Genomic DNA, 55,497 nt, shown 5'->3' on the forward strand with positions numbered 1-55,497 from the left:
CGCCGATTATCTGCTGTCGCTGAAATAAGGCCCGTCCGCTCCCGGATCGCGGATCCGGGGTGCGACAAATTGCGACAAATTTCCGCCGGTCCGCGATAATTTGAGGACATGTCTGCCCGATAAGCCGTCTCATCGGCGGCTATTCAGGCAGGCCGTGTCATCGAAGGACCACAGGATGAAGAAAGTGATCGCTGTCTCCGCCCTTGGCGCGCTCGCGCTGGCAGGCGGAATCGCCATGGCGCAGACCGGCGAGACGCGTGCCCCCGGCGCGCCGACGACTCGCGCCGACGCCACCGCGCGCGCCGATGCGCGTTTCGACCGGCTGGATGCCGACAAGGACGGCAAGCTGACCCCGGAAGACCGCGCGCTGCGCGGCAAGGAACGCGCGGACCGCATGTTCGCCGCGCTCGATGCCGACAAGAACGGCCAGGTGAGCCGCGCCGAGTTCGACGCCGCCCGCGAGAAGCGGATGGAGCGCCGCAAGGACCGTGCCGAGGCCCGGGGTGAGCGCGGCAGGCACGGCATGGGTCGCATGGCGCATCGTGGTTTCGGCCGTGACGGCATGCGCGGCAAGCTGGACGCCAATGGCGACGGCACCGTCACCCGCGCCGAATTCCAGGCGCCCGCGCTGGCGATGTTCGATCGTGTCGACGCCAACAAGGACGGCACGATCACGCTGGAGGAACGCCAGGCGGTGCGCGCGGCATGGCGTGCGAAACGATCGGGAAGCTGATCCTTTCCGCGTGATCCGGGCGGGCGTGCGCCGTTGCGCATCGCCCGCCCCTCCGGCATGAACGAAGGCAGGCCATGAGCGACCGTCCCCACCTCCTCCTCGTCGACGACGAGCGTTCGATCCGCGAACCGCTCGCCGCCTATCTCCAGAAGAACGGCTTCCGCGTGACGGCGGTGGGCGACGCCGCCACCGCGCGCTTGCGGCTGGCGGGCTATGCGATCGACCTGGTCGTGCTCGACATCATGATGCCGGGCGAGGACGGGCTGAGCCTGTGCCGCCATATCCGCGAAAGCGGGGAGATCCCTGTGATCCTGCTGACCGCGCGCAGCGAGGAGACCGACCGCATCGTCGGGCTGGAAATGGGCGCCGACGATTATGTGCTCAAGCCCTTTTCCCCGCGCGAGCTGATCGCGCGGATCAAGGTGATCCTGCGCCGCGCGGGCAATGGCGGCGCCCGCCTCCGCGCCCCCGAAAGCGAAAGCTACGCCTTTGCCGGCTGGGTGCTGAAGGCGGGCGAACGGACGCTGGTGGACAGCGACGGCGTCTCCGTGCCGCTGTCCACGGGCGAGTATAATCTGCTGCTGGCGCTGGTCAGCCGGCCCAACCAGGTGCTGAGCCGCGACCAGTTGCTCGACATCACCCAGGGGCGTGAGGCAAATCCGTTCGATCGCGCGATCGACAACCAGATCAGCCGCCTGCGCCGCAAGGTGGAGCCCGATCATCGCAATCCAAACCTGATCAAGACCGTCTGGGGCGGCGGATATACCCTCGCTGCCGATGTGACGCGGATGTGATGGTGAAGCTGCTTGAAAGATTGTGGCCGAAGAACATGTCCGGCCAGATCGCGCTGTTGGTCGGCATCGCGCTGCTCGTCGCGCAGGGGATCAATTTCGGCCTGCTGGTGCGCGCGCGCGACCGGCAGGAACTCATCCAGGTGGCGGCCCCCGCGATCGCCCGGCTGGCCGATGCGATCGAGCGCGATGCCGCGGGAACGCCGATGATCCGCGAGCGCGGCCCCTGGCTGCTGCGCCGCGGCGTCGTCGTCGAGGGCAAGAGCCGCGTGACCGGAGACATGCCTCGGCGCGAGGATATCGCGGAACGCGCGCGCGTGGCGCTGCACGACCTGCGCGTGCCGGTGCTGCGGGTGGAGGCGGCGCAGGCCGCCGGATCGGCGGTGCGGCTGCCCGGCCATGACCGCATCGCGCAGCTTCGCGACACGATCGATCCGGAGCGGCGCAACAACCGCCCCTATCTGATCGTCGCGGCGGAGGTGAGCCCCGGCCGCTGGGTGAACCTGATCACGCGGCTGCCGTCGCGCGATCCGCGCTTCCTGGGCTGGCTGTTCCTCCAGACCATGATCCTCTATTTCGTCGTGCTCGCCGCCGTGCTGTGGAGCGTGCGCCGCGTCGCCCGCCCGCTGCGCGAGCTGACCGGCGCGGTCGAGGGATTCCGCAGCGCCGAAAGCAGCACCCTGGTGCCCGAAAGCGGCCCATCCGACGTGCGCCGGCTCGTGGCCGCCTATAACGGCATGCGCACCCGCATCGCCGGGCTGCTCGACGAGAAGGACCGGATGCTGGGCGCGATCGGCCACGATCTGCGCACGCCGCTCGCCTCGCTGCGCGTGCGCGCGGAGGGCATGGAGGATGAGGCCGAGCGCGACCGCATGGCCGCGACCATCGAGGAGATGAACCGCACGCTCGACGACATATTGTCGCTGGCGCGGCTTGGGCGGCCGAGCGAGCCGGAAACGCGCGTCGATCTGTCCGCGCTGCTCGATCAGGTGGTCGACGACTTCCAGGCGCTGGGCAACACCGTGTCGCTGGCGGACATGCCGCGCACCACCGTGACGATCCGGCCGACGCTGATCACCCGCGCCGTGCGCAACCTGGTCGACAATGCCGTCAAATATGGCGGCAGCGCCGAAGTGAGCGTGGCCAAGGCGGAGAAGGGCGTGGCGGTCCTGATCGACGACAATGGGCCGGGCATTCCCGAGGACAAGATCGAGGCGATGTTCGAACCCTTCGCCCGGCTGGAGCAGTCGCGCAGCCGCGAAACCGGCGGCACCGGGCTGGGGCTGGCGCTGGCCAAGGCGATCGCGCTCCAGCATGGCGGGCGGCTGACGCTGGCCAACCGCCCCGAAGGCGGGCTGCGCGCGACGCTGTGGCTGCCGGGCTGAACACCGGCCTGAACACTGGCTTGAGCATGGGACCGGACACTGGCCGCGAAGCCCCGGCGGAGGCTGCTGGCGATGCGACGAACTGGGGCCGCCTTATGAAAGATTTTACCACTTTTCCTTAGGGATCGACGGCATGAACGCGCATGCCATGATCGTCGCGGATGCCGCGCCGGATGTCCGCCCACGCTCGGCGGTGAGCACCGGGGTGGGGCTGGCGGGCCTTGCCGGCCTGTTCGGCTGGATCCTGATCGCTCGGCATTACGGCATGGACGGGCCGCTGTCCGCGCTGACCGGCGTGATCTGCTGCGGCGTGCCGATGGTGCTGTGGTCGCTGCTGGTGGACAAGGTCCATCGCAATCCGTCCACGGGGATCGACTGGTCCGCGCCGCCGCGCCCGATCCGCGAGACGATCGACATCAGTCTGGTCAAGATCGCGGGCCTGTGGGCGACCTGGGGCGCGATCGCCGTCTTCTACTGTGTCGGCCGCTGGTATTGGAGCGGCAGCTACCTGTTCGCGATGGAGGTGCTCGTCACCCTCGCGCCGATCCTCGCCGTCACCTCCGTCCCCTATGTGATCTGGATCGACCGGCGGCTGGCAGAGCCGCGCGACGGCGCCCATGCCTTCGGCCAGTTCCTGATCGGGCATGGCGTGACCGACCGCACCGTCCTGTACGATCATTTCCGCGCCTGGGCGGTGAAGGGCTTCTTCTCCGCCTTCATGATCTCGATCGTGCCCGGCGCGTTCGGCGATCTGGTGCGCGAGCCGCTGGCGGCGATGGTCGCGAGCCCGGTGATGCTGGCCGGCTGGCTGATCACCGCGATGTTCGTGGTCGATATCGCCTTCGCCACCGTCGGCTACGTGCTGACGATGAAGCCGCTCGATTCGCACATCCGTTCGGCCAACCCCTATGCGGCGGGCTGGATGGCGGCGCTGATCTGTTATCCGCCCTTCATCATGATGGGCGACGGCGGCCCGCTGGACTATCATGTCGGCACCGCGGAATGGTCCGACTGGCTGGCCGCCTATCCGGGCGTCATCGCGGTCTATGGCGCGGTGCTGGTGGGGCTGACCGCCATCTATGCCTGGGCGACGGTGGCGTTCGGGCTGCGCTTCTCCAACCTCACCCATCGCGGCGTGCTCACCCATGGCCCCTATGCCTGGACCAAGCACCCCGCCTATCTGGCGAAGAACAGCTTCTGGTGGCTTTCCACCCTGCCGTTCCTGGCGACCACCGGCAGCCCGATCGACGCGGTGCGCAACACGCTGCTGATGGCGGCGGTGAGCGGCGTCTATTACTGGCGCGCGCGCACCGAGGAGAAGCATCTCGGCGCCGATGCCGCCTATCGCGCCTATGCCGAATGGATGGACCGCAACGCGCCGATTCCGCGCCTGATCAGGGGCATCACGGGGCGCGGGCGGTGAGTGCGCTCGCCTGTGAACGCTGCAAGCTGACCTTCGAGAGTGAGGAAGGCAAGATCCTGCTTGCGCGCTGCCGGGACGCCGAATGTCCGATGAAGAAGCGCGGACGCGGCTATGTCGTGCCGTTGCTGATCGCCGTGGGCATGACGGTATTGACGATCGCGGGTGCGGCGGCCGGCATTTCATGGCTCGCGCGCGAACCGACCGGGAATGAGGAAGCCGCGGTACGCCGCGCCGAAGCGGAGGCCGCCCGCAAGCAAGCGGATCAGATGGCCGCTCGTCGCGCCGCGACGCTGGCGCAGCCCGCGCCTGATGGCGGCACCGGCATACCGGCGTCCAGGGTGGAACCTGTGCGGCCCGCAGGAGCGTCCGCATCCGTCGCGACGTCGGCGGCCGGCTCCGCATCGATGCCGGCATCGGCCTCCGCATCGGGCCCGGTCGCTGCCGGCGGACCGCCGCCGCCACCCAATCCCGCGGCGGTGGCGCGCGTCACGAGCTTCTCATGCGACGGCAAGTTGAGCGCGGGCCGGGCGCTGGTCTGTTCCGATGTCGGTCTCGCGATCTCCGACTATAATCTGTCGCTGCTCTACAATGCGGTGCTTGCCGCACGCGGTGGCGCCGCGCTGCGGCGGTCGCAGGCCGAATGGAAGGCCGAGCTCGACCGGATCGGCAACGACCGGCAACGCGTGGCCGATCACTATCGCCGTCGTTTCGACGCATTGTCGCGGATACAGGCCGGGCTCGACTGACGGTTCCGGTTCGATCGACGCGCTTCATGAGCGTCGTTGCGCGGCGTGTGGCGACGGAGCGATCCGATGCTGGGCGCACGCCGGATTACCGGGCTTCATCCGCAATGACGGGAAAATGGAGGCGGGCAATCGCTGCCGGCTTGGAGTTGCCAGCCGGCGAAGCCCGATATCCGGCTGGAGCGGGCGGTGCAAATTACGAAGCGCGCAGCCCGCTCCGGATGTTTGTGATCGCATCGTTTTTGCGGAAAACCGGTTCCCAGTTTTCCGCACGATGCTCTAGCGCGCCGCCGCCCGTTTCGCCGGCGGCCTTTGCGCGGTCAGCGCGTCGATATCGATCAGCCGGTCGAACGCCACGCCGATCCGCTGGCCCTGCGCCCAGCGCACCGTCGCCGCCAGTTTCGCGCCTTCGCCAAGGTCGATCGCGACGACGCTGTCCACCGGCATCGGCCGGTCCACGTCGATCTGCGCGCCCGATGTGGAGATGTTGCGGATGCGGCCGGGCACGGCGCGCGCTTCGTGATGGAGGATGGCGGAACGCAGCATGCGCACACGCGGCGCGCGGCTGCGCTCATAGCCCTGCGGCGTCACCACGCCGGTGGGGCAGTTCAGCTTTTCGGCGGCCTCGCGCGCTGACATCGGCCGGCCGAAGATATAGCCCTGGATATGCGAGCAGCCGAGCGTGCGGATCAGCTCCAGCTCGTCCCTGGTTTCCGCGCCCTCGGCCGTGGTGTCCATGCCCAGCCCTTCGGCGAGCGAGACGATCGCGCCGATGATCGCGGCGTTGCGGTTGCCCGGCACCGCCGCCCCCGCGACGAAGGACCGGTCGATCTTGATCTTGTCGAACGGCGCCTTGCGCAGATAGCTGAGCGAGGAATAGCCGGTGCCGAAATCGTCGAGCGCCAGCCGCACGCCCAGCGCCTTCAGCCCGGCGAACATCGCGTCGGTATCCAGCCCGTCGTTCAGGAAGACGCTTTCGGTGATCTCCAGCTCAAGCTGGGCGGGATCGAGCTGCGAGGCGGCGAGCGCGCTCATCACCACGCCGGGAAAGGCGGGGTTGGCGAACTGGACGGACGAGACGTTGACCGCGACGCGCACATGCGCGGGCCATTGCGCCGCCTCCATGCAGGCGGTGCGCAGCACCCATTCGCCGATCGCCTGGATCAGCCCGATCTCCTCCGCGATCGGCACGAACAGCTCGGGCGAGATCGGCCCGCGCGTGGGATGGTTCCAGCGCAGCAGCGCCTCGAACCCGACGATCGTTTCCGCCGACGCGCATACGACCGGCTGATAAGCGAGGTGAAGCGCGTCGGTGGCCAGCGCATGGCGCAGATCGGTTTCGATCATGCGGCGTTCCTGCGCGTTGGCGTGCATCGATTGTTCGTAGAAGCGCAGCGCGCCGCGCCCGGACGCCTTGGCGGCATAGAGCGCGAGATCGGCGTTGCGCATCAGCGCGTCCGCCGTGGCGCCGTCCTGCGGGCCGATCGCGATGCCGATCGATGCGCCGATCGAGATATGCGATCCTTCGACCATATAGGGTTCGGAAAGCCGGCGGATGACGTCGGCGGCCAGCGCCTCGATCGCCGAATGCGCGGGCGCCACGGGCAGCACCACGGTGAATTCGTCGCCGCCCAGCCGGCCGACGCGGCCGACATCGCCCACCGCCATTTCCAGCCGCTTCGCCACCAGCTTCAGCAGCGCATCGCCCACCGGATGGCCCAGCGTGTCGTTGACGCCCTTGAACCGGTCGAGATCGAGCAGCATCAGCGCGCAGGGTGCCGGGTTGATCCGGGCATTGCCGAGCGACTGTTCCAGGGTCTGGAACATCAGCGCGCGATTGGGCAGGCCGGTCAGCGAATCGAAGCGCGCCAGGCGGCTGATCTCCGCTTCGGACTTGCGTTCCTCGGTATAATCGGTGCCGCTGCCGCGAAAACCGCGAAACTGGCCGAGCGTATCGATCACCGGCCGTCCCGTCACCGACATCCAGCGCCCTTCGCCGGGTACCGCCGCGCGCACCGGCAGGTCGGAAAAGCCCAGCCGGCTGCTCAGATAGAAACCGATCGTGCGCTCGACATGGGGAGAGGCCAGATCCTCGTCGCCGCCGTTCACGATCAGGCTCGCCATCGGCTGGCCGAGCAGGTCCGCCGGCTGCCTGCCGAAATATTCGGCGAGCCGGGGCGAGGCGTAGGTGAGCTGGCCGTGGCGATCGGTTTCCCAGAACCAGATGCGGCCATTCTCCTCGAACATGGCGATCAGAGCGTTCGCCTTCGACGCGTCGTTGCGCGCGCGCGCCGTCTTGCTGATCTCCGCCTGATCGGCGCGCACGAACGACAGCAGCACCGGCGCGATGATGCTGGCGAGCAGCGTGACGACGGGCAGATAGGCGGCGTCGCCGCTCGTCATCAGGATCGCGCCGATCATGCCGGCGACGCTGGCGATGACGAGCACGGGCAGCGAGGCGAAGGCGACGATCGTCGCCAGCGCCGCGCCGGCGGTGACGCCGATCAGCGCCTGGCCGAGATGCGATCCGTCCTTCAGGTCGAGCGTAAGCGCCGCGCCGAGCGCGATGCCGACCAGCGCCGCGAACAGGGTGAGTATGCGCACGCGGCGCGACGGCGCCAGCCGCTTGCCGGGGCCGGAATTGACGATGGCGAAGGCGGCGGGGGTGAGCAGGATCGGTGCGGCGGCGAGCAGCATGTGATCGACCGGTGCGCCATGGCCGAACACCATGCGCAGCGCGATCTGGAGCGCGCCGGTGGCGAGATAGATCGTGGCGAGCGCGGGGAACAAGCCGACGGTGCGGCGGATGCCCGCGCGGATCTGCGCGGCCGCGCCTTCGTCGCCTTCCTTCAGGCCCATGACCGCGAGCATCGGCGTGGGCGCGTCCGTCTCGTCGCGACCCAAAGCCTTCCTTACGCGATTCGTTATTGTCATTTGGCCCCACCCGATATGGGCAGCTAGCGGCCAAGCGGTTTAGTCTTTGTTAAGCGCGCGGATCAGAAGCTCATTTCGTCGTAAATCTTCGAAATATCGCCGCCCCAGGCGCCGTGATAGCGGTTGAGCAGGGCCTGGGCGGGCACGATGCGCGACGCCGCGATCTCGCGCAGCGGATCGATGAAGCCGCTTTCATTGTCGCCCGAACTGTTGAGCCGCGCGCGGGCGGTGAGGCCGCTGCTGGCGATCTCGACGATCTCCGGCGCGATATCGCCCAGCGTGCGGCCGCCCGCGATCGGCGCGTCGAGGCCGAGCCGGGGCACCGCGTTGCGAAGCGCCTCGCGTTCCTCCATCGTCCAGTGCTTCACGACGTCCCAGGCCGCGTCGAGCGCGGTGCCGTCGTACAGCAGCCCCACCCACAAAGCGGGCAGCGCGCAGATGCGGTTCCATGGGCCGCCATCGGCACCGCGCATCTCCAGGAAGCTTTTCATCCGCACTTCGGGGAAGGCCGTGGAAAGATGATCCGCCCAGTCCGATTCGGTCGGTTTCTCGCCGGGCAGCGCGGGCAGGCGGCCGTCGAGGAAATCGCGGAAGCTCTGGCCCGCCGCGTCGATATATTTGCCGTCGCGATAGACGAAGTACATCGGCACATCGAGCGCGTAATCGGCATAGCGTTCGTAGCCGAAGCCGTCCTCGAACACGAAGGGCAGCATGCCCGTGCGGTGGGGATCGGTGTCCGACCAGATATGGCTGCGATAGGAGAGGAAGCCGTTGGGCTTGCCCTCCGTGAAGGGCGAATTGGCGAACAGCGCGGTGGCCAGCGGTTGGAGCGCCAGGCCGACGCGGAACTTCTTCGCCATGTCCGCTTCGGACGCATAGTCGAGATTGACCTGGATCGTGCAGGTCCTCAGCATCATGTCCAGCCCGAGCGAGCCGACGCGCGGCATGTGGCGCAGCATGATCTCGTACCGGCCCTTGGGCATGATCGGCAGTTCGTCGCGGCGCTTGTCGGGCCAGAAGCCCATGCCGAGGATGCCGACGCCAAGCTGCGCGCCGACTTCCTTCACCTGATTGAGGTGGCGGCCGGTTTCGGCGCAGGTCTGGTGCAGATTCTCGAGCGGCGCGCCGGACAGTTCGAGCTGGCCCGCCGGTTCCAGGCTGACATTCCCGTCCGGCCCCGCCAGCGCGATGACATTGTCGCCCTCGCGGATCGGTTCCCAGCCGAATCTGGTCAGCGCGTCGAGCAGCGCGCGGATGCCGTCGGGATCGGCATAGCCGGGCGCGCGGTGATCGGCGTTGCGATAGACGAATTTCTCGTGCTCGGTGCCGATGCGCCAGCGTTCCGCCGGTTTTTCGCCCTTGGCGAACGCGGAAATGAGCTGGGACCGGCTTTCGATGACCGGATCGTTGCCTTTTGAAACCGTCTTCGTGCTCATGGCGCGGCTCTAGCGGGCGGACGAGGCTTTTGAAAGCGTCGTTTCATGCGCGCGGCGCATGACGGATTGTTCGTTTGGGAAATGTGCGGAAGAGCACATTTCCAGGGCCGCATCAGCCCACTCCCTCAGCTCCAGTCCCCGGCGGCGGCCATCCACAGGCTGATCGCGGCGGCGGCGGCGGTTTCGGCGCGCAGGATGCGCGGCCCCAGCGATATGCCCACCGCCTGCGGCAGCGCGCGGATGGCGTCGCGTTCCTGGGGATCGAATCCGCCCTCCGGCCCGATCAGGATCGCCGCCGGCCCCCGATTCGCGCGCATCGCCTCCATGGCGGGGGCGCCGCCGGTCTCGTCGGCGAAGAACAGGTGGCGCTCCGCCGGCCAGTCGCGCAGCAGCGCCGCCAGCTTCACCGGTTCGGCGAGCGCGGGCAGCGCGGTGCGCCCGCATTGCTCCGCCGCCTCGATCATGTGGGTGCGCAGCCTTTCGCCGTTGAGCCGGTCGATCACGGTGCGGCGCGTCAGCACCGGCACCAGCCGGTCGACGCCCAGTTCGCACGCCTTTTCAGCCACCCAGTCGATCCGCCCCTTCTTGATCGGCGCGGCGCACAGCCACAGATCGGGCACCGCTTCGCGCGCGCGCAGCAATTCGGTGGCGCTGAGCGTCAGGTCCCGCCGGCCGATCGCGACGGCCTCCGCGCGCCATTCGCCCGTCCGGTCGTCGAACAGGCGCACGGCGCCGCCGGGTTTCAGCCGCATCACCGCGATCAGATAATGCGCCTGTCCGCCATCGATGCGGATCTCGTCGCCCTTGGCGATCTCGGTATCGATGAACAGGCGGGGGGTGCTGTCGGGCGGCCAGGCGGGGGTTGCGGTCATGCCGCTATGTACCGCGCCGCGCGGCCGGGTACATAGGGGGAGATGAGCGCCGAGTCAGAGATCGTCCCCGACACCCAATATGGCGCGCTGATGCGCGCGCTGCCCGCGAAACTGCGCGCCTTCGCGCTGCTCGCCCGGTTCGACCGGCCGATCGGCTGGTGGCTGCTGTTCTGGCCCTGCGCCTGGGGCGTCGCGCTGGCGGGCGGGCTGCGCGATCAGTGGAGCCTGGTGTTCTGGCTGCTGCTGGGCGCCGTCGCCATGCGCGGGGCGGGCTGCGTCTATAACGATATCGTCGATCGCGACCTCGATCGCAGCGTCGCGCGCACGCGCAGCCGCCCGCTCGCCAGCGGCGCGGTGTCGCTGAAGGCGGCCTGGGGCTGGCTGTTGCTGTTGTGCCTGATCGGGCTGGCGGTGCTGTTGCGGCTCGATCGCGTCGCGCAGGTGATCGCGCTCGCCAGCCTCGCGCCGGTCGCCGCCTATCCCTTCATGAAGCGCATCACTTGGTGGCCGCAGGCCTGGCTGGGCCTGGTCTTCTCCTGGGGCGCGCTGGTCGGCTGGGCGGCGGTGCGCGGCGCTGTCGAGCCGCCGATGCTGCTGCTCTATGCCGGATCGATCTGCTGGGTGATCGGCTATGACACGCTCTACGCGCTTCAGGATCGCGAGGATGACGCGCTGATCGGCATCCGTTCCTCCGCGCGGCGGATGGGCAGCCATGTGCGCGGCGGCGTGCTCGGCTTCTATGTCGCGGCGATCGCGCTTTGGGCGGCGGCGACCTGGCTGGTGCGGCCGGACTGGATCGCGCTGGCGGCGCTGCTGCCGGTGGCGGCGCATCTGCTGTGGCAGGTGGCCGCGCTCGATCCCGATGACGGGCTGGACGGGCTGATCAAGTTCCGCGCGAACCGGTTCGCGGGTTTCCTGATGTTCCTCGCCTGCGCCGCGATCGGCACCGCCGGTTGATCGGGGCTGGCAACCGCGCGCACTACGGATTTCCCCGTTTGTCGTGGTTCCCGGGCCGGCAGGTGTTGCCACCTGCCTTGGAACCACTCTAGGTGCGAGAAATGCTCAGCGTATCCCAAGCCGAATCCCATGCCGCCGATCTGGTGGCGCTCGCCCGCAAGGCCGGCGCCGACGCCGCCGATGCCCTGTATGTGGGCGGCGCCTCCACCCAGGTGCAGATGCGGCTGGGCGCGCTTGAGGATGTCGAACGCTCCGAGGGGGAGGAGATCGGCCTGCGCGCCTTTGTCGGCCGCCGTTCGGCCAGCGCCTCCACATCCGATCTGACGCCGCAATCCTTCGCCGCGCTGGTCGAGCGTGTCGTCGCGATGGCGCGCGAGGCGCCGGAGGATCCCTGGGCCGGGCTCGCGCCCGAGGACCGGCTGATGCGCGGCGAGCCCCCCGTGCTCGACATCGACGATGGCGGCGCCGCCGAACCCGCCGGGCTCAAGGTGCGCGCGCTGGAGGCGGAAGACGCGGCGCGCGCGGTGGCGGGCGTCACCAACAGCGAGGGCGCGGGCGCCAGCGCGGGCCGTTCGATCGCGGCGCTCGCCACCTCGGCGGGCTTCGCGCGCGGCTATGCCGGCAGCAGCCACGGCGTTTCGGCGAGCGTGCTGGCGGGCACGGGCGCGGGCATGCAGCGCGATTACGCGCATCATTCGGCGCGCCATATCGGCGATCTCGACGATGCCGCCGCGATCGGCCGCCAGGCGGGCGAGCGCGCGGTGGCGCGGCTCGATCCTGCGCGCCCGCGCAGCGGCGCGATGCCCGTCGTCTATGATCCGCGCGTGTCGGCGGGGCTGCTCGGCCCGCTGATGGGCGCGATCAACGGCGCCGCGATCGCGCGCAAGACCAGCTTCCTGCTCGACGCGCTGGGCCAGCCGGTGTTCGCGCCGGGCGTGCGCGTGGTCGACGATCCGCTGCGCGCGCGCGGCCTGCGCTCGCGCCCGTTCGACGGAGAAGGACTGGCGACCGGCGAAACCGTGATCATCGACGATGGCGTGCTGACCGGCTGGCTGATGACCGCCGCCGCCGCGCGCCAGCTCGGCCTTGCGCCCACCGGCCATGCGGTGCGCGGCGTGGGCGGCCCGCCGGGGGCGAGCAGCACCAATCTCCACATGGCGGCGGGCGCCGTCAGCCCCGCGGACCTGATCGCCGACATCGCCTATGGCGTTTATGTGAACGAGCTGATCGGCATGGGTGTGAACGGCGTGACCGGCGATTACAGCCGCGGCGCTTCCGGCTTCCTGATCGAGAATGGCCGGATCACCCGCCCGATCGCGGAGATGACGGTGGCGGGCAATCTGAAGGACATGTTCCGCCAGCTCGTGCCCGCCGACGATCTGGAATTCCGCTACGCGGTCAACGCCCCGACGCTGCGCATCGAGGGCATGACGGTGGCCGGTGCCTGAAACGCTGATCGATCGGGTCGCGGAGATCGCGGCGGAGGCCGGGGCGATGGCGCTCTCGCGGTGCGAAAGCGACTATAAACGCTGGGAAAAGGCGCCGGGCAATCCGGTGTGCGAGATCGACCATGCCGTGAACGACATGCTGCGCGAGCGGCTGTACGCGCTCGATCCCGAAGCGGGCTGGCTGTCCGAGGAGACGGTGGACAGCGCCGAACGGCTGCTGGTGCCGCGCGTGTGGGTGGTCGATCCGATCGACGGCACGCGCGACTATATGCGCGGCCGCCCCGGCTGGGCGGTGAGCGTGGCGCTGATCGAGGGCGGCGTGCCCGTGCTGGGCGTGCTCGACGCGCCGGCGCGCGGCGAGCAATGGCGCGCGGTGGCCGGGCGCGGCGCGTGGCGCAACGGCGTGCCGCTGAGCGCCAGCACGCGCACCGCCTTTCCCGGCGCGCGCGTGCCGACCGACGCGCTGCCCAAGGTGGACAGCGATCTGACCGCGGTGTTCAAGCCCAATTCGATCGCGCTGCGCATCGCGATGGTCGCCGCCGACGAGGCCGATCTGCTCGCCACGCTGCGCTGGGGCAATGAATGGGACATCGCCGCCGCCGTGCTGATCGCGCGCGAGGCGGGCGCGTGCGTGACCGACGCGTTCGGCGGCGCGCTGCGCTTCAACAGCACCAGGGGCGAAGCCTTCGGCGTGATCGCCAGCGCCCCCGGCATCCACGCCGCCGCGGTGGAGCGGCTGCGCGACCGCGCGGAAAAGGGGATCGTGCGTTAGGGGGGCGCTGGGGGGATCGTGCTGCTCGGGACGAAGTCGGCCGTAGGCCAACCCCACACGTCATCCCAGCGCAGGCTGGGATCTGCCGCAGGAAATAGCGCGAACTGGTTGGGAGACCCCAGCCTGCGCTGGGGTGACGCGTTGGATAGAGCTGGGATGCGCAAGAGTCGACTTCCCCCGAATGGCATGAACCTCCGCTCTAGAGTCGGTCCAGTTCAGATTGAATCGGATCGACTCTGAATGTCCTTTATTTATCGTGCCTTATGGGCCGACAGGTGATTCCGCCTGCCTCGAAATCATCCTAACGGCTCCCGTCGAAGCGGAGCATGTTGCCGAAGGGATCGGTGATCGTCGCTTCGTCCCCGTCGGCGCCCGGCCGGGCGAAGCGGGCGCGTTTGTCGGCGAGCTCGCGGAAGAAGGCGCGGGGGTTCGCGGTCCGGATCCAGACCACGGTGCCGGGCGTGCCGTCTCCATAATGTTCGCTCAGATGCAGTTTCAGCCCCGATCGCGAGACCTGTGCGTAAAGCGGCAGATCGGGCGCGAAGCGATGTTCCCAGTCGAGCGTGAAACCCAGGAAATCGACGTAGAATTCCATCGCCTTCGCGATGTCGTAGATGCGCAGCACCGGAATGCCCGGCTCGAAGGTGATCGCGTCCGTCATCCTGCCCTCCTGACCGGCGATCCGGTCCATTCCGGATCTATCTCCGCCGCTGTCTTAACCTCTCCGAAACCGCCGCGCGCCACTTCGGTGCCGCTGGCCGGGAGGAACCATAATCAACATGCTGCGGAAATTGTTCAGCGAAAAGTGCGGCGCGACCGCGATCGAATATGCGCTGATCGCCTCGTTGATCTCGCTCGCCTGCACCATCGCCTTCGTGAATCTCGGCCTGTCGCTCAACGACGTATTCGGCACGCTCATCAATGCGATGAGCTAGAGCATTTTCAAGTTGACCTTTTACGGTCAACGGCTCGGAAAATGCGGCCACGAAAGACACGGGCGTTTCCGCTCATTGTGGAAATGTTCTAGGCTTCCGCGATCCGGGGCACGCCCAGCCTGGGGATGTCGATCGCGGGGCAGCGGTCCATCACCACCTTCAGCCCGGCCGCCTCGGCGCGGGCGGCGGCGGCCTCGTTGATCACGCCCAATTGCATCCAGACCGATTTCGCGCCCGCCGCGATCGCCTGGTCCACCGCGTCGCCCGCGGCTTCGGGGCGGCGGAAGATGTCGACCATGTCGATCGGCTCGCCGATCTGGGCGAGTTCGCGCCAGATATATTCGCCATGCACATGTTCGCCGGTGATCTGCGGATTCACCGGGATCACGCGATAGCCGTGATCCTGCAGGAAGCGCATCACCCGGTAGCTCGGCCGGTCGGGCCGGTCCGACGCGCCGACCAGCGCGATCGTGCGGGTTTCGGTGAGCAGGGCGGCGATATCCTCGTCTCGGGTCAGGGGCATCGAATCATCCTTTCGCCACCTTAACGATCTAGTGTGCCGGCTGGTTCAACCATTCGGCGATGCGCGCCGCGATCGCGTGGAAGGCGGCCGCCTCCGCGCCGTCGCCGGCGGCGGGGGGCTGGCCCGCGTCGGACGCGGTGCGGATCGCGAGGGTGAGCGGGATGCGGCCGAGGAAATCATGGCCCATCACATTCGCCGCCGCCTGCACGCCGCCGGCGCCGAAGGGATCGGAAACCTCGCCGCAATGCGGGCATTCGTAGCCCGCCATATTCTCGACCAGCCCGATGATCGGCACGCCCGCCTGCGCGAACAGGTCCATCGCGCGCGTCGCGTCCATCAGCGCCAGATCCTGCGGGGTGGAGACGATCACCGCGCCCGCCGGCTTCTGCTTCTGGATCATCGAGAGCTGGACGTCGCCGGTGCCCGGCGGCAGATCGGCGATCAGCAGATCGGCATCGCCCCAATCGGCGTCGATGATCTGGCCCAGCGCGTTGCCCGCCATCGGCCCGCGCCACGCGATCGCCTGACCCGGCTTGGCGAGATGCCCCATCGAGAGCATCGGGATGCCGTGCGGGCTCATGATCGGGATCAGCTTCTTGTCCTCGGCCTGGGGCCGCTGGCCTTCCGTCGCCATCAGGCGCGGCTGCGACGGGCCGTAGATATCGGCGTCGACCAGCCCGACCCTGAAGCCGAGCGCCTTGAGCGCCAGCGCCAGATTCGCCGCGACCGTCGACTTGCCGACGCCGCCCTTGCCGCTGCCCACCGCGATCAGGCGGCGGCCCTTCTTCTCGCTCGTCATCGCCACGCGTACTTCGGAAACGCCGTCCTGGGCGAGCAGCACCGCCTTGATCGCACCTTCCATCTTCAGCCGTTCGTCACCCGAAAGCCCCGTCACGTCGAGAATCAGGCTGGCGCGTCCTTCGGCCAGCCGGAGCCCGGCGGCGCGGCCTTCGGCGATGGGGGAGATGGCGGCGAGCAGGCGATCTTGATCGGTCATGCGCGCCAGATAGGCAGAGTTTCGGGCAATGCCACTGTTTTTCCCGAAAGTGCTTCCTATAATGGCGGGATGAACAAGAGATCGGGGTGGTTGGCGTCCATCGGCGCCGTGCTGAGTGAAAATGGTGGCCCATGGGGCAGCCGTGGTGGTGGTGACGGCGACGGATCGGGCGGCGGCAGGCCGAACCCATGGAGCCGTCCGCCCGGCGGCGATCGCTCGCGCCGGCCCGGTGGTGGCCGGCCCGGCCCGTCCGCGCTGGACCAGATCATGGCCAAGCTGCGCGAGCTGTTCGGCGGCGGCGGCATTGGCGGCGGGGGCTTCTCCGGCCCCGGCGGCATGGCGATCTGGCCCTATCTGATCGGCGGCTTCCTGTTCCTGTGGCTCGCCATGACCTCCGTCCACCGGATCGGCCCCGAACAGGCCGGCGTCGTCACCCAGCTCGGCCGCTATTCGCGCACCATGCAGCCCGGTGTCAGCTTCTCGTTGCCTGCGCCGCTCGAACGCGTGCAGAAGGTGGATATCCAGGCGATCCGCACCATTCCGATCGGCCAGCCCGGCGGCGACGACAATCTGGTGCTGACCGGCGACCAGAATCTCGTCGACCTCGCCTATACCGTGCGCTGGAGCGTCAAGCCGGGCGCGGCGGAACAATATCTGTTCCAGCTTGCCGATCCCGAACAGACCATCGGCGAAGTCGCCGAAAGCGCGATGCGATCGGTGCTCGCCAATTTCACGCTGATCCAGGCGATCGGTCCCGGCCGTAACGAGGTGGAGCAGCGCGTCCGCGAGACGATGCAGGCGATCCTCGACGACTATAAGGCGGGCGTGCACATCCAGGGCGTCTCGATCAGCCAGGCCGATCCGCCGAGCGCGGTCAATGAGGCGTTCAAGGAAGTGACCGCCGCGCAGCAGCGCGTGCAATCCAACCTGAACGAGGCGCGCACCTATGCCCAGCAGGTGGTGGCGCGCGCGCAGGGCGAGGCTGAATCGTTCAACAAGGTCTATGAGCAATATCGCCTGGCCCCCGAAGTGACGCGGCGACGCATGTATTATGAAACGATGGAACGGGTGCTTTCGAAAGTGGACAAGACCGTGGTCGAGGCGCCGGGCGTGACCCCCTATCTGCCGTTGCAGCAGCTTCAGCGCCGTCCGGCGGAAGGAGCGGCCCGATGATCGATCGTATCGGACGCCATCCGATCGCCGCAGCGCTCGCCGCCATCGCGGCCCTGCTCATCCTCGCCTCCACCGTGGTGGTGGTGCCGGAGACCAAGCAGGGCGTGATCCTGCGCTTCGGCCAGCCCGTCCGGCTGATCAACGTCTATGATCCCAAGAAGAGCTTCGGCGGGGTCGGCGCGGGCGTGATCGCCAAATGGCCGTTCATCGACGACATCACCTGGATCGACAAGCGCATCCTGTCGATCAGCATGGACCAGCAACAGGTGCTGTCGACCGACCAGCTCCGTCTGCAGGTGGACGCATTCGCGCGCTTCCGCATCGTCGATCCGCTGCGTATGGTGATTACCGCCAAGAATCCGGACAATGTCGCCTCCGCGCTGCGCCCGATCCTGGGATCGGCGTTGCGCAACGAGCTGGGCAAGCGGCCCTTCGCCGCGTTGCTCAGCGCCGAACGTGGCCAGGTGATGGACAATATCCAGTCCGCGCTGAACCGCACCGCGCGCCAATATGGCGCCGAGATCGTCGACGTGCGCATCAAGCGCGCCGACCTGCCCGAAGGCGCGCCGCTGGACAGCGCGCTGGAACGGATGCGCACCGCGCGCATCCAGGAAGCGCGCACGATCGAGGCGCAGGGCCTGAAACAGGCGCAGATCGTTCGCGCCCAGGCCGATGCCGACGCCGCCAAGGCCTATGCCGAGGCGTTCAACAAGGATGCGGGCTTCTACGATTTCTATCGGGCCATGCAGTCCTATGAACAGACTTTCACGCCCGGCGAGGGCAAGGGCGCGTCGTCGATCATCCTGTCGCCGGACAACAGCTATCTGCGTGAGTTCCGGGGCGCGCGCTGAACCGGAATCATTCAAACTGCGTTAAGCCGTCGGGGAGCAGCCTGACGGCAAACCGCGAGCCCCGCACAGACGGGCAAGTGAAGGAAGTTGGAAGGAAGATGAACGTGCGCTACGCATATGCCATTACCACCGCGCTGCTCCTGGGCGGAGCCGCGATCACCGTCGGCACCAATGTCGGCGCGCAAACGGCGCAGAACGACGATCGCGCGATGGCGGCGGCCGCGCCGCGCGGCGCGCCGATGAGCTTCGCCTCGCTCACCGAACGGCTGGCGCCCGCCGTGGTCAACATCTCGACCAAGCAGACCGTGCAGGTCCAGCAGCAGCAGAACCCGTTCGCCGGCACGCCCTTCGGCGATCTGTTCGGCCAGTTCGGCGGCCAGCAGGGCGGCCGGCCGATCACGCGCGAGGCGCAGTCGCTCGGCTCGGGCTTCATCATCTCGGCCGACGGCTATATCGTCACCAACAACCATGTGGTGGCGCCGGGCAACCGCAGCGCCGTGGTCGATTCGATCACCGTGACCCTGCCCGACCGCAAGGAATATTCGGCCAAGCTGATCGGCCGCGACGCCGCGTCGGACCTGGCGCTGCTCAAGATCGAGGCGAGCAACCTGCCCTTCGTGAAGTTCGGCGATTCGACGAGCACGCGCGTGGGCGACTGGGTGGTCGCGATCGGCAATCCGTTCGGCCTGGGCGGCACCGTGACCGCGGGCATCGTTTCCGCGCTTCACCGCAACACCGGCCAGGGCGGCGCGTTCGATCGCTATATCCAGACCGACGCGTCGATCAACATGGGCAATTCCGGCGGCCCGATGTTCGACCTGAACGGCAATGTGATCGGCATCAATTCGGCGATCTTCTCGCCCACCGGCGGCAATGTCGGCATCGGCTTCGCGATTCCGGCGGAACAGGCCAAGCCGATCATCGATACGCTGCGTTCGGGCGCGAAGGTGCAGCGCGGCTATCTGGGCGTCGCGCTCCAGCCGCTCGACGAATCGATCGCCGCGTCGCTGGGCCTGCCCAAGAACACGGGCGAGCTGATCGCGCGCGTCGAACCGGGCGAGGGCGCCGCCAAGGCGGGCATCCAGCAGGGCGACGTGATCACCAAGGTGAACGGCACCCCCGTTTCGCCGGACAATACGCTGTCCTACCTCGTTTCGAACCTGAAGCCCGGCACGCGCGTGCCGATCGAACTGGTCCGCAACGAAAAGCGCATGACGGTGAACGCCACCGTGGGCACGCGCCCGCCGGAAGAACAGCTTGCCGCCTTCAACGCCGATGGCGACGACGCGGTGCCGACGCCCGACAATGACGCCACCGAACAGTCGACGCGCGATTCGATCGGCCTGGCGGTGCAGGCGCTGACGCCGCAGATCACGCGCCAGCTCGGCCTGTCGCAGGATGTGCGCGGCCTGGTCGTCGGCGCGGTCGACCCCGCCAGCGACGCCGCTGCTTCGGGCATCCAGCGCGGCGACATCATCGTCACCGCCAACCAGCGCCCGGTGGCGCAGCCCGCCGACCTCGCCAGCGCGGTGAAGGCCTCGGTCGCGGCGAACCGCCCGGTGCTGCTGCTCGTCCAGCGCGGCAACGCCCCGGCGCGCTATGTGGGCGTGAAGACCACCAAGCGCAAATGATCCGGACGCCCTTTCCCGCTGAGGGATAGGGCGCTTCCCCGATGCACGGCAGGCCGCGCGATCCCCGGATCGCGCGGCTTGTTGTTTATGGGGCGGGTGAACCCTCGCTTCCGTTCGGGCTGAGCCTGTCGAAGCCCTGTTCTTCTCTTTCGGTGTCCAGGAAAGGGCAGGGCTTCGACAGGCTCAGCCCGAATGGGGGGTGATGACGTGTCGGGTCGGCAGGGCGTGAACGGAGTGGGGGCGTGCGGGATGCGCCGATGCGGAAAACCGATTCCCACTTCTCCCTGGGATGCTCTAAAGCATATCCAACAATCGGAGGACTGCGCATGACTGACGAGACCGGCCTTTTCATCGGAACCGGGGGCGGCGAGCGGCAGATCCTCAATTTCAGGCGCGCCAATCGCCACGGGCTGATCGCGGGCGCCACCGGCACCGGCAAGACCGTGACGTTGCAGGGCATCGCCGAGGGCTTTTCGCGCGCCGGCGTGCCGACCTTCCTGGCCGATGTGAAGGGCGATCTTTCGGGCATGGCGATGGCGGGATCGCCCACCGCCAAGGTGCATGACGCCTTCGCCGCGCGCGCCGCCGAGATCGGCGATACGGACTGGGCGTACAAGGACAATCCCGTCCAGTTCTGGGATCTGTTCGGCGAACAGGGCCACCCCATCCGCACCACGGTTTCCGAAATGGGGCCGCTGCTGCTCGCCCGGCTGCTCGACCTGAACGAGGTGCAGGAAGGCGTGCTCACCATCGCCTTCCACGTCGCCGACAAGGACGGGCTGCTGCTGCTCGACCTCGACGATCTCCAGGCGATGCTCAGCCATTGCGCCACCCGCGCCGACGAGCTGACCATCACCTATGGCAATGTCTCCAAGGCGACGGTGGGCACGATCCAGCGCTCGCTGCTCCAGCTCCGCAGCCAGGGCGGCGACCATTTCTTCGGCGAGCCCGCGCTTGAGATCGAGGATTTCTTCAAGCTCGACGAACAGGGCCGGGGCATCGTCAACATCCTGGCCGCCGACAAGCTGATGGCCAGCCCGAAACTCTATTCCACCTTCCTGCTGTGGCTGCTCTCCGAACTGTTCGAGACGCTTCCCGAGGTGGGCGATCCCGACAAGCCCAAGCTCGTCTTCTTCTTCGACGAGGCGCACCTGCTGTTCGACGAGGCGCCCAAGGCATTGCTCGACAAGGTGGAGCAGGTCGTCCGCCTGATCCGGTCCAAGGGCGTGGGCGTCTATTTCATCACGCAGAACCCGATCGACATCCCCGAGGATGTGGCCGGCCAGCTCGGCAACCGCGTGCAGCACGCGCTGCGCGCCTTCACCCCGCGCGACGAAAGGGCGATCCGCTCCGCCGCCGAAACCTTCCGCGCCAATCCCGGCGTGGACGTGGCGACCGCGATCACCGAACTGAAGGTGGGCGAGGCGCTGGTCTCGCTGCTCCAGGCAGACGGATCGCCATCGCCGGTGCAGCGCACGCTGATCAAGCCGGTCTGTTCGCGCGTCGGCCCGGTGACGCCGGTGGAACGCGGCGTGATCAGGGAAACCGACGCGGTCGGCGCCAAGTACGACACGGTGATCGACCGCGAATCCGCCGAGGAACTGCTGGCCGCCAAGGCGAGCGAGGCGCAGGCCGCCGCCGCCGAGGCCAAGGCGGCGGAGGAGCAGGCCAAGCTCGACGCCGTCCAGGCCAAGGAAGACGAGAAGCAGCGCATCGCCGCCGAAAAGGAGGCCGCGCGCCAGGCCAAGGAGGCCGAACGCGTCCGCATCGCCGCCGAGCGCGAGGCGCAGCGCGAGGCCGCGCGGCAGGCGCGCGAGGACGCCAAGCCGAGCTTCACCGAAAAGATGGTCCAGTCCGCCGCGCGCTCCGCCGCCACGTCGGTCGGCCGGCAGGTGGCCGGGCGGCTGGGCGGGCAATTGCTGCGCGGCCTGCTCGGCGGCCTCTTTAAGGGCCGTTGATGCGCGCGGCGCCCGCCGTGCTGATCGGGGCGCTGGCATTCGCCGCGCCCGCCACCGCGCAGGACCGCGCCGCGATCGCGGGCGGCTATCAGGTCGATCAGATGGAGGTGGGCGGGGGGCTGCTGCTCGCCGCCGACGGCCGCTTCCGCTACGCGCTCGAATATGGCGCGGTGAGCGAGACCGCCGAGGGGCGCTGGACCGTGGAGGACGGCACCGTGCGCCTGACCAGCGAGCCCAGGGTGAAGCCGCCCGCCTTCGCGGTGGTGAAGGACGAGCCCGCGCCCGCCGGCGAACTGCGCGTCGCGCTGGCCGATCCGGGGTTCGACTGGGGCGATCCGCTGGAAGTGGCGATCGCGTTCGAGGGGCAGGCCGGACGGCGGCTCCGCGCGGTGGGCAAGGACGGGCTGGTGCCGCTGGAGGCGGGGGAAATTCCGGTCTCGGTGGTGCCCGTGATGCCCGTCTACGGCATCGCCGAGCCGCCCCACCCGTTGACCCCCGGCGGGCACCGCATCCTGTTCCGGTTCGACGCCAATGATTTCGGCCGCGCCGATTTCAACGGCGAACCGCTCCGCATCGACGGCACGAATCTGGTGCTGAACCGCTACGACATCGCGATCCGTTTCAAGCGGTTCGACGATCCGGCCGAATGACAGCGAAGGAAATCCCGTGACCCAAGCCACCGCACCGGCCCGCCCGATCGCCGAACTCACGATACGCGGCGTGCTGCTGGGCGGGCTGATCACGCTGCTGTTCACCGCCGCCAATGTCTATCTGGGGCTGAAGGTGGGGCTGACCTTCGCCACCTCGATCCCAGCCGCCGTCATCTCGATGGCGATCCTGCGTTACTTCAAGGATTCGACGATCCTGGAGAATAATATCGTGCAGACCGTCGCCTCGGCGGCGGGCACGCTGGCGGCGATCATCTTCGTGCTGCCCGGCCTGGTCATGATCGGCTGGTGGACGGGCTTTCCCTATCTGCTGACCGCCGCGATCTGCGCGACCGGCGGCATATTGGGGGTGATGTTCTCCGTGCCGCTGCGCCGCGCGCTCGTCGTCGACGGCAACCTGCCCTATCCCGAGGGGCGCGCGGCGGCGGAGGTGCTGAAGGTGGGCGCCGAATCGCGCGCCGGGGCCGCCGAAAGCGGCAAGGGGCTGGCGATCATCGTGATCAACGCGGTCGTCTCCGCCGGCTTCGCCGCGATCGCCAAGACCAAGCTGGTGGTGGAGGAGGCAGCGGTCTTCTTCCGCGCGGGCGCGGGCGCCACGGGCATTTCGGGCGGGCTTTCCTTCGCGCTGTTCGGCGCGGGCCATCTCGTCGGCATCTCGGTGGGCATGGCGATGTTCACCGGGCTCGTCATCGGCTGGTGGATCCTGCTGCCTATCCTGACCGCGCAGAACCCGATGCCCGGAGAGGTGGAGGCATGGGCGGGCACCGTCTTCCGCAACGATGTGCGCTTCTTCGGCGCGGGCGTGATCGGCGTGGCGGCGATCTGGAGCCTGATCCGCATCGCCGGCCCCGTCACGCGCGGCATCCGCGCGGCGATGGCGGCATCGGGCGTCTCGCGCGGGGGCGATGCGCTGCCGATCGAGGAGCGCGACATTCCCTTCGGCATCGTCGTCGCCTGCGCGCTCGCCACGATGATCCCGATCGCGATCCTGCTCTGGTCCACGCTCACCGGCGGGCCGCTGGAGGGATCGGCATGGCTGCTGGTGGGCGGCGCGCTGCTGTTCGTGGCGGTGATCGGCCTCGTGATCGCGGCGGTCTGCGGCTATATGGCGGGGCTGATCGGCGCGTCGAACAGCCCGGTTTCGGGCATCGGCATCCTCTCCGTCCTCGCGGCCTCGCTGCTGCTCGTCGGCCTGTTCGGGCGCGGCATCGATCCCGCCTCCACCGACGCGCTGATCGCCTATGCGCTGATCGTCACCGGCGTCGTCTTCGGCGTGGCGACGATCTCCAACGACAATCTCCAGGATCTCAAGACCGGCCAGCTCGTGGGCGCGACGCCGTGGAAACAGCAGCTCGCGCTCGTCTTCGGCGTGATCTTCGGATCGATGATCATCCCGCCGGTGCTCAACCTGCTCAACGAGACGCTGGGCTTCGCGGGCGCCCCCAATGCCGGGCCGAACGCGCTGGCGGCGCCGCAGGCCGCGCTGATCTCCGCGCTGGCGAAGGGCGTGCTGGGCGGCGGCGTGAACTGGCCGATGATCCAGCTCGGCGCGCTGGTGGGCGTGGGCGTGATCATCGTCGACGAACTGCTGGGCAAGGCGGGCAAGCTGCGGCTGCCCCCCTTGGCCATCGGCATCGGCGTGTACCTGCCGATGGCGGTGACGCTGCCGGTGGTGCTCGGATCGGTGATCGGCATGGTCTATGACCGCTGGGCGGACCGGACGGCGGACCCCGAATTCGCGCGCCGCATGGGCGTGCTGACCGCGACCGGCCTGATCGTGGGCGAAAGCCTGTGGGGCGTCAGCTTCGCGCTGATCGTCTACGCCACCAACAGCGACGCCCCGATGGCGATCGCGCCCGAAGGCTTCGGCCCGGTGGCGCTGATCGCCGGCCCGGTGCTGGTGATCGCGCTGCTGGCCGCGCTGTATCGTTACACGCGGCGGCAGGTGATGAGCCGGGGGGCGTGATGTGAAGCTGGTCGAACTTGTTCGTGAAGCGGCCAATTGGGGTGACGATCTAATCATCTACGTTTCCGGACCATGGTCACCGGATGCGGATACAGTCTTAGTCGTGGCCGAAGGGAATGAAGCGGAGCCTGTCACCTTTCATGGCAGGAGTACGATTACTTCCTTGAGGCATTTATCGCTCGAGACTTCATCGAAGATTACGCCGCGAGCGTGGAGGGCGCGTCCGCAACGGAGCGGCAGAGGTGCGAACGCCTTATAAGATATGCGTAGGATGACGCCTGACGAACGACCGTAATCCACTTGGACCCAGCCGTTCCCGTGGCCGGCGCTTGTCACACCGAATCACCGCCCGTCGCTCCAGCGAAGGCTGGAGCCCATGCGATCTTCGGGCTTCGATGCGGCTGGGCGCATCGCATAGGCTCCAGCCTTCGCTGGAGCGACGGGATGTTGGGGTGTGTGCTTGTCCTGTTGATCCAGTACGTCATGCCAGCGCAGGCTGGCATCTTCCGCCGGATCAGGCGCGATCTGGTTGGCAGACCCCAGCTTTCGCTGGGGTGACGGTTTGGCACGGGCCTGTCTGACGGGATTTCCGTCCATGGATCGCACCCCAAACCGCAAGATCGGTCGAGCGCGCAACGCACCCGAGCGGCTAGCTGGGGCCGCCACGGAGGAAGACGATGAAGGCGGACGCGCTTGAGAACTACCATGTCCGGATGCGGCGGGTGCTGGATTATATCGATCGGCATCTCGACGAGGATCTGGACCTGGAGACGGTGAGCGGGGTCGCGGCGCTTTCGAAATTCCATTTCCACCGGCAGTTCGCGGCGACCTTCGAACTGTCCGTCCATCGCTATATCCAGCTTGCCCGCATGAAGCGCGCTTCGAACCGGCTGGCTTCGGACGACGCCGGCAGCGTCACCGATATCGCGATGGATTCGGGTTATGACGCGCCCGACGCCTTTGCCCGCGCCTTTCGCCGCAGGCTGGGGCAATCGCCATCGTCGTTCCGGAAATCACCCGATTGGGTGCCGTGGCTTGCGGCCTTCGGGCCACTCGACAATGCCAGGAGCAAGCTGATGCAGATCATCTACACCCCGGACGATGTGACGATCCGGGACATGGCGCCGACGAAGGTGGCGGTGCTGGAACATCGCGGCGACCGCGAAACCCTGCCCGACACCATCCAGCGCTTCATCGCCTGGCGCAAGGCGGCGGGGCTTTCGCCCGACACCAGCCCGACCTTCAACATCTTCCGGTCCGAACGCATTCCCGAGAATCCGGACGATTACGCGATGGACCTGTGCGTGGGGACCGACCAGCCGGTGGAACCCAACGACCAGGGCATGACGCCCGGCGAGATCCCTGGCGGGCGCTGCGCGGTGCTGCGCGTCGTCCACAACACGCATAATCTGGAGCCCGCCGCGCTCTACCTCTATCGCGACTGGCTGCCCGCCAGCGGCGAGGAGGCGCGCGACTTTCCGATCTATTGCCGGCGGCACTTCACCTTCTTCCCCAACGCGCCCGTGCATGACGTGGTGGTGGAGCTGTTCCTGCCGCTGAAATAGGGGGTGGCCTGAGCGAGCCCGACTTGCATCGTCACGGCCAACACCCGTTCGGGCTGAGCCTGTCGAAGCCCTGTTTTTCTGTTGCGGTGTCAAGGCAGGGCAGGGGTTGGCCTACGGCCGACTTCGTCCCGACAGGCTCAGCCCGAACGGTGTGGGTGGCTGTGGAAATCCCAGACGTCATGCCAGCGCAGGCTGGCATCTCCCACAGGATTTGGCGCGATCTGGTTGGCAGACCCCAGCCCTCGCCAGAGGCGAGGCCCGTCCTGAGCGCCCGCCCTGGCGGGCAGTCGAAGGGCTGGGGTGACGCGTGGGACAGAGAAGCAGTGGATACCGCACCCGGCCTCTCACGTGCGCGCAAGGGGACGATCAGTCCGGCTTGCCGAAGAAATGCTCTGCGATGTCGTTCGCGATGCGGGCGGGGCGCAGGGTTTCGGCATCGACGCAGCACCAGCTCGAACGGACCTCGGCCAGCACCTCCTCGCCGCGCTTGATCAGCGTTTCGTAGAAGGCGCGCGCGCCATGGACCTTTTCGAGGATGACGGTGGCGACCACCTGATCGTCGAGAAAGGCGGGCTTGCGATAGGTGATCTCGTGCTTGAGCGCGACCCAGAGATGGCGGGCCACCGCCTCCGCCGGCGCGAGCTTGCGCCAGTGCGCGGTCACCGCTTCCTGCACCCAGGTGAGGTAATGCGCGTTGTTGACATGACCCATGAAGTCGATGTCGCCGGGGACGATCCGGATCGCGTGGTCGTGAGGAAGCGCTGCCATGGGCTTACATTAGTGTAAGCAGGGGCGAGTCACAATGCTCTACCCCCGCCAGACCTGGATTTATTCCTGTCTGTCTGCCGCATCGCTTGTGCGGAAAACCGGTTCCCACTTTTCCGCGCGATGCTTTTATTCCATCAGCTCCAGCAGCTTCGCGATCGGCACGAAGGCGAAGGCGACCGAGCTGTCCGCCACGCCATAGGGCATGAAGATCAGATCGCCGTGCCGCATCGCGCCGCAGGTGTAGACGACATTGGGCACATAGCCTTCGCGGTCCTCGTCGGCGGCGGAGAGGATCGGTTCGGGCGAGCGCGCCAGCACCTTCGATGGATCGTCCTTGTCGAGCAGCACCGCGCCGATCGAATATTTGCGCATCGCGCCCACGCCATGGGTGAGCAGCAGCCAGCCTTCGTCCAGCTCGATCGGCGCGCCGCAATTGCCGATCTGGATCAGTTCCCAGGGATAGCGCGGCTCCAGCAGCAGATCGCCCTCGTCCCAGTGGAGCAGATCGTCGGACTTGATCAGGAACAGGTTCTGCCCGTCCTGCCGGCCGATCATCATATATTGGCCGCCCACCTTGCGCGGGAACAGCGCCATGCCCTTGTTGCGCGCCGCCGATCCCGCGATCGGGCACAGGTCGAACGACCGGAAATCGCGCGTGCGCAGCATTTCAGACTGGATCTCCCGCCCCGAATAGGCGGTGTAGGTGCCCAGCCATTCGACCGAGCCATCGTCATGCGTGAAATGGACGAGGCGCAGATCCTCCAGCCCGTTCTTCTGCGCGGGGGTGATCGGGAAGATCACCGTGCCGGAAAGCGTGCTGTCCTGATGGCGGAACACCGTGACCTGCCCGTCCTCGTACACGCCGTCGGTATCGGGCGAATCGGTGGCGGTGGCGAAGGGCGGTTCGGGCGCCAGGCGCAGCTCGCCCTTGTCGGTGATGATCCCCTCGCGAAAGGCGACCGAGGAGATATGGCCTTCGCCCACCGCGCGCAGCGACATCAGGATGCGCTGCGATCCCGCGGGCATGCCGGTCTGGTCGAAATGCGGCACCACGCTGGGGTTCATCAGCGCGGCGGCGGCATAGCTGTATTCATGGCAGAAATAGGCGCCGACAAGCTGGCGCTTCTCGTCGCCGATATCGCCCAGCTTCAGGTCCAGCAGTTCTTCAAGCTGTTCATAGCGCGTCATGAACACGCGCCGCGTCTGCCAGTGGCGCGCCTCGAAATCTCGCAGCACCGCTTCGAGCTGCGCGCGCGCCGTCGTCATGTCCATGTCGACGACGTGCTGGATCAGCTTCTGCGCGCGGCTGGGCGCGGGGCCGTTCGATTGCCAGGCGAGGTGGAAGGGCCGCACCACCACGCGCGAGGGATCGGCATAAAGCCGCAGATCGTGATTGTAGACGTCGAGCATCTGCCTCCCCCGAGGTGGGAACCTCGCCCCCGATAATTCAGGCGGCGTCGCGCTTGTCTGCCACGCGTTCCGCGCCGATGGATAGCCCCGAAATCGTCGCGGAGGCGAGCTGGAGCGCCAGGATCGATTCGGCGCCCTGATTGCGGTTGAGCCCGGTGGGCATCAGCCCGTCATAACAGCCGCCATCGCCCTGGCTGGCGAGCGGCATGTCCAGATCATTGGCGCCCAGGAACCAGCGATAGGCGCGGTGCGCCGCGTCGATCCAGCGCGGATCGGCGGACACCGCGAGCGCCGCCGCGCACGCGTCGATCGTCGCCTGCGCTTCCAGCGGCTGCTGATCGAACGGCAAGGGCGGGGTGAAGGGGCGGCCGAAGCTTTCGGTGCCGACCGCGCGGAAATGCCCTTCCGGCGCGGTCTGCTGCGCGACGATCCAGTCGAGCGTGGCGAGCCCGCATTCGACATAGTCCGCCCGGCCGAGCGCGGCGCCCGCGCGCAGCAGCGCTTCGGGCAGCCGGGCATTGTCATAGGCGAGCACCGCTTCGAACCACGGCCAGTCCGGCCGGCGCGAGGCGGCGAGCAGGTTGAGCAACTGATCGCCGAAGCGTTCGAGGATCTCGCATGAAAGCGCATGGCCCGGATGCGCGCCGATCATCGCGGCGGCGCCGAGCATCGCGAAGGCCTGGGCGCGCGGCGAGCCGAGCGAGAAGGCGAGGCCGGCGGACTGATCGAACAGCGGCGCCGCCCATTGGCGGAATTTGAGCTGGCGCGCGTCGCGCGCGGTGACGCCCAGCGCCCACAGCGCGCGGCCGTTGCTGTCCTCCGATCCTTCCTCCTCGCACCAGGTGCGATCGAAATTCATGAAGTTGCGGAAGCGCTGGCGATCGGGGTTCCAGGCATGCTGGACGAAGGCGGCGTAGATGCTGGTCCAGCGATCGCGCTCGCCATCCTCGATATCGTCGATCCGCGACATCAGGATCAGCGCGCGGGCATTGTCGTCGATGCAATAGCCGTGGCGGCGATCGGGCACCGAATAGATGCCGTGCTGAAGGATGCCGGTGGCGTCGCTCATCCGCACCACGGCGGCGATATCGGGCGCCAGCGGCCGGGCGGGCTTGCCGGCGATGCGCGCCGGCCGTTTCCCCTTCATCGCGGCGAGCAGCGCCACCGCGCGTTCGGAGGCGCGGCTCCAGAGCATCGTGCGCCCGCGCGCATAGGCGCGGCCGGCGAGCGCGGCGCGCCCGGCCCTGTCGTCGAACAGCCCGGTGACCGCCGCCGCGATCGCGCCGCTGTCGCGGAAATCGACGAGCAGGCCGTGATCGTCGGCCAGGATCTCGGTGGCGTGGATATAGGGGGTGGAGACCACCGGCTTGCCCAGACCGACGGCGTAGGACAGCGTGCCGGAGGTGATCTGGTCGCGCTTCACATAGGGGGTGGCGTAGATGTCCGCCGCCTCCAGATAGTCGAGCAATTCCTCCTGCTCGACAAAGGCGTCGATGAAGCGGACATGATCGGCCATGCCGAGTGCGGCGGCGCGCGCGCGCAATTGGTCGCGATAGGCCTCGCCCTGCTGGCGGATCAGGTTGGGATGGGTGGCGCCCAGGATCACGTAGAGCGCGTTCGGGTGCGCGGCGACGATCGCGGGCATCGCCTCCACCACATATTCGATGCCCTTGTCGGGCGCGAGCAGGCCGAAGGTCAGGATCACGTCGCGCCCCGCGAAGCCGAAGCGCGGCTTCGCGGCGTCTGGCGAGACGAAGGGGCGATCGGGCACGCCATGCGGGATCACCTCGATCTGGCGATCGGAGACGCCATAGACGGTGCGCAGCAGCGCGCGGCCCTTTTCCGCCATCACGATCAGCCTGGACGCGCGGCGCGCGATCGCCTCCAGCACGCGGCGCTCGTCCGCGCCGGGATGTTCGAGCACGGTGTGCAGCGTCACCAGCAGCGGCAGATCGACGCGATCGAGCAGCGCCAGGATATGATCGCCGGCGCTGCCGCCGAAAATGCCATATTCGTGCTGGAGCCAGATCGCCTCCGCCCCGCTCTGCCCGATGGCGCGCGCGGCGTCGCGATAGGCGATCGGATCGTCCTGCGCGATGGTGCGGACACCCTCGGGATAGGCGATGCCGGTGCCGTCATCCATCGCATAGAGATCGACGGTGAGATCGGGGAAGCTGGCTTCAAGCCCCTGCAGCGTGTGCGAGGTGAAGGTGGCGAGCCCGCAGCGGCGCGGAAGCGAATTGCCGATCAGGGCGATATGACGGGGAAGCCCGTTCTTTCCGGTCGCGCTGTCGATCGTGGCCATGCCCGTTCTTTCGCTCCTGCAACAATGGTCCGTGCGTCGATTTCCCAAGCGAGCCTAACGACTCCGATATGGGATGGTTGCGCGAATTGTGCGTTGCAGCAAGAAAAATCGTGCGGTTGAGATGAAGCGGTGCCGAAGCGCGGCGGATTCGGTTTGTCGGCGGAAGGGGGCGGATCGCTTCCGTCCCCAATCCCGTCCGGGCTGAGCCTGTCGAAGCCCTGTTCTTCTGTTGCGGCGCCAAGGCAGGGCAGGGCTTCGACAGGCTCAGCCCGAACGGTGTGTGGGTTGGCGAGTGAAAGGCCCCTAGCCCCGCCCGCGATAGCCCGGCACGCCCTGGTCGGGCAGCCACAGGCCCTTTGGCGGTTCGCCCGATTGCCAGAACACGTCGATGGGGATGCCGCCGCGCGGATACCAATAGCCGCCGATGCGCAGCCAGAGCGGTTTCATCTCGTCGAACAGGCGTTCGCCGATGCCCACGGTGCAATCCTCGTGAAAGGCGGCGTGGTTGCGGAAGCTGCCCAGGAACAGCTTCAGCGACTTGGATTCGACGATGGTTTCGCCCGGCGCGTAATCGATCACCAGATGCGCGAAATCGGGCTGGCCGGTGACCGGGCACAGCGATGTGAATTCGGGCGCGGCGAAGCGGACCAGATAGAGCTTGCCCGCGCGCGGGTTCGGGACGTAGTCGAGAATCGCCTCTTCGGGAGAGGCGGGAAGCGGCGTCTGCCGGCCAAGATGGGTCGTCTGCATGATCGGCTATCTAATAGCTGACGGGCGATTTCCCAAGACAGGGGATGAATGATGCGGAATTGGACATTGGGTCTCGCTTTGGGATTGGCGGCGGCGTGCCCCGCGATGGCGCAGGACAAGGCCGATCCGCCGAAGTCGAAAGCCGACGCGTCCGACAGTCCGGCGCCGCAGGTGGCGGTGACGCGGCACAGCGGCACATTCGGCGGCGTGAAGATGAATTACGTCGCGACGGCGGGCGAAACCTATCTGAAGGCGGAGGACGGCACCCCGCGCGCCAGCATCACATCCTATTCCTATGTGAAGGAGCCGCGCGATCCCTCGCGCCCCGTCACCTTCCTGTTCAACGGCGGGCCGGGTTCGGGATCGGTGTGGCTGCACATGGGCGCATTCGGGCCGAAGCGCGTCGCCATCCCGTCCGACGCGCGTGACGACGGCGCGCCGCCCTATCCGCTGGTCGACAATCCGGACAGCCTGCTCGACGTGACCGACATCGTCTTCATCGATCCCGTCGGCACCGGCTTCAGCCATGCGCTGGGCAAGACCGATCCCAAGGAATTCTGGGGCGTCACGAAGGACGCGCAATCGGTGGCCGAGTTCATCCGCATCTGGCTGAACCAGAATGGCCGCTGGAATTCGCCCAAGTTCCTGGGCGGCGAAAGCTATGGCACCACGCGCTCCGCCGCCGTGCTCAACCAGCTCGAAGGCCAGTATAACGACGTCGCGCTCAACGGCGTGATCCTGATCTCCACCGTGCTCGATTTCGCGGCCGGGGCGGATACGCCGGGCAACGAGATGACCTTCATGCTCAACCTGCCATCGATGGCGGTGACCGCGCTGTTCCACGGCAAGACGCAGTTCGCGGGCACGCCCGAGCAGTTCGCGGAGGAAGCGCGGCGCTGGGCGTCCGGCCCCTATATCACCGCGCTCCTCAAGGGCGTGTCGCTGCCCGCCGAGGAACGCGCCGCCGTGCGCCGCGATCTGGCGCGCTTCACCGGGCTGTCCGAAACCTATCTCGAACAGGCGGACCTGCGCGTCGAGCCCGGCCGTTTCTACAAGGAATTGCTGCGCGACCGGGGGCTGACGGTGGGGCGGCTCGACAGCCGCTATACCGGCAAGGATTTCGACAATGCCGGCGAGACGCCCGACGACGATCCCAGCTTCTACGGCATCGACGGCGGCTATACCGCGGCGATCAACAGCTATGTGCGCGAATCGCTCAATTTCCAGACCGACCGCCGCTATGTGACGATCGGCAGCGTCCAGCCCTGGGACTGGCGGCTTGGCGGCGGCCGCGACAACGACGTCTATGTCAATGTCGCGCCCTATATCGGCACCGCCCTGCGCAAGAACAGCGGGCTGCGCATCTTCGTGGGGCAGGGCTGGTACGATTTCGCGACGCCCTTCTACGCCGCCGAATATTCGCTGAGCCGCACGGGCTTCATGAAGGACCGCATCCAGTATCATTATTATGATGCCGGCCACATGATGTACGTCCGCGACGAGGATCGCGCGAAGCTGACGCGCGATATCCGGGGCTTCATCAAGAGCAGATAGGACGGCGCATGCCCACGATCGCGCTGCTGGTCATCTCCAACCTGTTCATGACGATCGCCTGGTACTGGCATCTGAAGGGCGGGATGGAGAAGCCGATCCTGCTGGTCATCCTGATCAGCTGGGGCATCGCGCTCGTCGAATATTGCTTCGCGGTGCCCGCCAACCGCATCGGCTTCGCAGGCGGGTGGACGCCGGGCCAGCTCAAGATCGCGCAGGAGGCGATCGCGCTGATCATCTTCGGCGGCTTCATGGTGTGGGTGCTGGGCGAACCGCTGCACTGGCGCCATTTCGCGGCGTTCGCGTGTATCATGGCGGCGGTGGGGTTCCTGTTCGTGGGGCGGTGAGGAGGGCGCGGGCCTGCTCATCCCGTTCGGGCTGAGTTTCGCAAGGATAGCGCGCCAGCCCTCCCATCCCGTTCGGGCTGAACCTGTCGAAGCCCTGTCCTTCTGTTGCGGTGCCAAGGAAAGGACAGGAGCCCGAACGGATGTTGGTGGCGGTGCCATGGGTGGCCCGGCCCGAGCGGATGGTGGTGGTCGATGCCAACCCCAACCGTCATCCCAGCGCAGGCTGGGATCTGCCACAGGATCGGGTGCGGTCTGGTCGGGAGACCCCAGCCTGTGCTGGGGTGACGGGTTGGATCGGGCCGGGGCTATGTTTCCATCCCCACTTCATGTTGGACCGTCCGTCGTGGCGGCCGCTAAAGATCCACCCCCGCGGCGATCGCTTCCAGCTTGCGGATGCGTTCCTTCAGGTTCGCGATCTCGATGCGCGATCCGGCGTTCGGGGCGTCTTCCCCCCGCCGTTCGAGTTCGGCGCGCTTCAGTTCCAGCCAGCCGCGCCAGCCGCGCAGGCCGCAAAAGGCGAGGATCGCGATGCCGGAGACGCCGGACAGGGCGATCAGGAGATTGGGATCGGTCATCGGCCCTTCCATCATGCCATCATTGCGCGGGGCTGGACGAGGGGGTTCAATCCTCGTCCCCGCCCAGGCGCCAGCCCCCGTCGGTCTTGATCCAGCTTATCGTCACGAACACCGCGATCAGCGCGAAGGCGGCGGCGCCCTGGGCGGTCTTGCCCGGCAGGAAATTCACCGCGCTGAACAGCAGCACCATGAACAGCGCGATCGCCAGCCAGCCCTGCCAGGTGGCGGGGGTGCCGCCGAAACCGCAGCGCCGCCGCGCGAACCAGTAGCCGGGGCGCACCTTGCGCGGGCGGAAGGGGTCATCAATCCTGGGCATCGCCGCTCTCCTTTGGCGGGCGGCCGCGCGTGCGCTGTTCGGGGGCGGCCACCTTCACGCCCCGCCGCGCCAGCGCCTCGCGCAGCAGCACCTCGATCTGCGCGTTCACGCTGCGCAGGTCGGCCGCCGCCGAGCGTTCGAGCGCCGCATGGAGCGCGGGCTCTATGCGAAGCGCGAACGGCTTTTTGGGGGGCGTGGTCGTCATCGTCCGGGCTTACTGGTACAGCGAGCCCGTATTGACCACCGGCTGCGTATCGCGTTCGGCGCACAGCACCACCATCAGGTTGGACACCATCGCCGCGCGGCGCTCGTCATCCAGCTCGACGACATTCTTGGCCGAAAGCTGATCGAGCGCGAGCTGCACCATCGAGACGGCGCCCTCCACCAGCCGCGATCGGGCGGCGATCACCGCTTCGGCCTGCTGGCGGCGGAGCATCGCCTGCGCGATCTCCTGCGCATAGGCCAGGTGGGTCAGCCGGCATTCGTCCACCGTCACGCCCGCCGCGGCCACGCGCTCCTGCAATTCGACGCGCAGTTCCTCGCTCACCTGATCGGCATCCGAACGCAGCGTCACTTCCTTGTGCTCGATATCGTCATAGGGATAGCGCGAACCGATCGCGCGCACCGCGCTTTCGATCTGGATATGGACGAACTGCTTGTAATCGTCGACGTCGAACAGCGCCTGCGCCGTATCGGTGACGCGCCAGACGACGTTGGACGCGATCTCGATCGGGTTGCCGCGCAGATCGTTCACCTTCAGCCGTTCGGACGTGATGTTGTGCACGCGCACCGAAATCTTGGTGCGCGTCAGCCAGGGCCAGCGCCAGCGCAGGCCGGTGGCGCGATCGGTGCCCTGATAATCGCCGAACAGCAGGATCGCCGCCGCCTGATTGGGCTGGATCATGTAGAAGCCGATCGAAACGAAGCAGAACACCAGCACCGTGCCGACGAAGAACAGCACCGGCCCCAGCGGCGGCTGCTCGCTGCCCACCAGCATGGAGAATGCGTAAAGGCCCAGCGCCGTCACCGCCAGCAACACCAGCAGCATCAGATAACCGCTGAACGTGCTCGCCCGCCGTTCGACGCTGGCATTGAGCGCGGTCGCAGATCCGTGTGTCATCTTGTCCTCCAAAATTATGATATCATATTAATATCGAGTACGGGGGAATGGCAAGCGGAATCGTTGGAGGTGGTGTGAAGGGAAGAAAGGGGCTGAAAATGACCACTTTACCCCAAGAGTCGCGCAGTTTAGAATCTGCGACGGAGGCGCTTTGAATGGTCAAGCCCGTTACAATAACGATACGGGGGCCAGAAGATGGGCGCGCTGACGCGCCTTCTGTTGATGACCTGCTTGGCCAAATTCGGGACTTGGTCGATGTTCTGCGAGGAGTTGAACGCGCTACCGAAGCGAACGGTAAGAATGAATTGGAATGGCGCGTAACTGATGCTCGGATGAACAGCCCGATCAGTCTGGAACTGACGCCGTTCGGACATGGCCCTGCCGATGCAATTCTTGCCAGAATCGATCGCGTTGAAAGAACGACTGCGAATGGATTCCGAGCGCTGAGGGCGGGCCACGCACAGCCTCCATTCTTCAATAACGAAACATTGGGCAAGGCCCGGAAGATGCATGCGCGTGTTCTCAATGGCCTCACAGATACGCTGCTTGCGTTTGATGTTACAGTAGAAGCAGCCCCGGTGGTCATCGATGCTCCGGCTGCGAGGAAGGTTGAAAGAGCCATAGAAGTCGCGACTGCTGCCGAATCTGCCCCATATCGCGAGTTCGGAAGCGTCGAAGGTTATGTCACCAAGCCCGAACTGGATGGTCATGGCCGAGCTATTCTGCGTTTTCGTGCTCGCCTAGGTGGTGCTGAGGTAAAGGCGTACGCGAGTGGTGATGCCTTCCATCAGGTTGAAGCGCTTCGCTTGTCGGACGTCTGGCACGGAGTTCGGGTTCGGGTTTACGGTGTAATTCACTACAAAAGCCTTGGGGTTATTGAGGTGATTAATGCGACTGGAATGGAGGTTCTGGATCGCGACCCGCTCCCCGGTTTGGATGATATCATTGATCCAAATTTCAGTAGTGGTTTGACGACGGAGGAATTTCTGCGAGAACTTCGCCACGATGGCTAAGGCTCGCACGATCTATTGGGATGCATGCGCTTGGATCGCGTACATCCAGAAGGAGATGCCAGGTCCGGGCAAGAATTTCACTGACCCCCGTTACGAAATGTGTCGAGAGACATTGCAGCGCGCCGAAAAGGGCGAATATGAAATAGCTACATCCGCTTTTACGTTGGCGGAAGTATGTAAGCGGCCTCCAGACCCGACGAGCCCAGCATCAAATCTCGCTGCTTTCTTCGATCAACCCTACATCATCTTAATCCCTGTTGATAAACAGGTGGGTAGGCATGCTCAAAGTCTTCAATTGGCAGGGCTCGCTGGCCTCAAGCCGCCTGATGCTGTTCATCTCGCATCAGCAATCATTTGGAATGTATCGATTTTTCATACTTTCGATGGTCCCTTAATCGACCTGACCCGGAAGATCGCAATGACGGACGGCAATCCTCTCGAAATTATGAAACCGACGCACGAGATCCCAACCCCCGGTCTTCTGAAAGCTATGCAGGAGCGAGGTTGAAGGCCGAAAATTGATGGAGAATCCGTATGGCGCTGGACGCTGGATGGGCAGCCGTCATTGGTGCAGGTATCGGCGCAATAGCTACATTGGCAGGAACCTGGCTGACGCACTATTTGCAGGCAAAGCGATCGTCATCTCTTGCTGAAAAGCGGCGGATTCGACTCAGGTCAATGCTCAGCAGTTCAAAATATGTCTGGCGCGACATTGAAGTATTATGTGCAGCAGCAGGAGCTGATGAGAGTACAACGAAAGAATTGCTAATCGAGATTGACGCGCGTGCGTCGCATAACAAGCCAAACGTCTGGGCGCTAGTATCGCGAGCGCCTTGGCCGGATCATCAGAAGGGATCTGAGAACTAATAGATCGTACAATAATTTGTACGATGAAAAAAGCCCTCCCCCGCACGAAGCGGGAGAGGGCTTTTGGTCCCGGAACCGGCGTCTTGCCGGTTCGCGCTTATTGCACCGTGACGGTCACCGCGCGGCGGTTGCGGGCCCAGGAGGCTTCGTCCGAGCCGAGGGCGTCGGGGCGTTCCTTGCCGTAGCTGATCGTCGAGATGCGGCTGGCGTCGATGCCGAGCGTGGCGAGATAGTTTTTCGCCGAATTGGCGCGGCGCTCGCCGAGCGCGAGATTATATTCGCGGGTGCCGCGTTCGTCGGCATGGCCCTCGATCGTCACGCGCACGCGCGGATATTGCTTGAGCCAGGCGGCCTGGCTGTCGAGCGTGGCGCGATCCTCCGCATCGATATCGAACTGGTCGAGATCGAAGAACACGCGGTCCGACGAGACCTTGGCGAGGAAATCGGCCTGCGATCCGGGGACGGGCGCGTCGGTGACGCCGCTGGTGTCGCCGGGCTGCGCGGGTTCGGCGGGGCCGGGGGGCGGACCCGCATCCGCCGGCGGTTTCTTCGCGCACGCCGCCGCCATCAGCGCGAGGCTGGCGGCCAGTGCGAACTTCGTACCCAGACGGGCCATTTCGGTCTCCTTCTTCACGTCAGACAATGATGCCCACCCCGTTGCCCGCCAGCGCGGCGGATCGTTACGATAGGGGAATCACTCGTTTCAGGGCAACAACGGTCCCCAGGCCGGATCGGATCCATTGACCGGGGTGGGAATCTTCCGCTCGTTGCGGCCGGTGAGGTCCACCTGCCACACACTGGAGGTGCCGGAGCGCCCCTGGGTGGAGCGGAAGAACTGGATGACGCGGCCGTTGGGCGACCAGGTGGGCGCCTCGTCCTGCCAGCTATTGGTGAGCAGCCGTTCGCCGTCTCCGCTGGGAGACATCACGCCGATGCGGAAATTGCCCGCGATCTTGGTGAAGGCGATCAGGTCTCCGCGCGGGCTCCATTCGGGCGTCGCGTGGCGCCCGCCGCCGAAGCTGATGCGGCGCTGGTCGCTGCCGTCGGCGTTCATCACATAGATTTGCTGGCCGCCCGAACGATCGCTTTCGAACACGATCTTGCTGCCGTCCGGCGAGAAGCTGCCGCCGATATCGATGCCCGGCGCGTTGGTCAGCCGGCGCGGCGTGCCGCCGGTGGCGGGGATCGAATAAATGTCCGTATTGCCGTTGACCGCCATCGAATAGAGGATGGTCCTGCCATCGGGCGAGAAGCGCGGGGCGAACATCGAATTCTGCCCCTCCGTCACCAGCCGCTGCGTGCCCGCGCCCAGATCGTAGATGAAGATGCGCGGGCGGTTGTTGAGATAGCTGAGATAGACGATCTGCTTGTAATCCGGCGAGAAGCGCGGGGTGAGCGCGATCGACTGGCCATTGGTGATGAAGCGGTGGTTCGCCCCGTCCGAATCCATGAGCGCGAGCTGCTTGCGCCGGTTCCCCTTGGGGCCGGTTTCCGCGATATAGGCGATGCGGCTGTCGAAGAACGGGCTTTCGCCCGAAAGCCGGGCATAGATGGCGTCGGCGCATTTGTGCGCGGCGCGGCGCCAGTCGCCGGGGGCGACCTCGAACCCCTTGCGCGTCAGTTCGCTGCCCAGCGCGACGTCGTAGAGATAGCAGCCCACCGTCAGCTTGCCGTCCGCATTGGCGCGGACAAAGCCCTGCACCAGCGCCTGCGCGTCGCTGCCCCGCCAATAGGGGAATTGCGGCGCCGTCACCTCGGGAAACTGGATGTCGCGCACCGCGCCCGGCCCCTTGGGGCGGAACAGGCCGGAATTGCGCAGATCGGCGACGATCACGTCCGCCACCTGGCGGCCCAGCGCATCGGTGCTGCCGGCGGGGGTGCCGATCGATTGCGGGGTGGGCAGCGCGGGCACGGCGATGATGAGGTCGTCGCCGCTTTCGTCGGTCACGTCGACGCTCAGCCCTTCGCTGGGCTGCGCGCCCACGGGCGGCGGCGTCACCTGCGCGGCGACGGGGCCGGCGGCGGCGATGGCGAACAGCGATACGAGGGTGCGTTTCAGGGTCGTCATTGTCCTAGCCTCTTGTCGAACGCCGGTTTGATCACGTTCCAGGCGTCATAATATTCCGGCGGAAGTTTGAACGGCGCGGCGAGTTTCACCGCCTTGATCGCGCGTTCCTTGTGAAGTTCGGCCTGGCTGCGGTTGCTGTCGGTGACGCCGGTCTGGCCGATCACCCGGGGTTCGCCGATGATGTCGCCGTCCTTGGACAGGCGCGCCTCCACGATGGTGCGGAGCTGTTCGGCGTCCGCGCCGGTGGGCGCGCGCCAGTGCGGTTTCAACTGGCGGCGGATCTCGGCGGCAAGCGAGGCCTGCACGGCGGGGCCGGCGACCGCGGCGGGCGGCGTGGTGACGCGGCTCTGCGTCGGCCGGTCGGTCAGCCCGTCGACCAGCCCGGCGAGCCGGCCGGTGGGCCGGGCGGGCTTGGGCTGCGGCTTGGCGGCGGGCGCGGGTTTCGCCGGAGCGGGCTTCGCGGGCGCGGGCTTCGCCGGGGCCGGGGTCGGCTTGGGCGGGGCGGGCTTTGGCGGCGCGGGCTTGGCGGGAACCGGCTTTGGCGTCGGTTTCGGCGCGGGGGCGGGCGGCGTTGGCGCGGGGCGCGGCACGGGCTTGGGCGCGGGGGCCGGCTCGGGCACGGGTTCGGGCGGAGGCGTCGGTTCGACCGGCCCTTCCTCCTCGGCGAGCTTGGCGGCCGGTTCCTCCTGGCTGGCGACGGGCGCGGTGCTTTCCAGCGCCACTTCGTCCGCCAGCGTCACCTCGATCGGCTTCTGCTTCAGGTCGAGCGGGTTGGGCGTCGCGAGGAAGCCCACCGAAAGCAGGCCGAACAGCACGACATGGCCGACAACGGCGACGCCAAGGCCCGTCTGTTCGGCGCGATCCATCACTGCGCCTGTTCGGCGCCGGTGGTGACCAGCGAAACCTTGTTCAGCCCGGCGCGGTTGAGTTCACCCATCACACGCATGACATGGCCGTAATCGAGCGTGCGATCGGCGCGCAGGAACACCGGCGGGCCTTCCGCGCCCTCGGCCGGGGCCTTGGCGGCGAGGATCGTCGCCAGCTCGGCTTCCTGCACCTCGGTCTCGTCGATGAAGATCCTGCCTTCATTGTCGAGCGAGATCTGCAGCGGCTGCTTGTCCTGATCGAGCGCGCCGGCGCGGCTGTCCGGCAGGTTCACGGGCACGCCGGTGACGAGCAGTGGCGCGGTGATCATGAAGATGATCAGCAGCACCAGCATCACGTCCACCAGCGGGGTGACGTTGATTTCCGCCATCGGCGCGCGGCGGCCGCGCCCGCGCTGGGAAGGGAGGGGCCCCATCGCCATCAGCGGTCGCTTTCCAGCTCGCGGCTCAGCGTCGAATGGAAACCGTCCGCGAAGCGGTTGAGCCGCGCCTCGAACCGGTTGATGCCGTGGCTGAAGCGGTTGAACGCGATCACCGCCGGGATGGCGGCGAACAGGCCCAGCGCGGTGGCGAACAGCGCCTCCGCGATGCCCGGCGCCACCACCGCGAGCGAGCTGTTCTGCTCCGCCGCGATCGAGGTGAAGGCGCGCATGATGCCCCAGACGGTGCCGAACAGGCCCACGAACGGCGCCACCGAACCGACGGTGGCGAGGATGTTCAGCCGGTCCGCCAGCTTGTCGATCTCACCGGCCACGGCCGATCCCATCGCGGTGGCGAGGCGCGCGCGCGTGCCTTCGCGGTCCACCGATTTGCGGCTGGTGGAGCGGCGCCATTCGGAAACGCCGGCCGCGAACACCTTGGCGCTGGGCAGATCCGAACTGTTGTGGATCTTGTACAGCGTATCGATATCCTCGGCCTTCCAGAATTCGCGCTCGAACTTCTCGGACGCGCGCGACGTCTTGCGCAGCCGCGCCGCGAAACCGATGATGATCGCCCATGTCCAGACGCTGGCGACCAGCAATCCGATCATGACGAATTTCACCATCCAGTCGGCCTGGAGGAAAAGCGCCACGGGGGAGAGGGTGGCGGCGTCGGCATTCATGATGGCATTCATCGCGGTTTCGGAATCCTCACAACAGTCTCTGAAATGCTTCGATCCAGGCAGGCGGTTGCCGCCGGGGCCGTCCGCTGGGGGAAAGGAAGGCCGCGACGACGCGCGCGTCCGCGACTATCTCATCCCCGCGCATGACTCTCTGATGAATATGGCAGGATGCGGCGCGGATTTCCTTCACCTCGCTTATAACGAGAAGCGCGTCGTCGAGTTTCGCGGGGGCGCGATATTTGATCGCCAGCTCCGCCACGGCATAAACGCCCAGCCCCGCGTCATGCGCGCCGCGCTGGTCCACCCCGGCGCGCGCCAGCATGTCCGATCGCGCGCGTTCCATGAAGCGCAGATAATTGGCGTGATAGACCACGCCCGAAAAATCGGTGTCCTCGAAATAGACGCGCACCGCGAAATGATGCGCCTTGCCGACGAAACGCCCTTGATAAGGCAGGTCGGGTTGCTGTGCCGCCATGGCGGCAGGGTCTAGCGGCTGGGGGAAAGCGTTCAACCCCTTTTGCCCCGCAGGCGTAACGATTGATCCTGGCTTAGCGGGTTTCGGGGGTGGAGGACATGGCGTTGTGGCGTGTTGGGCGAGCGGGACAGTGGCGACGGTTTCAGGGGCGGTGGGACGGGTGGGAAAGTCGCGCGGGCATCAACCGTCCCGTCGCTCCAGCGAAGGCTGGAGCCCATGCGGTGTTTCCGCTTCGGCGTGGGTGGGGGGCATCGCATGGACCCCAGCTTTCGCTGGGGTGACGCGGGTTTTCGGGGCGCGGGCGGCAGTAAACGCGCGTGCGCCCTTCACTTCACGTCGAACAGGCCGTCCTGTCCGGCTTCGGCGGGGGGATTGAGGCCGAGATGTTTCCAGCCCCGGCCGTTCAGGCAGCGGCCGCGCGCGGTGCGGGCGATCAGGCCGAGCTGGATCAGATAGGGTTCGATCACTTCCTCGATCGTGTCGCGCGGTTCGGAGAGGCCGGCGGCGAGCGTTTCCACGCCCACCGGGCCGCCGCGATAGATATCCGCGATCATCATCAGATAGCGCCGGTCCATCGCGTCCAGCCCGAGCTGGTCCACCTCCAGCCGGTTGAGCGCCGCGTCCGCCGCGCGTGCGTCCACCGTCGCCGCGCCCGCGACATTGGCGAAATCGCGCACGCGGCGCAGCAGCCGGCCGGCGATGCGCGGGGTGCCGCGCGCGCGCTTCGCGATCTCGTGCGCGCCGTCCGGCGCGATCGCGAGGTCGAGCAGGCCGGCGGCGCGCGTCACCACGCGTTCCAGCTCGTCCACCGTGTAGAAGGCGAGGCGGACGGGGATGCCGAACCGGTCGCGCAGCGGCGTGGTGAGCAGCCCTTGCCGCGTCGTCGCGCCGACCAGCGTGAAGCGCGGCAGATCGATCCGCACCGATCGCGCCGACGGCCCTTCGCCGATCATCAGATCGAGCGCGCGATCCTCCATCGCGGGATAGAGCACTTCCTCCACGGCGGGGTTGAGGCGGTGAATCTCGTCGATGAACAGGACGTCGCCGTCCTCAAGATTGGTGAGCAAAGCCGCGAGATCGCCGGACTTGGCGATCACCGGGCCGGACGTGGCGCGGAAGCCCACGCCCAGCTCGCGCGCGATGATCTGCGCCAGCGTGGTCTTGCCCAGCCCCGGCGGGCCGAAGAACAGCACATGATCGAGCGCGTCGCCGCGCGCGCGCGCGGCCGAGATGAAGACGCGCAGATTCTCGCGCGCCGCCTTTTGCCCGACAAATTCGTCGAGCGATTTGGGGCGAAGCGCGGCATCGACGTCTTCGGGGCGTCGATCGCCGGAAATGATGCGTTGGGGCTGTTCCACGCGCCAGCCATAGCGCAAGGCCGGGCGCTGTCGAACCCCATCAATGCACCGCTTGTGAGAAGCGGGCGCGCGGCTACACTATTCTGATTCGAAAAATCGGGGGGAATGCCATGGATCGTCGCCAGTTCATCTTCGCAACGGGCGCCGCCGCCGCCGCGCTGGCGCTGGGCCGCGCGGCATCCGCCGCCCCGGCGGGATCGCGGATCATGATCGACGGGCTCAGCGGCTTCCGCGCCGGCGAAGGCGGGCGGGTGACGGAGCCGGCGGTGGTGGCGGCGATCCGCGCGGGCAAGCTCACCGCATTGAGCCAGACGGTGGGCGAGGTGGGCAACGGCCCGGACCGGTTCTTGCGCGCGGTGGAGGGCATCGCGGGCATGGACCGGATGATCGCCGACAATCCGGACCTGCTGATGAAGATCGACAGCGCGGCGGACCTGCGCGCCGCCCATGCCGGCCGGCGGCTGGGGCTGATCTATAATTTCCAGGACACCACCGCGCTGGAGGGCGACGCATCCCGCGTGGCGCTGTTCAAGACGCTGGGGCTGCGCGTGCAGCAGCTCACCTACAACAAGCGCAACCTGGCGGGCGACGGCTGCCTGGAGCCCGGCAATGGCGGCATTTCCGATTTCGGGCGGCAGGTGATCGCGGAGGTGAACGCCAACCGGCTGCTGCTGGACCTGAGCCATGCCGGCCAGCGCACGATCGCGGAAGGGATCGCGGCGGCCAAGGCGCCGCCCGCCATCACCCATACCGGCTGCCGCGACCTGGTCGATTTCCCGCGCAACACCTTCGACCGCGAGATGCGCGCGGTGGCGGACAAGGGCGGCGTCGTCGGCATCTATCTGATGCCCTTCCTCCGCAACGGGGGGCAGCCGCAGCGCGAGGACCTGATGCGCCACCTGGATCATGCGGTGAAGGTGGCGGGCGAGGATCATGTGAGCATCGGCACCGACGGCCCGCTGATGGGCTTCACCGTCAACGACGAGGCGCGCGCGGCGCAGCGCGCCTTCTACGAGGACCGCGCGAAACGGGGCATAGCCGCGCCCGGCGAGGCGGCGGACGTGATGAATTTCGTCGAGGGCTATAACGATGTTGAGCGCATGAACGCCATCGCCGCCGACCTGAAGGCGCGGGGCTGGACCGAGGCGCGGATCGACAAGGTGCTGGGCGGCAATCTGCTGCGGCTGTTCGGGGATGTCTGGGGCGGGTGAGGGCTGCCCGTCCACGTCTGTGTCATCCCCGCGCACGCGGGGATCCAGGCGATGCCGATCATGGCGCTCTATGACACTGGATCCCCGCGTTCGCGGGGATGACAAAGGAACCCCTCAGCGCGCCGCCTTTTTGAGCGCCAGCCGCACCAGCGCGTCGAGCGTCGCGCCCGCGCCCAGTTCGTCTTCCGCCGCGGCGACGGCGTTGCCGGCCTCGGCGGGCTTGAAGCCCAGGTTGAGCAGCGCGGAGACCGCGTCCGCCGCCGCGCCGCCCGCGATGGGGATCACCGGGCCGGGGCCGATCGCGATGCCGCCGGCCTTGTCCTTCAGCTCCATGACGATGCGCTGCGCCAGTTTCGGCCCGACGCCATTGGCGCGCGAGACCATCGCCTTGTCCCCGCGCGCGACGGCCTGGGAGAGTTCGGCGGGCGCCAGGGTGGACAGGATCGCGAGCGCCACGCGCGCGCCGACGCCCTGCACGCTGGTGAGCAGGCGGAACCAGTCGCGCTCGTCGGCGGTGGCGAAGCCCATCAGCCGGATCGAATCCTCGGCGACGAGCATCTCGGTATGGATGGTGACCGTGCCCCCCGTCGGCCCCAGCGCGGCCAGCGTCTTGGAAGACGCGCCGACAAGATAGCCGACGCCCGAGACGTCGATCACGGCATGGTCGATACCGGCGCTGATAAGCTGCCCGCGAAGCTGTGCGATCATGACCGGTGCTTAGAGCATCGCGCGGAAAAGTGGGAACCGGTTTTCCGCTTCGGCGATGCGACGACCAACAACCTGCATCGCGCGGAAAAGTGGGAACCGGTTTTCAGTGTGAAGCGCGATACCGTGCCCTCACGGTGTCATCCCCGCGCACGCGGGGATCCAGCTTCTTCTTCTTTTTCCGGATGCTTCACGGAATAGCTGGATCCCCGCGTGCGCGGGGATGACAAGGTAGGGAGCGGCCAGCGCGGCGTTTCAGGGGATGCGGCGGGCGCTTGCCATGTGGTGGGCGTGGGTGATGGCGACGGCCAGCGCGTCCGCCGCGTCGGCGCCGCTGATCTTCGCGCCGGGCAGCAGGCGGGCGACCATCGCGTGGACCTGCGCCTTTTCCGCCGCGCCGGTGCCCACGATCGCCTTTTTCACCAGCCGCGCGGCATATTCGCCGACCACGCAGCCAGATCGCGCCGCCGCCAGCAGGCAGACGCCGCGCGCCTGGCCCAGCTTCAGCGTCGATTGCGGATTGACGTTGACGAACACCTCCTCGATCGCCGCGCCCTCCGGCTTGTGGCGCAGGATCAGGTCGGTCAGCGCCGCGTCGAGCGCGACCAGCCGTTCGGCGAGGGGCGCGGCCCGATCGGTCTTGATCTGGCCGTTCGCGATATGGCTCAGCCGGTTGCCCTCGGCCGCGATCACGCCCCAGCCGGTGGTGGCGAGCCCCGGATCGAGGCCCAGGATCAGCGGCATGGACGGGCGGGCCGGGTCAGCCCAGCTTCTCCATCACATCGTCGGGCACTTCGTAATTGCCCCAGACGGTCTGCACGTCGTCGTCATCGTCGAGCGTATCGATCAGCTTGAGCAGGCTGCCCGCGACATCGGCGTCGACGACCACCTTGGTCTGCGGGCGCCATGCCAGCTTCGCGCTTTCGGGTTCGCCCAGCACCGATTCGAGCGCTTTCGCGACTTCGTGCAGCATGTCCTGCGCGGTCCAGATCTCGTGCCCCTCGTCGGAGACGACATCTTCCGCGCCCGCTTCCAGCGCGGCTTCGAAGACCTTTTCGGCGTCGCCCGCCTTTTCGGGATATTCGATCAGGCCCATCCGGTCGAACCCGTGGCTCACCGATCCGCTGGCGCCCAGATTGCCGCCATTCTTCGAGAATGCGGTGCGCACATTGGTGGCGGTGCGGTTGCGATTGTCCGAAAGCGCCTCGACGATCAGGGAGACGCCGCCGGGGCCGAAGCCCTCATAGCGGATTTCCTCGTAATCCTCGCCGCCGGCCTGGTTCGCCTTGTCGATCGCGCGCTGGATATTGTCCTTGGGCATGGACTGCGCGCGCGCGGCGTTGACCGCCAGGCGCAGGCGCGGGTTCATGTCCGGATCGGGCATGCCCATCTTGGCGGCCACGGTGATTTCGCGGCTCAGCTTGGAGAAGGACGCCGCGCGCTTCTTATCCTGCGCGCCCTTGCGGTGCATGATGTTCTTGAATTTGCTATGGCCTGCCATCGGATCCCGGATCTGCTGGTGTGTCGGTTGGTGGGGGCACTAGAGCATTTTCGAGCCGGGTGAAATCACCCGGCGGCTCGGAAAATGCGACCAACAAGGAAAACCTAGTGCGTCGAACGATTGCCTATCGTTCGGCGCACTAGCGGACGGGGCGGGGTGAGGGCAAGTTTTTGCTCGATCGGCCCTGTTTCGCGATCCGGTATCGCCCCGAGCGCGGCGATCTTGGCGGGCGCCGGCTTCGCCATTCGACACACCCACAGCACGCCCGTGCGACGCCGTTCGAAGCGGCATCGCCAAATCGTCCATCCGCGCCCTTGCAAAGCGGTTCGAGTTTGATAATTAAAAATGAGATCAAATTCAGATAATGGATGGTCATGTTGCGATCCGCCTTCCGCCCCATCGTGAAGATCCTCCCTCGCGACCCTGATGCCCCGGCCATGGCCGCGGCGGGCCGGGGCCGCTGCGTGGACCGTCATCCATGAGCCGGCTGCGCCGGGCCGGGCGTTTCGCGCTTCATGGCGCCGGTGGCCTCGCCCTGCTGGCCGTGGCGGCGATCGGCGGCGGATATCTCTGGCTGCGCGGCTCGCTTCCCGCCTATTCGGGCACGGTCGCGATCGACGGGATCGGCGCGGATGTGGAGATCGTGCGCGATCGCCAGGCGGTGCCCCATATCTTCGCGCGATCGCGGGCGGATGCCTTTTTCGGGCTTGGCTATGTCCATGCGCAGGATCGGCTGTGGCAGCTTGAAATGGCGCGGCGCGCGGGCAGGGCGCGGCTCGCCGAGGCGGTGGGGGGCGAGGGGCTGGCGACCGACATGCTGGTCGCCGCGCTCGATCTCGATCGTGTCGCGGCGCGCACCGATGCCCGCAACGATGCCGCCACCAGGGCGGCGATCCGCGCCTATGTCGCCGGGATCAACCGGGCGATCGATACGCGCAAGGGGCCGCTGCCGCCCGAATTCCTGCTGCTCGGCATCACGCCGGCGCACTGGAGCGAAAGCGATGTGAACCGGCTCGGCGGGCTCGCCGCGCTCGGCTTCGGCGACTGGCGCGACGAACTCATGCGCGCGCGCCTTGCCGCGCGGATCGGCTGCGACCGGATCCGCGATCTCTATGCCGTGCCCGACGATGCGTCGCCCGTCACCTATATGGGGCTGGCGGCCGATGACGGCGATCGCGCGGAGAGCTGCGGCGCGATCCGCTTTTCGGGCAAGGCGGCGGCGGCGGTCCCCGCTCTGCCCTTCGGCCGCGCGCTTCCGGCATCGAACAGCTGGGCGATCGCGGGCGCGCGCACGGCGAGCGGCAGGCCGATGCTCGCCAATGATCCGCATGGCCGGTTCGGCGCGCCCGCCGATTATTATCCGGTCCGCATGACATGGCCGGGGTTCGAACTGGCCGGCGCGTCGCGGCCGGGATCGCCGGTGATCGCGAGCGGACGCAATCCCGACATCGCCTGGGGCGTCACCGACATGATGGCTGACCAGACCGATCTGTTCGTCGAGCGCGTCGATCCGGCCGATCCGCGACGCTATCTCACGCCATCGGGCTCCGCGCGGTTCGGCCTGCGCCGGATCGCGATCCCGGTGCGCGGCGCGGCGCCGAAACAGGTGACGCTCCGATATACGCGGCACGGCATGGTGATTTCGGATCTGGACGACGATGCCGCCGCATTGCTCCGCGACCAGATCGGCCCCGGCCATGTCATCGCATTGGCCGGCCTCGATTTTCCCGAGGGCAACCCGCTGGTGAAGGCGTTCCTGGGCATGGCGGAGGCGCGTGACTGGGCCGGTTTCCGGGCGGCGGCGCGCGATTTCGGGCTGCAGCATAATTTCGCCTATGCCGATCGCGCGGGCACCGTCGCGATGCTTTCGGCGGGCCATCTGCCGGTGCGCGGCGGCGACGGTTTCCTGCCGGTTCCCGGCTGGGACGCGCGCTTCGACTGGCGGGGCTTCGCGGCGCCCGATGCGTGGCCCGCCGAGCAGACCCCCGCCGCCGGCTTCGTCGTCAACGCCAATAACCGCCTGATCGCGGGCCGGGGCGGCGTGTTCGACAGCGCCAGCTTCGAGCCCGGCTGGCGCGCGGCGCGGATCGGCGGGGTGCTCGCGCGCACGGGCCGCGCCGATATGGCCAGCCAGATCGCGCTCCAGACCGATATCGTCTCGGCCCAGGTGGCGGCGTTCCGCCCGCTGCTGCGCGCGATGCGGCCGGGCGGCGCGGCGGCGCGCGCGCGCGGCATGCTGCTCGCCTGGAACGGCGCCATGGCCACGGATCGCCCCGAACCGCTGATCTGGGCCGCGTGGCAGCGCGCGCTCGCCCGCAAGCTGCTCCGGCCGTCGCTCGGCCCGCTCGCCGAAACCTGGCTTGCCGGCAACCGGCCGCGCCTCGATCGGCTGCTCCGGCTGGGCAGCCCGTGGTGCGCCGATTGCGCCGCGCTCGCGGCGTCGGCGCTGGACACGGCGATCGCGGATCTCGGGCGCGAGCAGGGCGGCGACATGGCGGCATGGCGCTGGGGCCGCGTCCATCGCGCGACCTTCCGCCACGACATCCTGGCCGGGCTGCCGCTGATCGGGCGGCTGGTGACGCCGCGCGTGCCGGCGGGCGGCGACGCCTTCACGGTCAATGCCGGGGAAGGCAAGCTATGGAGCGACGATCCGTGGACCGATGTCTATGGCCCGCGCTACCGCCAGATCATCGATCTCGCCGCGCCCGAGCGCAGCCTGTTCATGATCGCGCCCGGCATTTCGGGCAATCCGCTCTCGCCATGGTTCGGCCATCTCGCCGCGCCGTGGAGCGAGGGACGCTATTTCACGCTGACGGGCGATGCCGCGACGCTGCGCAAGGCCGGGGTGGGCGATCTGGTGCTGAAGCCGAAGCGTCGAGCGTCGGCGCCTGTCCGCTGAACGTCGTCATGCGCAGCCCATGACATCGTCACCCTGAATGTGTTTCAGGGGCCATGTCGAAACAGGCGCGATGGTACAGGCTGCGGCATGGATGCTGAAACAGGTTCAGCATGACGATGAGATGGTCCTGGTTCAGCGATATCAGGTCGTAGACTCATAAAAGCGGCCCGCCCGCTTCCGCCCTAAATTCGGCCGTTGCTCTAATCGTCGTAGTCGATGCCGAGGGCCTCCAGCGACCTGAAGTGCTGAAGCCCGATTTGATCAAACTCGTCGCGTTCTCCAGACCGCACTACACCGAGCCTATAAAGGCCTTCGTTGATGGGTGATTTTCCGCAGTTCGCGGTCTTTTCATACAAATCGGCGAGCGAAGTTCCCGTCGGAGGCTCCTCGCTCGATTCTGCGCCCCACCACGTTAACTGGCCATTCTCAAAATATGCAGCGCTCTGGCCACCTATGCCGCCGAAATAGTCCGTTTCCAAGTAGAGCGTTGGGCCGCTCGCAGCGGCCGCTATCTCTTCGGCCATAAGCGGCGTCAGATAGGTGAACCCGTCGATCGCGGGTTGAACGGACATCGCAATAGCGTCGAGGCGTTACTCGTCTAACGGGATTATAACGAGCCCAAACGAAAGCTCTGTCGGGGCCGGCAAGCCGAGCCGCATATTGAAGCTCTTCAAGGCCTCATTCGTGCCGATTAGCGCATTGATGTGGTGCCCCATCGGGCGATCCTATCAGCGGAGGGCGCGGGGTCAATGGCAGCTAACCACCCATTCTTCGCCGTTCGTGATCGGAGAGGCGCTGATAAGAGCGGTCGGGCATGATACGCCCCAATAGCGGTCGTCACTGCCAGAATTTCCACCACGGCTTCCGAGCGACCGCCGTTTCTCGATATTCTGTGCCAGATATTGCGTGCTGGTAGATACCGGGAACCTGTTCGTTAAGGCCTGCTGGGAGCGGAAACGGCCTAACGTGCCCAAGCAAAAAGTTTTGGATCAAAAAATCGAGAAGCTCGGATTGATATGCCGCGTCGCTTCTCTCAAGAATTTCCACAGCGCAAACCGCCTCGGTAACGATGTAGCACCCACCAGAAAACTTAAACGCAACGAGATATACTGCTTGTCCCGTCCAGCTTCGATGAAAGTAGAGGCTCGAATTGTCGAAGTAGGCAAACCATTTATCTTCCATCGCTTGCGGCAACAAGCCCTGCGTTATCTTTTGGTATTCAGCGTCGTTGAAAGATGCCTGATATGGAATTGGAGCCGTTTCTCCAAATGGCAGACGCTTCCAGTCATCTGGTTTTGCAGCCATTAGCCCCTCCCAAAGGAGCGAGGTTATAGGCAAAGGCCTACAGGCTCAATGACCGCTTCCCACCCAATCCCAGTCATTCCGCCCCTTCTGCCGCTGCACGAAAGCGGCCGTTTATGAGCCCCGCGCCTAGTCGCGCCATGGCCGCAGGTCGACCGAGAGGCTGCTGGGATAACGCGCGCCGCGCTGGACCCGCCAGCTTTCGGCCTTTCCTTCCGAATAGCGGCGGAAGGTGCCGGCATCCGCGCCGGCCAGGCTGAGGCGCAGCCGGTGGCCCGCCCTGATCCGCGCCGCGACCGGGAAGGCGGGAAAGCTGACCTCGGCCACCGTGCCCGGCGGCATCGGCCTGGCATCGGCGCGCGCGAAGCTTTTGGCCGGCTCGGGCTGGGCATAGGGAAGCCGGTCCGCGCGCGCCGGCTTGCGGTGGACCGCGCGGAACAGGCCCTCGGTGAGATAGGTCACCCGGCCATCGGGCGCGACATCCTCCAGATAGGCGAAAAAGGCCGGATCGGCGGTGGCGGTCGCGACGAACAGCGTGACCGAAGGGGTGCCGACCAGTTCCATGTCCTGCGCGAACGGTTCCGAACTATAGGTGAGCAGCTTGCGATCGGCGTCGCGCCGGTCTCCATAGGCGGCCGGGGCGCCGATCTGCGTGGTCCAGCGCGTGGCGGCGCCGGTGGTCGCGGAGAAATCGACGTCGTAGCGGTCCGCGCCGTCGGGGCCAGCGCGGCCGCTGGACAATGAACCGGCGGCGCCCAGGCGGAAGCGGGTGCGCGTCGTGTCCGCCGGCGGCCACTCCGCCGTGGTCCGGAACCGGCCCGCGCCCAGCACATAATAATGGATCGCGCGCGTTACCGGCCTGCCCGCGCGGACAGTGGCGATGAACGCGGCGATCTTCGCCCATTGATCCTCGAACGCGGGCAGCGGGGCCGGCGCATCGGGCAGGAAGGGATCGGTCAGGCGGTTGCCGACATGATTGTTGGCGGTGATCCAAACCTCCATCGGCACGCCCGGAAGCGAGCGATACCGCGCGAGCGTGCCCTCCGCCGTGCCCGCGTCCATCCAGCTCGCCCAATATTGCACCGGCACGCGCCGGCGCGCGATGTCCGCCAGCCGGGCGGCCGGGCTCGACGCGAACATGGTGAAGCCGTTCGCGCCCTTGTCGTCGCGGAATTCCGCGCGGCGATAATCGTCGGGCGTCCAGTGGCGCCGCGCCGCGAACGCCTTGCGCAGCAGCGCATGATCGGAATCCTCGTCCACCGGCTGGATGCGGGGCCACAGGCGCGCGCAATCCGCGACGCGCGCGCCGCAATCGAATCCCTCCCTGGGGTCGAGCGACTTGCCATAGTCGCGCAGCAGCGTGTCTCCGCCCCACAGGCGCATCATCATCTCGTTGGCGATGCCGCCGGGCGCGAACAGGTGGAGATAGGCGTCGAAATCGCTCGCCCGGATGACCGCGCCGGTGAGCCCCGCGCGCGATCCGGTCGCGAGATCGGCGGTGTCCGCCATATAGGAGACGCCCTGCGCGAAGACCTGTCCGTTCGACCAGGGCCGGGTTTTCAGATGGGTGATGATCGTGTCCATGTCGCGGATCTCGTCCGGGCCGATCTCGACCATCCGGTCGCCGAAGGACGCGGTCGAGCCGCGCGTATCGACGATCGCGACGACAAAGCCCTGATCCACCAGCGCGCGATATTTGCCGCCTTCGCCGTGGATGAAGGTTCCCGCGCGGCCATAGCGGGTCTGGACGAGCAGCACCGGGTGCTTGCCCTCCGCGCGGCCGCCGGGAAACCAGAGGCTGACGGCGACGCGCACCCCGTCCGGCATGGCGAGATAATAGGACCGGTCGCTCCAGCCGGCGGGGCGGAGCGTCGCCGTGGCGGGTTGGCCGAGAGGTGTGGATGGGGGCGGGGATGGGGGCGGGGGCGCGGCGGTTCCCGGCGCGCCGACGCTGCCCGCCAGCATCAGGGCGGCCGCCGCGAGCATGACGTTCATGCCCGTCTGCCTCCTCACCCGTTCCAATCGCCGCATATCGGTCTCCAGTCAGGTTGCGGCGCTTTTCGAACATGTACGCCGAATAATTGAGATTGACCCCATATTTGTATATTTGCAAGAGATGATGTCGACCAGCCCCGTTCGGCGCATGCGCCGAGCTTGCCGAGGATAAGCGCCATGAAACCGATCCAGCCCGCAGCAATGGCCGATCCCGGCCCGCCGAGCGCTCCGCGCGCGACCGGACTTTCCCGGCGCGGCCTGTTCGGCCTGTCCGGCGCGGCGGCGGTATCGGGGGCGATCGCCGCGCGCGGGCAGGCGGCGACGGCGGCGACGGCGGCGGACGATCCGATCGCCGGGATCGTGCGGCAGGCGATGGAGCGGGGGCCGTTTCCCGGCATCGTCGTCGCGGTGCAGAAGGGCGAGCGGATCCTCTATCGCCGGGGCTTCGGCCATATCGACGTGGAGAACGGGGTGGCGGCGACGCCGGAGGCGGTGTTCCCGATCGGATCGGTCACCAAGACCATGACCGGCCTTGCGATCATGCAGCTCGTCGCACAGGGCAGGATCACGCTCGACGACCCGGCGGGCCGGCATATCGATGGGCTGCCCGCGCCCGTCGCCGCGCTGCGGATCCGCAATCTCGCGGATCACAGCGCGGGTCTGGTCGGCTATCTCGACGTGCCGGGCTTTCCGCGCGCGAGCCAGGATCCGATCACCCGCCAGCAGGTGGTGGACTGGTTCGCGAAACAGCCGCTCCAGTTCGAGCCCGGAACGCGCTGGAGCTACAGCAATTCGGGCATCTACCTGCTCGGCCTGATCATCGAGAAAGTGTCTGGCCTTAGCTATGACCGCTATCTCCAGGAACATGTCTTCGCGCCGTTCGGCATGGCGAACAGCTCGCTCGCCGGCTGGGCCAGGCTGCAACCGCGCCGCGCGCATGGCTACAGGCTTGGCCGTGACGGGCTCGAAAATGCGCAGCGCTATGATCCGCTGGTCGCCTTTTCGGCCGGAGCGGTGCTCTCCACCGTGGACGACATGCTGCGATATCGGCGCGGCGTGTTCGGCGACGGGCCGACCAGCCCGGCGGTTCGCCGGCTCGTGCTCGAGCGCGACCGGCTGAAGAGCGGCACGCTGCTGCCCTATTCGCTCGGCTGCCTCGCCATCGCCGATTTCGAAGGGCGCCGGAAGATCGGCCATCCCGGCGACATTTTCGGCTTCAGCGCGCAATATGCCTGGTATCCCGACGATGACGTGACGATCGTGCTGCTGTCCAACATCCAATATGGCGGCATCTCGATCGTCTCGGTCGAACAGAAGATCGCGCGCGTGGTGCTGGGATTGCCCCAGCCGGTGATCGTCGACGCGCCGCTCCCCGCCGCCGACGCGGCGCGCTTCTCCGGCAGCTACGCGCTTGGCGAGATCCGCTTCGCGGTCGACGCGATGCGCTTCACCGTCGTGGATGGCGGGCTGCGGGTCGGGTTCGTCAAGGGCGAGGAGAGCGGGCCCGGCATTGCCCTGCGCTACCAGGGCAGGGGCGAATTCGTGTCGGCCCATGACGACGAGCAGCGTTTCCGGTTCGAAGGCGCGGGCCGCCGCCGCCGGGTCTTCATGTCGTCCTATGGCTCGGTGTTCGAAGCCGTGGCGATCTAGGTTGTAGGCTTATAAAAGCGGCTTGCCCGCTTCCGCCCAATAGCGGACGAAGGCGCGATCGGGTATTAGGCTGCCGTGGAGGGCGCCGTGCAAACCCAAGTCGTAACGATTCCCACCGGCAAAATCATGGATTGGGAAACCTTTCACGACGTATTCGACGAGGCATTGGGGTTTCCTGGATACTACGGTCGCAACATGAATGCATGGATCGACTGCCTCACTTATGCGGACGACCCCGATAGCGGAATGGTAGCCAACCCCGTTGCGAATGGCGACCTGCTTACCCTCTCTATAGTTGACGCCGCAGATTTTAAGCAGCGTTGCCCAGAGCAATTTGACGCATTGATAGATTGCGCTGCCTTTGTGAATTACCGGCGGCGGGAAGTGGGTGACGGCCCGGTCCTAGCTCTGCTTATCGACGGCAATTTCGGATAGGCTCGAACGACCGCTTCCCACCCAGATCCAGTCATTCCGCCCTTCCGCCGAAAGCGGCCGTTTATGCGTTCACGGCCTGGAGTCTGTTTGGAAATGCGCCTGGTGCGGCCCTGGAAATATGCTCTCTAGGGCGCAAGCCATGTGGCGAGCGCCGCGACCGGTTCGGGGAGGCCCTCCGGCGCGGGTTCGTCGGGATAGAAGACGCGCAGCCAGATCAGGCTGGTCGCGTCCGCCACCATATCGTCGTCCGCGCCCATGCCCGCCAGCAGATCGAGCAGGCCGGGATCGGGATAGACGATCAGCTTGCGCACCAGCTCGTCCATCATGCCGCCCAGCAGATAGGCGGCGAGCATGGGGATGCCGGGGCCGGTGCCGCGCCGCCGGCGCACGCCTTCCGCGACGCGCTGATACCAGACCCGGTTGGCATCCTGGCTCAGCCGCGCGAATTCGGGCGTCTCGTCCCCGACCTGGAGGATGCAGCGCATCAGCCCGGCATTGGCGCGGCACACCGAGATCCAGCGCCGGTTGGTCAGCCGGATCGAATCATAGGCCGAGCGCTCGCCGTCGCGCGGGGTTTCGAGGTTGAAGAAGTTTTCAAGAAGATCCGTAAGGACAGTGACGGTGGCGTCGGTCTTGTCCTTAAAGTAAATGTAGAAAGAACCTTCGGCCATCTCCGCCGTCTCGGTAACATCCGAGACGCGCATCGCGTGATAGCCCTTTTTTTCAAGAACCTTCGCGGTCGCTATCTTGATGCGGGCACGCGTTCTCTGCCCTTTCTGTTTGGGCGGATCATCACGATACGATGCTTCAAGGTGCTCGATATAAGAAAGATTCATGGATTCAACTTGAAAAATATGGGTGCGAGCACGCTTGTCGATTGACGTTGATCATAAATGAGGCCAATCTCATAAAAATGCAACCCCCGATGGGAAATCAATGACTCACATAGCCGTCACCCAGTCGACCGTCTCGCCGCAACCCGGAGACCAGCTTGGTCCCTCGACATGGATCGAGGTCACCCAGGACATGATTAGCCAGTTCGGCGTGATCACAAAAGACCCCGATCCGATGCATGTCGATCCCGAATGGGCGCGCTCCAACGGCCCTTATGGCGGGCCGATCGCCTTCG

55 protein-coding genes (2 of these 55 running past the window's edge) are annotated in these 55,497 nt (G+C 67.0%); 27 read left to right on the plus strand and 28 right to left on the minus strand.

Annotation, left to right across the window (positions count from 1 at the left end):
- The 6 genes from K7G82_RS07770 to K7G82_RS07795 all read left to right on the plus strand — a co-directional run.
- Positions 1-28, plus strand: partial view of a c-type cytochrome gene (locus K7G82_RS07770; RefSeq protein WP_222989285.1) — the final stretch only. Its footprint begins 347 nt before the window's first position; the window shows 28 of its 375 coding nt (coding positions 348-375); its start codon lies off the left edge, out of view; its stop codon occupies positions 26-28.
- Positions 29-175: 147 nt separating this feature from the next.
- Entirely contained in the window at positions 176-733 is a 558-nt protein-coding gene (locus tag K7G82_RS07775) for an EF-hand domain-containing protein (RefSeq protein WP_222989286.1), read from the plus strand.
- 74 nt (positions 734-807) lie between these two features.
- Positions 808-1,527, plus strand: a complete 720-nt coding sequence (locus K7G82_RS07780) for a response regulator (RefSeq protein ID WP_222989287.1) — start codon at positions 808-810, stop codon at positions 1,525-1,527.
- A gap of 2 nt (positions 1,528-1,529) precedes the next feature.
- Positions 1,530-2,909 carry a sensor histidine kinase gene (locus K7G82_RS07785; protein WP_425517251.1) on the plus strand — a complete coding sequence of 460 codons (1,380 nt, stop codon included), beginning with the start codon at positions 1,530-1,532 and terminating at the stop codon, positions 2,907-2,909.
- A 133-nt stretch (positions 2,910-3,042) separates the two neighbouring features.
- Positions 3,043-4,332, plus strand: a complete 1,290-nt coding sequence (locus K7G82_RS07790; RefSeq protein ID WP_246623375.1) for a methyltransferase family protein — start codon at positions 3,043-3,045, stop codon at positions 4,330-4,332.
- Entirely contained in the window at positions 4,329-5,078 is a 750-nt protein-coding gene (locus tag K7G82_RS07795) for a lysozyme inhibitor LprI family protein (protein ID WP_222989289.1), read from the plus strand. The genes K7G82_RS07790 and K7G82_RS07795 overlap by 4 nt, the downstream gene beginning before the upstream one ends.
- Before the next feature lie 276 nt (positions 5,079-5,354).
- Here K7G82_RS07795 and K7G82_RS07800 read toward each other — a convergent pair whose 3' ends face one another.
- The 3 genes from K7G82_RS07800 to K7G82_RS07810 all read right to left on the minus strand — a co-directional run bounded on the left by K7G82_RS07800 (position 5,355) and on the right by K7G82_RS07810 (position 10,317).
- Positions 5,355-7,979 carry an EAL domain-containing protein gene (locus K7G82_RS07800; RefSeq protein ID WP_246623376.1) on the minus strand — a complete coding sequence of 875 codons (2,625 nt, stop codon included), beginning with the start codon at positions 7,977-7,979 and terminating at the stop codon, positions 5,355-5,357.
- Between the two features lie 92 nt (positions 7,980-8,071).
- Entirely contained in the window at positions 8,072-9,445 is a 1,374-nt protein-coding gene (locus tag K7G82_RS07805; RefSeq protein WP_222989290.1) for a glutamate--cysteine ligase, read from the minus strand.
- 125 nt (positions 9,446-9,570) lie between these two features.
- Positions 9,571-10,317, minus strand: coding sequence for a 16S rRNA (uracil(1498)-N(3))-methyltransferase (locus K7G82_RS07810; RefSeq protein WP_222989291.1), 747 nt, complete (start codon positions 10,315-10,317; stop codon positions 9,571-9,573).
- A 42-nt stretch (positions 10,318-10,359) separates the two neighbouring features.
- Here K7G82_RS07810 and ubiA point away from each other — a divergent pair, with 42 nt between their 5' ends.
- The 3 genes from ubiA (at position 10,360) to K7G82_RS07825 (ending at position 13,494) form a co-directional block, all read left to right on the plus strand.
- Positions 10,360-11,274: a 4-hydroxybenzoate octaprenyltransferase gene (ubiA, locus tag K7G82_RS07815; protein WP_222989292.1), complete on the plus strand. Its 915-nt coding sequence runs from the start codon at positions 10,360-10,362 to the stop codon at positions 11,272-11,274.
- A gap of 101 nt (positions 11,275-11,375) precedes the next feature.
- Positions 11,376-12,722, plus strand: a complete 1,347-nt coding sequence (locus tag K7G82_RS07820) for a TldD/PmbA family protein (protein WP_222989293.1) — start codon at positions 11,376-11,378, stop codon at positions 12,720-12,722.
- Positions 12,715-13,494, plus strand: a complete 780-nt coding sequence (locus K7G82_RS07825) for a 3'(2'),5'-bisphosphate nucleotidase CysQ (protein ID WP_222989294.1) — start codon at positions 12,715-12,717, stop codon at positions 13,492-13,494. Before K7G82_RS07820 ends, K7G82_RS07825 begins: the two co-directional genes overlap by 8 nt.
- 301 nt (positions 13,495-13,795) lie before the next feature.
- On the opposite strand, the gene K7G82_RS07830 is transcribed toward K7G82_RS07825, so the two are convergent.
- The gene (locus K7G82_RS07830) at positions 13,796-14,155 is read right to left on the minus strand and encodes a glyoxalase superfamily protein (RefSeq protein ID WP_222989295.1); all 360 of its coding nucleotides are present in this window, start codon (positions 14,153-14,155) and stop codon (positions 13,796-13,798) included.
- Between the two features lie 118 nt (positions 14,156-14,273).
- Between K7G82_RS07830 and K7G82_RS07835 the strand changes: the two genes are divergently transcribed.
- Positions 14,274-14,429 (plus strand): Flp family type IVb pilin, encoded by a 156-nt coding sequence (locus tag K7G82_RS07835; RefSeq protein WP_222989296.1) that lies wholly within the window; start codon positions 14,274-14,276, stop codon positions 14,427-14,429.
- A gap of 88 nt (positions 14,430-14,517) precedes the next feature.
- Here the strand turns inward: K7G82_RS07835 and K7G82_RS07840 are convergent, their stop codons facing one another.
- Positions 14,518-14,952 (minus strand): CoA-binding protein, encoded by a 435-nt coding sequence (locus K7G82_RS07840; RefSeq protein ID WP_222989297.1) that lies wholly within the window; start codon positions 14,950-14,952, stop codon positions 14,518-14,520.
- 28 nt (positions 14,953-14,980) lie between these two features.
- Positions 14,981-15,949: a P-loop NTPase gene (locus K7G82_RS07845; protein WP_222989298.1), complete on the minus strand. Its 969-nt coding sequence runs from the start codon at positions 15,947-15,949 to the stop codon at positions 14,981-14,983.
- 69 nt (positions 15,950-16,018) lie between these two features.
- Between K7G82_RS07845 and hflK the strand changes: the two genes are divergently transcribed.
- The 7 genes from hflK (at position 16,019) to K7G82_RS07880 (ending at position 25,761) form a co-directional block, all read left to right on the plus strand.
- Positions 16,019-17,122 (plus strand): protease modulator HflK, encoded by a 1,104-nt coding sequence (gene hflK, locus K7G82_RS07850; RefSeq protein ID WP_222989299.1) that lies wholly within the window; start codon positions 16,019-16,021, stop codon positions 17,120-17,122.
- Positions 17,119-17,973 (plus strand): protease modulator HflC, encoded by an 855-nt coding sequence (gene hflC, locus K7G82_RS07855; RefSeq protein ID WP_222989300.1) that lies wholly within the window; start codon positions 17,119-17,121, stop codon positions 17,971-17,973. The genes hflK and hflC overlap by 4 nt, the downstream gene beginning before the upstream one ends.
- 104 nt (positions 17,974-18,077) lie before the next feature.
- Positions 18,078-19,604, plus strand: a complete 1,527-nt coding sequence (locus K7G82_RS07860) for a Do family serine endopeptidase (RefSeq protein WP_222989301.1) — start codon at positions 18,078-18,080, stop codon at positions 19,602-19,604.
- A 326-nt stretch (positions 19,605-19,930) separates the two neighbouring features.
- Positions 19,931-21,562 (plus strand): helicase HerA-like domain-containing protein, encoded by a 1,632-nt coding sequence (locus K7G82_RS07865; RefSeq protein WP_222989302.1) that lies wholly within the window; start codon positions 19,931-19,933, stop codon positions 21,560-21,562.
- Positions 21,562-22,212 carry a hypothetical protein gene (locus tag K7G82_RS07870; RefSeq protein ID WP_222989303.1) on the plus strand — a complete coding sequence of 217 codons (651 nt, stop codon included), beginning with the start codon at positions 21,562-21,564 and terminating at the stop codon, positions 22,210-22,212. The genes K7G82_RS07865 and K7G82_RS07870 overlap by 1 nt, the downstream gene beginning before the upstream one ends.
- A 16-nt stretch (positions 22,213-22,228) precedes the next feature.
- On the plus strand, positions 22,229-24,196 hold the full coding sequence (locus K7G82_RS07875) for an OPT family oligopeptide transporter (RefSeq protein ID WP_222989304.1): 1,968 nt from the start codon (positions 22,229-22,231) through the stop codon (positions 24,194-24,196).
- A 677-nt stretch (positions 24,197-24,873) separates the two neighbouring features.
- On the plus strand, positions 24,874-25,761 hold the full coding sequence (locus tag K7G82_RS07880) for an AraC family transcriptional regulator (RefSeq protein ID WP_222989305.1): 888 nt from the start codon (positions 24,874-24,876) through the stop codon (positions 25,759-25,761).
- A 366-nt stretch (positions 25,762-26,127) separates the two neighbouring features.
- On the opposite strand, the gene K7G82_RS07885 is transcribed toward K7G82_RS07880, so the two are convergent.
- From K7G82_RS07885 to queF, 4 genes are all read right to left on the minus strand, one after another.
- On the minus strand, positions 26,128-26,529 hold the full coding sequence (locus K7G82_RS07885; RefSeq protein WP_222989306.1) for an acyl-CoA thioesterase: 402 nt from the start codon (positions 26,527-26,529) through the stop codon (positions 26,128-26,130).
- 126 nt (positions 26,530-26,655) lie between these two features.
- Positions 26,656-27,939, minus strand: coding sequence for a glycoside hydrolase family 130 protein (locus K7G82_RS07890; protein WP_222989307.1), 1,284 nt, complete (start codon positions 27,937-27,939; stop codon positions 26,656-26,658).
- Positions 27,940-27,976: 37 nt separating this feature from the next.
- Positions 27,977-30,244 carry a glycosyltransferase family 4 protein gene (locus K7G82_RS07895; RefSeq protein WP_222989308.1) on the minus strand — a complete coding sequence of 756 codons (2,268 nt, stop codon included), beginning with the start codon at positions 30,242-30,244 and terminating at the stop codon, positions 27,977-27,979.
- A 303-nt stretch (positions 30,245-30,547) separates the two neighbouring features.
- Entirely contained in the window at positions 30,548-30,994 is a 447-nt protein-coding gene (queF, locus tag K7G82_RS07900) for a preQ(1) synthase (protein ID WP_222989309.1), read from the minus strand.
- A gap of 51 nt (positions 30,995-31,045) precedes the next feature.
- Here queF and K7G82_RS07905 point away from each other — a divergent pair, with 51 nt between their 5' ends.
- Positions 31,046-32,548: a S10 family peptidase gene (locus tag K7G82_RS07905; protein ID WP_222990218.1), complete on the plus strand. Its 1,503-nt coding sequence runs from the start codon at positions 31,046-31,048 to the stop codon at positions 32,546-32,548.
- 8 nt (positions 32,549-32,556) lie between these two features.
- Entirely contained in the window at positions 32,557-32,892 is a 336-nt protein-coding gene (locus K7G82_RS07910) for a DMT family protein (protein ID WP_222989310.1), read from the plus strand.
- Between the two features lie 353 nt (positions 32,893-33,245).
- Here the strand turns inward: K7G82_RS07910 and K7G82_RS07915 are convergent, their stop codons facing one another.
- From K7G82_RS07915 to K7G82_RS07930, 4 genes are read right to left on the minus strand one after another with little or no spacing between them, the layout of a single operon-like run.
- Positions 33,246-33,467: a hypothetical protein gene (locus tag K7G82_RS07915; RefSeq protein ID WP_222989311.1), complete on the minus strand. Its 222-nt coding sequence runs from the start codon at positions 33,465-33,467 to the stop codon at positions 33,246-33,248.
- Positions 33,468-33,513: 46 nt separating this feature from the next.
- Positions 33,514-33,783, minus strand: coding sequence for a hypothetical protein (locus tag K7G82_RS07920; protein ID WP_222989312.1), 270 nt, complete (start codon positions 33,781-33,783; stop codon positions 33,514-33,516).
- Positions 33,770-33,988, minus strand: coding sequence for a type II toxin-antitoxin system antitoxin (locus K7G82_RS07925; RefSeq protein WP_222989313.1), 219 nt, complete (start codon positions 33,986-33,988; stop codon positions 33,770-33,772). Before K7G82_RS07925 ends, K7G82_RS07920 begins: the two co-directional genes overlap by 14 nt.
- A 9-nt stretch (positions 33,989-33,997) precedes the next feature.
- On the minus strand, positions 33,998-34,903 hold the full coding sequence (locus K7G82_RS07930; RefSeq protein ID WP_222989314.1) for an SPFH domain-containing protein: 906 nt from the start codon (positions 34,901-34,903) through the stop codon (positions 33,998-34,000).
- Between the two features lie 155 nt (positions 34,904-35,058).
- On the opposite strand from K7G82_RS07930, the gene K7G82_RS07935 reads away from it, so the two are divergent.
- The 3 genes from K7G82_RS07935 to K7G82_RS07945 are packed head-to-tail and all read left to right on the plus strand — an operon-like array spanning position 35,059 to position 36,783.
- Complete coding sequence (locus tag K7G82_RS07935; RefSeq protein ID WP_222989315.1) at positions 35,059-35,916, plus strand: hypothetical protein; 858 nt, start codon at positions 35,059-35,061, stop codon at positions 35,914-35,916.
- Entirely contained in the window at positions 35,909-36,424 is a 516-nt protein-coding gene (locus tag K7G82_RS07940) for a type II toxin-antitoxin system VapC family toxin (RefSeq protein ID WP_222989316.1), read from the plus strand. The genes K7G82_RS07935 and K7G82_RS07940 overlap by 8 nt, the downstream gene beginning before the upstream one ends.
- A 26-nt stretch (positions 36,425-36,450) precedes the next feature.
- Complete coding sequence (locus tag K7G82_RS07945) at positions 36,451-36,783, plus strand: hypothetical protein (RefSeq protein WP_222989317.1); 333 nt, start codon at positions 36,451-36,453, stop codon at positions 36,781-36,783.
- Positions 36,784-36,880: 97 nt separating this feature from the next.
- On the opposite strand, the gene pal is transcribed toward K7G82_RS07945, so the two are convergent.
- From pal to ruvB, 7 genes are all read right to left on the minus strand, one after another.
- Positions 36,881-37,399, minus strand: a complete 519-nt coding sequence (gene pal / locus K7G82_RS07950; protein ID WP_222989318.1) for a peptidoglycan-associated lipoprotein Pal — start codon at positions 37,397-37,399, stop codon at positions 36,881-36,883.
- Between the two features lie 87 nt (positions 37,400-37,486).
- The gene (tolB, locus tag K7G82_RS07955; protein WP_222989319.1) at positions 37,487-38,851 is read right to left on the minus strand and encodes a Tol-Pal system beta propeller repeat protein TolB; all 1,365 of its coding nucleotides are present in this window, start codon (positions 38,849-38,851) and stop codon (positions 37,487-37,489) included.
- Positions 38,848-39,717, minus strand: a complete 870-nt coding sequence (locus K7G82_RS07960) for a cell envelope biogenesis protein TolA (protein ID WP_222989320.1) — start codon at positions 39,715-39,717, stop codon at positions 38,848-38,850. The genes tolB and K7G82_RS07960 overlap by 4 nt, the downstream gene beginning before the upstream one ends.
- A complete protein-coding gene (tolR, locus tag K7G82_RS07965) occupies positions 39,717-40,157 on the minus strand; it encodes a protein TolR (RefSeq protein WP_222989321.1) in 441 nt (146 codons plus the stop codon). The genes K7G82_RS07960 and tolR overlap by 1 nt, the downstream gene beginning before the upstream one ends.
- Entirely contained in the window at positions 40,157-40,849 is a 693-nt protein-coding gene (tolQ, locus tag K7G82_RS07970) for a protein TolQ (protein WP_222989322.1), read from the minus strand. The genes tolR and tolQ overlap by 1 nt, the downstream gene beginning before the upstream one ends.
- Before the next feature lie 16 nt (positions 40,850-40,865).
- Entirely contained in the window at positions 40,866-41,312 is a 447-nt protein-coding gene (locus K7G82_RS07975) for a YbgC/FadM family acyl-CoA thioesterase (RefSeq protein WP_222989323.1), read from the minus strand.
- Between the two features lie 326 nt (positions 41,313-41,638).
- Positions 41,639-42,670 carry a Holliday junction branch migration DNA helicase RuvB gene (gene ruvB, locus K7G82_RS07980; protein WP_222989324.1) on the minus strand — a complete coding sequence of 344 codons (1,032 nt, stop codon included), beginning with the start codon at positions 42,668-42,670 and terminating at the stop codon, positions 41,639-41,641.
- A gap of 110 nt (positions 42,671-42,780) precedes the next feature.
- Here ruvB and K7G82_RS07985 point away from each other — a divergent pair, with 110 nt between their 5' ends.
- On the plus strand, positions 42,781-43,881 hold the full coding sequence (locus K7G82_RS07985; RefSeq protein WP_222989325.1) for a dipeptidase: 1,101 nt from the start codon (positions 42,781-42,783) through the stop codon (positions 43,879-43,881).
- A gap of 114 nt (positions 43,882-43,995) precedes the next feature.
- On the opposite strand, the gene ruvA is transcribed toward K7G82_RS07985, so the two are convergent.
- The 3 genes from ruvA to K7G82_RS08000 form a co-directional block, all read right to left on the minus strand.
- On the minus strand, positions 43,996-44,589 hold the full coding sequence (gene ruvA / locus K7G82_RS07990; RefSeq protein ID WP_222989326.1) for a Holliday junction branch migration protein RuvA: 594 nt from the start codon (positions 44,587-44,589) through the stop codon (positions 43,996-43,998).
- A 252-nt stretch (positions 44,590-44,841) separates the two neighbouring features.
- Entirely contained in the window at positions 44,842-45,330 is a 489-nt protein-coding gene (ruvC, locus tag K7G82_RS07995) for a crossover junction endodeoxyribonuclease RuvC (RefSeq protein ID WP_222989327.1), read from the minus strand.
- A 16-nt stretch (positions 45,331-45,346) separates the two neighbouring features.
- On the minus strand, positions 45,347-46,087 hold the full coding sequence (locus tag K7G82_RS08000; protein WP_222989328.1) for a YebC/PmpR family DNA-binding transcriptional regulator: 741 nt from the start codon (positions 46,085-46,087) through the stop codon (positions 45,347-45,349).
- Between the two features lie 478 nt (positions 46,088-46,565).
- Here K7G82_RS08000 and K7G82_RS08005 point away from each other — a divergent pair, with 478 nt between their 5' ends.
- The gene (locus tag K7G82_RS08005) at positions 46,566-48,986 is read left to right on the plus strand and encodes a penicillin acylase family protein (protein WP_222989329.1); all 2,421 of its coding nucleotides are present in this window, start codon (positions 46,566-46,568) and stop codon (positions 48,984-48,986) included.
- A gap of 200 nt (positions 48,987-49,186) precedes the next feature.
- Here K7G82_RS08005 and K7G82_RS08010 read toward each other — a convergent pair whose 3' ends face one another.
- The 3 genes from K7G82_RS08010 to K7G82_RS08020 all read right to left on the minus strand — a co-directional run bounded on the left by K7G82_RS08010 (position 49,187) and on the right by K7G82_RS08020 (position 52,283).
- Positions 49,187-49,558 carry a hypothetical protein gene (locus tag K7G82_RS08010; protein ID WP_222989330.1) on the minus strand — a complete coding sequence of 124 codons (372 nt, stop codon included), beginning with the start codon at positions 49,556-49,558 and terminating at the stop codon, positions 49,187-49,189.
- A 265-nt stretch (positions 49,559-49,823) separates the two neighbouring features.
- A complete protein-coding gene (locus K7G82_RS08015) occupies positions 49,824-50,291 on the minus strand; it encodes a hypothetical protein (protein WP_222989331.1) in 468 nt (155 codons plus the stop codon).
- A gap of 126 nt (positions 50,292-50,417) precedes the next feature.
- Positions 50,418-52,283, minus strand: coding sequence for a CocE/NonD family hydrolase (locus tag K7G82_RS08020; protein ID WP_222989332.1), 1,866 nt, complete (start codon positions 52,281-52,283; stop codon positions 50,418-50,420).
- A gap of 177 nt (positions 52,284-52,460) precedes the next feature.
- Here K7G82_RS08020 and K7G82_RS08025 point away from each other — a divergent pair, with 177 nt between their 5' ends.
- Both K7G82_RS08025 and K7G82_RS08030 read left to right on the plus strand, forming a co-directional pair.
- Positions 52,461-53,933 (plus strand): serine hydrolase domain-containing protein, encoded by a 1,473-nt coding sequence (locus K7G82_RS08025; protein WP_222989333.1) that lies wholly within the window; start codon positions 52,461-52,463, stop codon positions 53,931-53,933.
- 87 nt (positions 53,934-54,020) lie between these two features.
- Positions 54,021-54,368: a barstar family protein gene (locus K7G82_RS08030; protein ID WP_222989334.1), complete on the plus strand. Its 348-nt coding sequence runs from the start codon at positions 54,021-54,023 to the stop codon at positions 54,366-54,368.
- Positions 54,369-54,493: 125 nt separating this feature from the next.
- Here the strand turns inward: K7G82_RS08030 and K7G82_RS08035 are convergent, their stop codons facing one another.
- Entirely contained in the window at positions 54,494-55,204 is a 711-nt protein-coding gene (locus K7G82_RS08035; protein WP_281422979.1) for a TetR/AcrR family transcriptional regulator, read from the minus strand.
- Between the two features lie 100 nt (positions 55,205-55,304).
- Here K7G82_RS08035 and K7G82_RS08040 point away from each other — a divergent pair, with 100 nt between their 5' ends.
- Positions 55,305-55,497: the start of a MaoC/PaaZ C-terminal domain-containing protein gene (locus K7G82_RS08040; RefSeq protein ID WP_222989336.1), read on the plus strand. It continues 299 nt past the right edge of the window; the window shows 193 of its 492 coding nt (coding positions 1-193); it begins with the start codon at positions 55,305-55,307; its stop codon lies beyond the right edge, outside the window.

The sequence above is a fragment of the Sphingomonas colocasiae genome (assembly GCF_019880585.1).
Lineage (GTDB): Bacteria > Pseudomonadota > Alphaproteobacteria > Sphingomonadales > Sphingomonadaceae > Sphingobium_A > Sphingobium_A colocasiae.

Coding starts and splice junctions, on each gene's coding strand:
- K7G82_RS07865 (WP_222989302.1), top strand. CDS start 19,931: ATGACTGACGAGACCGGCCTTTTCATCGGAACCGGGGGCGGCGAGCGG.
- K7G82_RS08025 (WP_222989333.1), top strand. CDS start 52,461: ATGAAACCGATCCAGCCCGCAGCAATGGCCGATCCCGGCCCGCCGAGC.
- K7G82_RS07915 (WP_222989311.1), bottom strand. CDS start 33,467: ATGACCGATCCCAATCTCCTGATCGCCCTGTCCGGCGTCTCCGGCATC.
- K7G82_RS07975 (WP_222989323.1), bottom strand. CDS start 41,312: ATGGCGGCACAGCAACCCGACCTGCCTTATCAAGGGCGTTTCGTCGGC.
- K7G82_RS07885 (WP_222989306.1), bottom strand. CDS start 26,529: ATGGCAGCGCTTCCTCACGACCACGCGATCCGGATCGTCCCCGGCGAC.
- hflK (WP_222989299.1), top strand. CDS start 16,019: ATGAACAAGAGATCGGGGTGGTTGGCGTCCATCGGCGCCGTGCTGAGT.
- ruvC (WP_222989327.1), bottom strand. CDS start 45,330: ATGCCGCTGATCCTGGGCCTCGATCCGGGGCTCGCCACCACCGGCTGG.
- K7G82_RS07780 (WP_222989287.1), top strand. CDS start 808: ATGAGCGACCGTCCCCACCTCCTCCTCGTCGACGACGAGCGTTCGATC.
- K7G82_RS08000 (WP_222989328.1), bottom strand. CDS start 46,087: ATGGCAGGCCATAGCAAATTCAAGAACATCATGCACCGCAAGGGCGCG.
- K7G82_RS07930 (WP_222989314.1), bottom strand. CDS start 34,903: ATGACACACGGATCTGCGACCGCGCTCAATGCCAGCGTCGAACGGCGG.
- K7G82_RS07880 (WP_222989305.1), top strand. CDS start 24,874: ATGAAGGCGGACGCGCTTGAGAACTACCATGTCCGGATGCGGCGGGTG.
- K7G82_RS08015 (WP_222989331.1), bottom strand. CDS start 50,291: ATGGCTGCAAAACCAGATGACTGGAAGCGTCTGCCATTTGGAGAAACG.
- K7G82_RS07790 (WP_246623375.1), top strand. CDS start 3,043: ATGAACGCGCATGCCATGATCGTCGCGGATGCCGCGCCGGATGTCCGC.
- K7G82_RS07840 (WP_222989297.1), bottom strand. CDS start 14,952: ATGCCCCTGACCCGAGACGAGGATATCGCCGCCCTGCTCACCGAAACC.
- K7G82_RS07820 (WP_222989293.1), top strand. CDS start 11,376: ATGCTCAGCGTATCCCAAGCCGAATCCCATGCCGCCGATCTGGTGGCG.
- K7G82_RS08005 (WP_222989329.1), top strand. CDS start 46,566: ATGAGCCGGCTGCGCCGGGCCGGGCGTTTCGCGCTTCATGGCGCCGGT.
- K7G82_RS07805 (WP_222989290.1), bottom strand. CDS start 9,445: ATGAGCACGAAGACGGTTTCAAAAGGCAACGATCCGGTCATCGAAAGC.
- K7G82_RS07890 (WP_222989307.1), bottom strand. CDS start 27,939: ATGCTCGACGTCTACAATCACGATCTGCGGCTTTATGCCGATCCCTCG.
- K7G82_RS07835 (WP_222989296.1), top strand. CDS start 14,274: ATGCTGCGGAAATTGTTCAGCGAAAAGTGCGGCGCGACCGCGATCGAA.
- K7G82_RS07870 (WP_222989303.1), top strand. CDS start 21,562: ATGCGCGCGGCGCCCGCCGTGCTGATCGGGGCGCTGGCATTCGCCGCG.
- K7G82_RS07935 (WP_222989315.1), top strand. CDS start 35,059: ATGGTCAAGCCCGTTACAATAACGATACGGGGGCCAGAAGATGGGCGC.
- ubiA (WP_222989292.1), top strand. CDS start 10,360: ATGAGCGCCGAGTCAGAGATCGTCCCCGACACCCAATATGGCGCGCTG.
- K7G82_RS08035 (WP_281422979.1), bottom strand. CDS start 55,204: ATGAATCTTTCTTATATCGAGCACCTTGAAGCATCGTATCGTGATGAT.
- K7G82_RS07830 (WP_222989295.1), bottom strand. CDS start 14,155: ATGACGGACGCGATCACCTTCGAGCCGGGCATTCCGGTGCTGCGCATC.
- K7G82_RS07945 (WP_222989317.1), top strand. CDS start 36,451: ATGGCGCTGGACGCTGGATGGGCAGCCGTCATTGGTGCAGGTATCGGC.
- ruvA (WP_222989326.1), bottom strand. CDS start 44,589: ATGATCGCACAGCTTCGCGGGCAGCTTATCAGCGCCGGTATCGACCAT.
- K7G82_RS07940 (WP_222989316.1), top strand. CDS start 35,909: ATGGCTAAGGCTCGCACGATCTATTGGGATGCATGCGCTTGGATCGCG.
- tolB (WP_222989319.1), bottom strand. CDS start 38,851: ATGACGACCCTGAAACGCACCCTCGTATCGCTGTTCGCCATCGCCGCC.
- K7G82_RS07910 (WP_222989310.1), top strand. CDS start 32,557: ATGCCCACGATCGCGCTGCTGGTCATCTCCAACCTGTTCATGACGATC.
- K7G82_RS07845 (WP_222989298.1), bottom strand. CDS start 15,949: ATGACCGATCAAGATCGCCTGCTCGCCGCCATCTCCCCCATCGCCGAA.
- K7G82_RS07775 (WP_222989286.1), top strand. CDS start 176: ATGAAGAAAGTGATCGCTGTCTCCGCCCTTGGCGCGCTCGCGCTGGCA.
- pal (WP_222989318.1), bottom strand. CDS start 37,399: ATGGCCCGTCTGGGTACGAAGTTCGCACTGGCCGCCAGCCTCGCGCTG.
- K7G82_RS07895 (WP_222989308.1), bottom strand. CDS start 30,244: ATGGCCACGATCGACAGCGCGACCGGAAAGAACGGGCTTCCCCGTCAT.
- K7G82_RS08010 (WP_222989330.1), bottom strand. CDS start 49,558: ATGTCCGTTCAACCCGCGATCGACGGGTTCACCTATCTGACGCCGCTT.
- K7G82_RS07960 (WP_222989320.1), bottom strand. CDS start 39,717: ATGGATCGCGCCGAACAGACGGGCCTTGGCGTCGCCGTTGTCGGCCAT.
- K7G82_RS07810 (WP_222989291.1), bottom strand. CDS start 10,317: ATGACCGCAACCCCCGCCTGGCCGCCCGACAGCACCCCCCGCCTGTTC.
- hflC (WP_222989300.1), top strand. CDS start 17,119: ATGATCGATCGTATCGGACGCCATCCGATCGCCGCAGCGCTCGCCGCC.
- tolR (WP_222989321.1), bottom strand. CDS start 40,157: ATGGCGATGGGGCCCCTCCCTTCCCAGCGCGGGCGCGGCCGCCGCGCG.
- tolQ (WP_222989322.1), bottom strand. CDS start 40,849: ATGAATGCCATCATGAATGCCGACGCCGCCACCCTCTCCCCCGTGGCG.
- K7G82_RS07925 (WP_222989313.1), bottom strand. CDS start 33,988: ATGACGACCACGCCCCCCAAAAAGCCGTTCGCGCTTCGCATAGAGCCC.
- K7G82_RS07920 (WP_222989312.1), bottom strand. CDS start 33,783: ATGCCCAGGATTGATGACCCCTTCCGCCCGCGCAAGGTGCGCCCCGGC.
- queF (WP_222989309.1), bottom strand. CDS start 30,994: ATGCAGACGACCCATCTTGGCCGGCAGACGCCGCTTCCCGCCTCTCCC.
- K7G82_RS07985 (WP_222989325.1), top strand. CDS start 42,781: ATGGATCGTCGCCAGTTCATCTTCGCAACGGGCGCCGCCGCCGCCGCG.
- K7G82_RS07905 (WP_222990218.1), top strand. CDS start 31,046: ATGCGGAATTGGACATTGGGTCTCGCTTTGGGATTGGCGGCGGCGTGC.
- K7G82_RS08020 (WP_222989332.1), bottom strand. CDS start 52,283: ATGAACGTCATGCTCGCGGCGGCCGCCCTGATGCTGGCGGGCAGCGTC.